The sequence below is a fragment of the Paenibacillus sp. FSL H8-0317 genome, assembly GCF_045040685.1.
In the GTDB taxonomy this organism is placed as follows: domain Bacteria; phylum Bacillota; class Bacilli; order Paenibacillales; family Paenibacillaceae; genus Paenibacillus.
Genome location: NZ_CP150294.1, coordinates 6284972 through 6342642, shown reverse-complemented (window position 1 = coordinate 6342642; position 57671 = coordinate 6284972). Strand labels below are relative to the sequence as shown.

The window sequence follows — 57671 nt, the reverse complement described above, 5'->3', positions numbered from 1 at the left end:
CTAGACCCGTTTTACGGCGGGCGGCTTCCTGCTGATATCTAAATACAAAGCCTATCTACAAACAATCTCTAATACGGGAGTGTGTCGATGTGAGAGAGAATACGAACAAGCAATATGGATTAACGCAAGCCCAGCGCCGGATATGGTTCATGGAAATTATGAATCCGGGCACATCCATCACGATGCTTTCCGCGACCTACCAAATTACGGGCGAGATCGACACCAAGCTGCTGGAGCAAGCGGCCGCAGAGATTGTCAAAACCTATGACGCTTTCCGAATCCGTATTAACGGGGATTTGCAAAATCCAACGCAGTGGTTCGAAGAGCCGGAGAATGTCCAAGCCCAGATAAGCCACCTTGAAATAGGTACAACCGAACAATTCTATGCCTGGGTGAAAGAAGTAACCGAAAAACCGGCCAGTGTGTTCGACGAACACCTCTATCAATTTACGATGATCCATTTTGCGAACGGCCAAGTATGGCTTAATTTGACTGTAAATCATATCATTGCCGATGGCTTGTCCGTCACTGCTTTGCTGCATGCGGTGATGGAAAAATACCTGGAACTGCGCAAAGGCATCCTCAGCAGTTACCAAGCTCCTTCCTATCTGGATTATATTTCAACTGAGCACGAATATGAGCAATCGCAGCGTTATCAAAAAGGCAAGGAATATTGGCTGACCAAGTACAATACTTTGCCTGAAACGAGCGGCATTAAATCGGCTCCGCCATTCTCGATTGGCAGCGAATCGAATAAACGTTCCATCACGTTGGATGGTTCCCGGTATGACCGCATTTTGGCTTTTAGCGAACAATATCAGGTCAGTTTATATACGTTATTTTTGTCCGCCATGTACGCCTTATTGTATAAGCTGACCGACAGCACCGATGTGCCGGTCGGCACGGTATTTGCCAATCGCACCAGCAAGAAGGAAAAAGAAACGATCGGTATGTTCGTCAGCACCGTGGCTACGCGGATTAGTCTGAATCCAGATGGGTCCGTGCTCTCCTTGATCCAAACGGTTTCCAAGGAAAATACGGCGGATCTGCGGCATCAGAAATATCCTTATAACCAATTGATCCAGGATTTACGTGAACAACACGGTCGCAACGATCTTTCGGAGTTGTTCCGCACGTCTCTGGAATATCTGCCTTTGAAAATCGTGGAGTACGAAGAAATCAAGGTACGTCTGGAGGCTCACTTTGCCAGGCACGAGATGGACGATCTACTGCTTCGCTTTGACCATATGCTGAATGAAGGCCATGTCATTCTCCATGCTTCCTATCGTACGGGCCTGTTCGAGACGGCCGAAATTGATCGCATTATGGAACAGTATGTAACTGTTTTGGACCAGTTTCTTGAGACTCCCGAACTGCGGGTACGCGAGATTTCTCTACTGAGCGATGAGGAGAGACACCGTATTCTGGACGTGTTTAACCCGCCGGTGGCAGCACTGAGCGAGGGAATAGCGTTTCATCGGTATGTTGAAAAGTTTGCCCGAGACATTCCGGATCACCCGGCAGTTGTTTACATGGACAAAAAGTTGACCTACGGCGAATTGAACGAACGCGCCGAGCGGCTAGCTTCGCTCCTTCGTGAACAGGGCGTGGGAAGGGAGACAATTACGGGGATCTGGGCGGAGCGCTCGGTGGAACTGCTGGTCGGTGTGCTCGCCGTATGGAAAGCCGGCGGAGCTTATGTACCGCTGGACCCCGATTATCCGGCGGAGCGGATTGAGTTCATGCTCAGCGATAGCGAAGCATCGGTGCTGCTTACGCAGCGTCATCTGTTGGAGGGGGCCGGAGGTTGGTTGGACGATGACCGGCTGAAGCTTCAAGCTGTCTATGCCATGGATGATGAACAGATGTATAACGGGGATACCTCAGCAGTGGAATATGAATCTGCTGACATTGCCCCGCAAGACTTGGCTTATGTGATTTACACCTCGGGTACGACGGGACGCCCAAAAGGCGTCATGATCGAGCATGGTAGTCTCATGAATACGGCAGATGCGTACCGCCGCGAGTACCGGTTGGATCAGTTCCCGGTGCGGTTGCTGCAACTGGCAAGCTTTTCGTTTGACGTGTTCGTTGGAGACATCGCGCGGACGCTGTATAACGGAGGAACAATGGTAATTGTGCCAAAGGATGACCGGATTGATCCGAACCGTTTATACGGCTGGATTCGGGAGCAAAACATTACGGTATTTGAATCGACACCTGCGCTCATCCTGCCGTTCATGCAGCATATTTATGAAGAAGGGCTGGACGTCAGCTCCATGCAGTTGCTGATTACCAGCTCGGATGCTTGCAGTGTCACCGATTATCGATTGCTGCAGGAAAGATTCGGCGGACAATTCCGCATCATCAACAGCTACGGCGTTACCGAAGCGGCCATTGACAGCAGCTTTTACGATGAGCCGCTGGACAAGCTGCCATCGTTGGGTCATGTGCCGATTGGCAAAGCCTGGTTGAACGCCCGGTTTTACATTGTCGATGCCGGGTTAAAGCCGGTTCCTGTAGGGATTCCGGGTGAACTTGTCATCGGCGGCGCCGGGGTGGCGCGCGGGTATTGGAACCGTCCGGACCTAACCACCGAGAAGTTTGCAGACAGCCCGTTTGTGCCTGGCGAACGTCTGTATCGGACAGGAGATTTGGCCCGCTGGCTGGAAGACGGTAACGTTGACTTCATCGGCCGAATCGACTATCAAGTGAAAATTCGCGGGTTCCGGATCGAACTCGGCGAAATTGAATCGGCCCTGCTCAGTTTCCCGGGTGTCAAGCAGGCTGTGGTGACTGACCGTACGGATGAGCAGGGGCAAAAGTATTTGTGCGGTTACGTGGCGGGGGATGCTTCCGTGCAGCTGAGCGATCTGTTGTCCCAATTGAAACAAGAGCTACCTGCGCATATGGTTCCGGCACGGCTGGTGTCTCTTGATCAGCTTCCGCTCACACCGAATGGAAAAGTTGACCGTAAAGCGTTGCCTGAACCGACCGAAGAGGTAGAAGTGGGCCGTGAGTATGTGGCTCCTCGTACAACGCTGGAAACAAGACTTGCACTTATTTGGCAGCAGGTGCTGGGTATTGCGCGAGTTGGAGTCCATGACGATTTCTTTGACCTTGGTGGTCATTCCTTGCGAGCCTCCGCGCTTGTTTCCAAGATTCGAAAAGAGCTGCAAGTCGAGGTTCCGCTGCGGGACGTTTTCCGCTACACCACGATCGAACAACTTGCTCAAAGAATTAGCGGTTTAAAGCAGCAGGAGACGTATGAGATTACAAAGGCGGCAGAGGCCGAGTACTATCCGGTTTCATCCGAGCAAAAGCGTCTGTACGTCCTGCGCCAGCTTGACGCGGCCGAGCGTAGCTACAATATGTCGGCGGCGCTTCTTCTCGAAGGCAAGCTGGACCGCACGCGCGTAGAGTACGCGTTCCGGGCGCTGATTCAGCGCCATGAGACGCTGCGTACCGGGATCGAGCAGGTTCAAGGCGAGCTTGTGCAGCGCATCTATGACGAGGTGGAGTTTGCTGTAGATTATTTCCAGGTGAGCGAGCAAGAAGTGGACCAATTGGTGGAAGCATACTATCACCCGTTTGATCTGACCAAGCCGCCACTTCTGCGCATCGGCCTGATCGAAGTCGGCGAGGATCGCCACATTCTGCTGTTCGATATGCACCATATCGTCTCGGATGGCATCTCGACAGCGCTGCTTTTCGACGAGTTCAGCCGCCTGTATCGGGGTGAGGAGCTGGCTCCGTTGCGTATTCAATACAAAGATTATGCCGTTTGGCAGCATTCCGAAGCCTACGGGCAGTTGATCCAGCCACAGAAGGAGTACTGGCTGGAACAGCTGTCGGGCGAGCTGCCTGTATTGGAACTGCCGACGGACTTTCCGCGGCCTGCGGTGCAAAGTTTTGACGGCCGGACCGTGAAGTTTGATATTGGGAAAGAACGGACGGAGAAGCTGAAAGAACTGGCCGCACGGACGGGCACAACCCTGTACATGGTGCTGTTGTCTGCTTACTCGATCCTTATGCATAAATATTCGGGTCAGGAAGATCTGATCGTGGGAACGCCGATTGCCGGAAGAACGCAGGAAGAAGTACAGCCAATCGTAGGTATGTTTATCAACACGCTTGCCATTCGCAGCCATCCGGAGCGTTCCAAGCCGTACCTTAAGTATCTGGAAGAAATGAAGGAAATCACACTCGGGGCTTTTGAACACCAAAACTATTTGTTCGAAGATTTGGTGGAAAGTCTTCACATTCCACGCGCGACCGGCCGGAATCCGCTCTTTGATACGTTCTTTTCCCTGCAAAATACGGAGAATGAGCAAATTGTCATCGAGGGGCTGGAGCAATCGTTTTATCCGTTGGAAAACCGAACGTCCAAGTTCGAGTTGCTTCTGGACATTTCGGAGCTGGATGGTCAGCTCGAATGCCGGTTGGAGTACGCTACGGCTTTGTATAAACAGGAGACCGCAGAGCGGTTTGCCAGACATTACGACAAGCTACTCGAAACTATCGCAACAGCGCCGGAAGGGGATATCGCTTCGCTGGAAATGCTAACGGAGCAGGAAATCCGTGAACTGGTGCGCGGTTTTAATGATTCGGAGGCAGACTACCCGCGTCAGCAGACGATTTATGGCTTGTTCGAAGAGCAGGCGAAGCTTTATCCGGATAACGTGGCCGCCGTCATGAATGAGCGGCAGTTGACCTACCACGAATTGAATGAGCGGTCCAACCGGCTTGCGCGCAAGCTGCGGGAGACGGGAGTCGAAGCGGACCAGCTGGTAGCGATTCTGGCCGAACGTTCGCTTGATATGGTCGTCGGCATTCTGGCGATTCTCAAAGCGGGCGGAGCCTACGTACCTGTTGATCCCGACTACCCGGAGGAACGCATCCGCTTCATGATTGAGGACTCGGGCGCACCGTTATTGCTGATTCAAAAGCATTTGCATGAGAAGACCGACTTCGCAGGAACGCGCCTTGAATTGGACGATTTCGTTTGGGGCGACAAAGGGGCGGACTCCGCTGGTGCGCTGGACGCTTCGAATCTGGAGCCAATTTCTGGCCCGGGTAACTTGGCTTATGTCATCTACACATCGGGAACGACCGGCAAACCCAAAGGCACGTTGATTGAGCATAAAAACGTCGTGCGCCTTTTGTTCAACGACAAGAACCTGTTCGACTTTGGGCCGTCCGACACGTGGACGTTGTTCCACTCGTTCTGCTTCGATTTCTCCGTCTGGGAAATGTACGGAGCGTTGCTGTACGGAGGCAAGCTGGTTATCGTACCGCCGCTTACGGCGAAAAATCCGGCTGAGTTCCTGGCACTGTTGAGCCGCGAACAGGTCACGATTTTGAACCAGACGCCAACATATTTCTACCAACTGCTGCGTGAGGTTTTAGCGGACCATCCGTACGATCTGCAGATTCGTAACGTCATCTTCGGCGGCGAAGCGCTCAGCCCGCTGTTGCTCAAGGGTTTTAAGACGAAGTACCCGGAGACAAAGCTGATCAATATGTACGGTATTACCGAAACGACGGTTCACGTGACGTATAAGGAAATCACATGGATGGAGATGGAGGCGGCGAAAAGTAATATCGGCAAGCCGATCCCAACGCTGAGCGTGTACGTTCTGGATGAAAATCGTCGTCCTGTTCCGATTGGCGTAGCAGGCGAAATGTACGTAGCCGGGGAAGGATTGGCAAGAGGATACCTGAATCGCCCGGATTTGACGGCGGAAAAGTTCATTGATTCTCCGTTTGCAGATGGGGAGAAACTGTACCGTTCGGGAGACTTGGCAGCTTGGCTGCCGGACGGCAACATTGAATATCTGGGTCGGATCGACCATCAGGTCAAAATCCGCGGGTACCGGATCGAGCTGGACGAAATTGAGACGCAGCTTCTGAACGTGGAGGGCGTGGAAGAAGCGGTGGTGCTCGCCCGTCAGGACAGCGGGGGCGAGAAGGCGCTTGTTGCCTACTTTGTGGCGGACCGGACGCTGACGGTTAGCGAAATGAGAACCTCGCTGGCCCAGGGAATGCCGGGATACATGATCCCGTCGTACTTCGTGCAGCTGGAACGCATGCCGCTGACGTCCAACGGCAAAGTGGACCGCAAAGCACTGCCGGAGCCGCAAGGCGGCTTGCAAACGGGCGTTGAATACGTAGCGCCGCGTAACCTTACGGAGTCCCAGCTTGTGAAGATCTGGGAGGAAGTGCTGGGTTACTCCGGAATTGGGGTCCTGGACAATTTCTTCGAGCTCGGAGGGCATTCCTTGCGGGCGACAAACCTTGTCAGCAAGATTCGGAAGGAAATGAACGTTGAACTTCCGCTGCGCGATGTGTTCCGCTATATGACGATAGAATCGATGGCTGGGGCTATTGCCAGCTTGGATGAATCAGAGCATAGCTTGATTCCAAAAGCGGAAGAGAGAGCGTACTATCCGGTTTCCTCTGCACAAAAAAGGCTGTATGTCCTGCACCAGCTGGATAGCTTGGAGCTGAATTATAACCTCCCAAGTGCCTTGCAATTGGAAGGGGATTTGAACGAGGCCAAAGTAGAAGATGTGCTGGCTACTTTGATGGCCCGGCACGATATGTTGCGCACCGGTTTTGAAATCATGAATGGGGAGCCGGTTCAGCGTATTCACCCGCTCGTCGCTTTCAAGGTCGAGAAGATTCAAGCAAGCGAAGATCAGGTTGCAGGCATTCTTGAAGGCTTCATCCAGCCTTTTGACTTGACCCAGCCGCCTTTACTGCGCGCCCTGCTGATCGAATTGGAGAAAGAAAAATTCCTGCTCGCGCTGGATATGCATCACATTGCTTCCGACGGCCTTTCCATGGATGTGCTGCTGCGCGAATTCGTGCGCCTGTACAATGGTGAAGAATTGCCGGAGCTGCGGATTCAATACAAGGATTACGCCGTTTGGCAGCAATCCGAGGAACAGCGTCAACGCATCAAACGACAGGAGGAATACTGGCACGGGGTGTTCAGCTCCGAGCTTCCGGTTCTTGAGCTGCCTCTTGACTACTCCCGTCCAGCCGTTCAGCAGTTTGACGGTCAAACGCTCACGTTTACGCTTGATGCGGAGAAAGGCGAAGCTCTCAAACAGCTTGCCAGCGATTCGGGGGCAACGTTGTACATGCTTCTGCTGGCTGCGTACTCCGTATTGCTTCATAAATACGCGGGACAGGAAGATATAGTAGTTGGTACTCCGATTGCCGCTCGTTCTCACGCCGACGTGCAGCCGATTATCGGTATGTTTGTCAATACGCTGGCCCTTCGCTTGGGTCCGACGGCAGAGCGGACGTTCATGGATTACTTGCAGGAAGTGAAGGAAAGGACGCTTGGAGCCTACGAGCACCAGGACTATCCGTTTGAGGAGCTGGTAGAAGCTCTTCAGGTGAGCCGGGATTTAAGCCGAAATCCGCTGTTTGACACCATGTTTTCATTGCAAAAGCACGAAAGCCTGGATTTAACTCTTGATGGCTTGCAATGGTCACTGTTTGACATCGAGGAAAAGACGGCAAAGTTTGATCTTAGCTTGGATATCGTGGAAGAGGGTAACGAGTTGGTTTGCAAGATCGAGTACGCTACCTCGTTGTTTAGACAGGAAACAATGGTACGGCTGGCGGGTCATTACGAGCAGCTTTTGGCGTCGATCCTGGCTCAACCGGGTGCGCGGATTTCGGATTTGGATATATTGACGGACAGCGAAAAGGATAATTTAATGGTCGGGTTTGACGTGTCTTCTTCGGCTCTTGCAAAGCAATCCGTTACAGAGGGTACAGGTTTGGAAGCGGATGAGTCGTGGAGAGAGAGAACGTTCCACGAGCTGTTCGAGGAGCAGGCGGAACGCACTCCGGGAGCGCTGGCGGTTGTATATGAAGACAGCAAGCTGACATATGCGGAGCTGAACGCCAAAGCGAATCGTCTGGCGTATGTACTGCGGGCACGCGGGGTGAAGCCGGAACAGGTGGTCGGCATTCTGGCCGGCCGTTCGGCCGAGCTGTTGATCGGGGTACTCGCCGTATGGAAAGCTGGCGGCGCTTATGTACCGCTTGACCCCGATTATCCAGCGGAGCGGATCGAATATATGCTCGCGGACAGCGGGGCATCGGTGTTGCTTACGCAGGCCTGCCTGTTGGAGCAGGCGGAAGCTTGGCGCAGCGACGGAGCTTTAACGCTGCAAACGGTGCTTGCACTTGATGACGCCTCGGCGTACATCCTCGGAGCGGCGGAAACGGCTGTAGGCGTACAAGCTTTGGGAGAAGCGGACGCAGCGACGGAGGCTTTGGCGCAAGTAGCAAAGGCTGCTGCCGAAACATCTGCCACGGCAGAAGCTGAGCAGAGCACACAAGCGGCGGATCTCGCATCCAATCCGGCCAATGTGAACAAGTCGGGCGATCTGGCTTACGTCATCTACACCTCCGGTACAACGGGCCGTCCGAAGGGCGTGGCAGTGGAACACCGCAGCTTGGTGAACACGGCTGCGGGCTACCGGCGGGACTACCGTCTGGATCAGTTCCCGATCCGGCTGCTGCAACTGGCCAGTTTCTCGTTTGATGTGTTCGTCGGTGACATTGCACGGACGCTGTACAACGGTGGAACTATGGTCATCGTGCCGAAGGAAGACCGGATTGATCCAACCCGCCTCTATGGCTGGATTCGCGACTACGCCGTGACGGTGTTCGAATCAACTCCTGCGCTGGTCGTGCCGTTCATGGAGCATGTGTATGCCGAGGGTCTGGACCTCAGCTCGATGCAGCTGCTGATCACAAGCTCGGACGCTTGCAGCGTAGCGGATTACCGCACCTTGCAGGAGCGCTTTGGTTCGCAGTTCCGTATTATTAACAGCTACGGCGTAACAGAAGCGGCGATTGACTCCAGCTTCTATGATGAGCCGCTGGAGAAGCTGCCGAAGACTGGCAGCGTGCCAATCGGCAAAGCGTGGCTTAACGCCAGATTCTACATCGTGGATGCAAATCTGAAGCCGGTGCCGATCGGAGTGCAAGGCGAGCTGGTTATCGGCGGAGCAGGTGTGGCTCGCGGTTACTTGAACCGCCCGGATTTAACGGCGGAGAAATTCGTAGATAGCCCGTTCATCGCTGGGGAGCGGTTGTACCGGACGGGTGATCTGGCACGCTGGATGCCTGATGGCAACGTAGATTTCATCGGCCGAATCGACAATCAGGTGAAAATTCGCGGTTATCGGATCGAGCTTGGTGAGATTGAAGCGGCCATGAAAAATGTTGCCGAGGTACGTCAAGCGCTTGTCATCGACCGGACGGACGAGCGGGGGCAGAAATATTTGTGCGGGTATGTCGTAGTGGATTCCAGCTTCGATCTGGAAGGGCTTGTGGCCCATCTGGACGCCGTACTGCCTTCTCATATGGTGCCTTCACGAATCATGCGTCTGGATCAACTACCGCTTACACCGAACGGCAAGATCGATCGTAAAGCGTTGCCTGTGCCGGAAGGAAGCATTCGTGCCGAGGCTGCATACACGGCGCCGCGTACTCCTGCCGAGAAAGCACTCGCGTTGGTCTGGCAGTCAGTGTTAGGCGTGGATCAGGTTGGCACCATGGATAATTTCTTTGCGCTTGGTGGAGATTCAATTAAAGCTTTACAGGTATCTTCTCGTCTTTTGCAAACGGGGTACAAGCTGGTCATGAAAGATTTGTTCCATTACCCGACGATCTCCGCCCTTAGTTTGCGGTTGCAAACAGCGGAGAGAACGGCAAGTCAGGCCGAAGTGACGGGAGAGGTTATCCTGACCCCGATTCAGCGCTGGTTCTTTGAACAAAATCCGGCCGATGTGCATCACAGTAATCAGGCGTTCATGCAGTTCTCCAAGCAAGGCTTTGATGAAAAAGCTTTACGTCAAGCAGTGCGTCAGCTTATCGTGCATCACGATGCTCTTCGTACGGTTTATCGTCAAACCGAGAATGGTTATAACGCTTGGAATCGTGGCGCTGGGGAGAATGAAGTGCTGTTCGATCTGGAAGTTGTCGATTTCAAGGCAGTCCGTGACGTGAAAGAAGCGGTAGAGGTTAAGGCAAATGACATTCAAGCAAGCATCGATCTGGAAAACGGTCCGCTGGTGAAGCTTGGTTTGTTCCGCTGTGATGATGGCGACCATCTGCTCATCGCGATCCATCACTTGGTTGTAGACGGCGTATCCTGGCGGATTCTGCTTGAGGATTTTGCTGCCGCCTATGAGCAGGCGCTGCAAGGGCAGCTGATCCGTCTGCCGCTCAAAACGGATTCATTCCAAACGTGGGCGAAACAGCTCGCTGATTATGCGAACGGGTCCGCGATGGAAAGCGAGAGAGCGTATTGGCAGTGTATCGAGCAATTGGCCTATGAGCCGCTTCCAAAAGATTATGAACAAGGCAGATCCAAGCTGAAGGACAGCGGGCTCGTAACCGTTCGATGGACAGTGGACGAAACCGAACAATTACTTAAGCAGGCTCACCGTGCTTACCATACGGAAATGAACGATTTGCTGCTTGCCGCGCTGGGCCTCTCAGTACAAGCTTGGAGCGGTCAGGAACGCGTGCTGGTGAATCTCGAAGGCCACGGCCGGGAAGAACTTTTGCCAGATGTGGACATTACGCGCACGGTAGGCTGGTTTACAAGCCAATTCCCTGTTGTTCTGGAGCCAGGTAACGTTCAGGCACTCGGTCATCAGGTGAAACAGGTGAAAGAAAACTTGCGTTGCATTCCGAACAAAGGGATCGGCTATGGCATCCTGCGTTATTTGTCGGCGCCGCGTGCCGGAGAGAGCTTCGTTTTGGAGCCGGAGATCAGTTTTAACTATCTGGGCCAGTTCGACCAGGATTACGAAAGCAGTGGCTCGCAGCCGTCTCGGTTCAGTCCGGGCTCCGATTCAAGCCAAAATGCTGTGATGGATTATGTCCTCGATATCAACGGTATGGTGTCGGAAGGCGTGTTGGAACTCACGATCCGTTATGGGGAAACCCAGTATCAACGGGAGACGGTTGAGCGCTTGGGCTCCCTGCTTCAATCGAGTTTGCGTGAGGTCATCAGCCATTGCGTATCGAAAGAGCGGCCGGAGCTTACGCCTAGTGATGTACTGCTTCAAGATGTGACGGTGGAGGAACTGGAGCAGCTGTCCGAACATACGGCGGCACTCGGCGAACTGGAGAATGTATACACCCTGACTCCACTGCAAAAAGGGATGTTGTTCCACAGCCTGCTGGATGCCGATTCGGAAGCTTACTTTGAACAGGTGACCTTCGATCTGTATGGAAGCCTGAATGTGGAAGCCTTCACCCGGGGATTGGATACGCTGGTACAGCGAAATGAGGCGCTGCGGACCAACTTTATTACCGGCTGGAGAGACGAGCCGATTCAAGTGGTATTCCGCGAGCGGAAATGTGAAGTGTACTTTGATGATCTTCGCTCGGCAAGAGATGAACACCTGGAGAAAACGATAGCCGATTTTGTCAGCACGGATAAAGCGAACAAGTTTGATTTGGCTCAAGACTCTCTTATGCGTGTGACCGTTTTGCGCACAGGCGACGAGGCCTACCATGTGATCTGGAGTCATCATCACATTTTGATGGATGGCTGGTGTATGTCCTTCATGATCAAGGAAGTGTTCGACACTTACTTTGCCTTTCAGGAGAAGCGAGCGCTAGAGCTTCCTCCGGTTACCTCATACTCCCGGTATATCGAATGGCTGGAAGCTCAAGATGTAGCAAAAGCTTCGGGTTACTGGTCGGAGTATTTGGCGGGTTACGATCAGCAGACCAGGCTGCCGCAGGAGAGAACGCAGCTGAAACAGCATGCTTTTGAAATGGCTGAAATCGATGTGGAACTCAGCAAGGGACTGACTGAGCAAATTGAGCGTGTGGCGCGCCAGCAACAGGTGACACTCAACACGATTATGCAGACTGTATGGGGACTGGTCTTACAGATATACAACAACAGCGAGGATGTTGTGTTCGGCTCCGTTGTATCCGGGCGTCCGGCGGAGATTCCGGGCATCGAAAGCATGATTGGCCTGTTTATTAATACGATTCCGGTCCGTATTCAAGGTAAAGCCGAGGAGACGGTAGCCGATATTTTGAGAAAAACCCAGGATCAAGCGCTGGCATCGGGAGCTTACGAAACGTTCCCGCTGTTCGAAATTCAGTCGCTGAGCGAGCAAAAGCGTGACTTGATCAACCATATTATGGTCTTTGAAAATTATCCGATGGAAGAACAGATTGAGCAAGTTGTCGGCGGAGGCCAAGATGCGCTGAAAATCGCTAATATCCAATCGCCGGAACAAACGAACTATGATCTGGACATTACCGTCATTCCGGAAGAACATATTTTGCTGCGGTTTACGTACAATGCACTGACGTTCAGAGAGCAAGACATCAGGCAGATCCACGGTCATTTTGCCCGTGCATTGGAGCAGGTTACGGCTAACCCGAATGTTCGTGTAAATGAGTTAGAGCTTCTGACGGCGGCGGAAAAAGAAGAAATTGTCGGCGTGTTTAATCCGGTGCAGCAGGAAGTGGCTCCTGTAGCCGCCTTCCATCGCCTGTTCGAGCAACAGGCGGAACGCACACCGGAAGAGGAAGCCGTTGTCTACGAGAACGATCGGCTGACGTATGCGGAGTTGAATGAGCGGGCGAACCGCCTGTCAGCAACGCTGCGTGCAAGCGGCATCGGTCGGGAGACAATCGTTGGCATTCTCGCCGAGCGTTCGGTGGACCTGCTGGTGGCTGTGCTGGCCATCTGGAAAGCGGGAGGGGCTTATGTACCGCTTGACCCGGATTATCCGGCGGACCGTGTGCGGTTCATGCTGGAAGACAGCGGAGCGAAGGTGCTGCTGACGCAAACGCCGCTGCGAGAGCGTGCCGAAGCCTGGCTTGGCGAAGAGGAGCTGGTACTGGCGAAGGTGCTGTACCTCGACGACGAAACGTCATACAGCGAAGTTCGGGCAAATGCCCCGATGGGCACTGGTACGGTTTCCGGTATAGACCCCGGCAAGCTAACGGGGGCTGTGAACGGTGGTGACGAGAGTCATCCAAATGTTGTGGGCATGGACAGCTTCCATGAAGCTCGTCCGGAGGATTTAGCGTATGTCATCTACACGTCCGGAACGACGGGCAAGCCCAAGGGTGTGATGATCGAGCACCGCAGCCTGGTGAACACGGCAGCAGGCTACCGACGGGAATACCGGTTGGATCAGTTCCCGGTGCGACTGCTGCAACTCGCAAGCTTCTCGTTTGACGTGTTCGTGGGCGACATTGCGCGAACGCTGTACAACGGAGGGACCATGGTCATTGTACCGAAGGACGATCGGATTGATCCGTCTCGTCTGCACTACTGGATAGAGCGGGAGCAAGTGACGACTTTTGAATCGACGCCCGCGCTGATCGTGCCGTTTATGGAGTACGTGCATGAGCAGGGGTTGGAGTTAAGTGGTATGGAGCTGTTGATCACTAGCTCGGACAGCTGCAGTGTGGCAGATTACCGGACCTTACAGGAACGGTTTGGCTCGTCGTTCCGCATTATTAACGCCTACGGTGTGACGGAAGCGGCAATTGACTCCAGTTTCTATGACGAGGAGTTGTCGAGACTTCCTCAGACAGGGCATGTGCCGATTGGCAAAGCGTGGTTGAATGCGAAGTTCTACATCGTGGATGCACATCTGAATCCTGTTCCAGTCGGGGTGCTGGGCGAATTGGTTATCGGCGGAGTCGGTGTGGCGCGCGGTTACTTGAACCGTCCAGAGCTGACGGAAGAGAAGTTCGTAGACAGTCCTTTCACCGCTGGTGAGCGGTTGTATCGCACGGGAGATTTGGCGCGGTGGATGGAGGATGGCAACGTGGACTTCATCGGCCGGATCGACAATCAGGCTAAAATCCGGGGGTACCGGATCGAGACGGGCGAAGTCGAAGCAGAGCTGCTGAGTGTAGGTGGCGTGAAGGAAGCGGTCGTTGTTGTCAGGGAAGATCAAGAGGGGCAGAAAGCGTTGTGCGCTTATTATACAGTGGAAGAAGGCTTGACGGCGGCAGATTTGAAACGGGCGATCTCCAGTGAGCTACCGGGATACATGATTCCGTCGTATTTCGTCGAATTGAAGCAATTGCCTCTAACGCCGAATGGGAAAATTGACCGGAAGGCGCTGCCAGCGCCGGAAGGGGGAGGCCGCGAATACGTGGCGCCGCGCACCGAAATGGAGGCGAAGCTGGCCGCCATTTGGCAGGAGGTACTTGTTCGGGATAAGGCGGTAGGCGTAATGGACAACTTCTTCGACCTCGGAGGACACTCCCTGCGGGCGACAACACTTGTCAGCAAAATGCATAAGGAGCTGGGCGCCCAATTCCCGCTTCGCGACGTATTCCGCTACTCGACAGTTGAGGAAATGGCTGTGGCTATGGAGCGTTTGGAGATCGGCTCGTTTATGGCTATTCCGGCTGCGGAACCTAGCGAGTACTATCCACTCTCTTCTGCTCAGAAACGTCTCTATATCTTGAACCAGCTGGAAGGAGGCGAGCTGAGCTACAACATACCGGGAGCTATGCTGCTCGAAGGGCAGCTCGACCGGCACCGGTTTGAAGAAGCGTTCCGCGGGCTCGTAGCTCGTCATGAAACGCTGCGTACCGGCTTTGAGATGGTTGAAGGCGAAGCGGTTCAGCGGATTTACGAAGAAGTCGCCTTCCAGGTGGAATATGTGCAGATCAGCGGGGAGCAGGCGGAAGAAACGGTGCGCCAATTCGTTCGTGCGTTTGATCTGGCGAAGCCGCCAATTCTGCGGGTGGGCATTGCCGAGCTGGCGCCAGACCGGCATATACTGATGTTCGATACACATCATATCGTATCGGACGGCGTTTCAATGGACGTACTGATCGAAGAGTTCGTGCACTTGTACAGCGGGGAGCCGCTCAAGCCACTCCGCATTCAGTACAAAGATTATGCAGTATGGCAGCAATCGGACGAGCAGAAAACGCAACTTGCCAAGCAGGAAGCCTACTGGATTGACATGTTCAGCGGAGAACTGCCAGTTCTGGAAATGCCAACGGACTATCCGCGCCCGGCTATGCAGAGCTACGAGGGCCGTACGCTGCAATTGTTTATGAATATTGAGAAAAGCGAAGGTCTGAAACGGCTTGCAGCTGAAAACGGCGCAACGCTTTACATGGTTCTGCTTGCGGCGTATAACGTGCTTCTGCATAAATATTCAGGTCAGGAAGACGTGGTGGTTGGTACGCCGATTGCGGGCAGAAATCACAGCGACGTTCAACCGCTGATCGGGATGTTCGTTAATACATTGGCCATCCGCAGTTACCCGGCTGCTGGTAAGACGTTCCTTGACTACTTGAAGGAAATCAAGGAGACAACGCTGGGGGCTTTTGAACATCAGAATTATCCGTTTGAGGAACTGGTGGATAAGGTAAACGTGACTCGTGATTTAAGCCGTAATCCGCTGTTTGATACGATGTTTGCTTTGCAGAATACAGAAAATGTGGAAATCCAGCTTCCGGGACTGCATTTGTCGACGTATGCCAGCGAAGAAATTGTGTCCAAATTCGATCTCAGCTTGGACGTTACGGAGATTGAGGACGGCTTGGAATATCTGTTTGAATACGCCACGGCTCTATATAAAACCGAAACGGTGGAGAAGTTGGCTGCCCACTACTTGCAGTTGCTTGAATCCATTCTCTGCAACCCGTCAGCGACGATTTCCGAGTTGGATATTTTGACGGCGGCGGAAAAAGAAGAACTTGTACGCGCGTTTAACCCGGCGCAGCCGGAAGTGGCTCCTGTGGCAGCGTTCCATCGACTGTTCGAGGAACAGGCGGAACACACGCCGGAAGCGGTAGCCGTCGTCTACGAGAACGATCGGCTTACATATGCGGAGCTGAACGAGCGGGCGAATCGCTTGGCGACTACGCTGCGTGGAAGCGGCATTGGTCGGGAGACCATCGTTGGCATTCTCGCCGAGCGTTCGGTGGACCTGCTGGTGGCTGTGATGGCCGTCTGGAAAGCGGGAGGGGCGTATATACCGCTTGACCCGGATTATCCGGCGGACCGTGTGCGGTTCATGCTGGAAGACAGCGGAGCGAAGGTGCTGCTGGCGCAAACGCCGCTGCGAGAGCGTGCCGAATCCTGGCTCAGCGAAGAGGAACTGGCACTGGCGACGGTGCTGTATCTCGACGATGAAGCGTCGTACAGCGAAGACCGAGCGAATGTACCAATGGACTTCGGCCAAGGCTCCAGGAATGCTCCGAATCCTGTCTCCAGCAAGCTGACGGGTGCTGTGAACGGTGGTGGCGAGAGTCATCCAAATGATGTTGATATTGTCGGTATAGACAGCTTCCATGAAGCTTGCCCGGAGGATTTGGCGTATGTGATCTACACGTCGGGAACGACGGGTAAGCCAAAGGGTGTAATGATCGAGCACCGCAGCCTGGTGAACACGGCAGCAGGCTACCGACGGGAATACCGGTTGGATCAGTTCCCGGTGCGTCTGTTGCAGCTCGCAAGCTTCTCGTTTGACGTGTTCGTGGGTGACATTGCGCGGACACTGTACAACGGCGGTACCATGGTCATTGTACCGAAGGACGACCGGATCGATCCGTCTCGTCTGCATTACTGGATAGAGCGGGAGCAAGTGTCAATCTTTGAATCAACACCAGCACTGATCGTGCCGTTTATGGAGTACGTGCATGAGCAGGGGTTGGAGTTGAGCGGTATGGAGCTGTTGATCACTAGCTCGGACAGCTGCAGTGTGGCAGATTACCGTACCTTGCAGGAACGGTTCGGCCCGTCATTCCGCATTATTAACGCCTACGGTGTGACGGAAGCGGCAATTGACTCCAGTTTCTATGACGAGCAGTTGGAGAAACTGCCGCAGACAGGCCATGTGCCGATTGGCAAAGCGTGGTTGAATGCGAAATTTTACATCGTGGATGCACATCTGAATCCTGTTCCAGTCGGGGTGCTGGGCGAATTGGTTATCGGCGGCGTTGGGGTAGCACGTGGGTACTTGAACCGTCCAGAGCTGACGAAGGAGAAGTTTGTAGACAGTCCTTTCACTGCGGGTGAGCGGTTGTATCGCACGGGAGATTTGGCGCGATGGATGGAGGACGGCAACGTGGACTTCATCGGCCGGATCGACAATCAGGCGAAAATCCGGGGGTACCGGATCGAGACGGGTGAGATCGAGTCACAGCTGTTGCGGGTGGTAGGTATACGCGAAGCGGTGGTGCTGGTTCGAAGTGATGAGAATGGGCAAAAGGCGCTGTGCGCCTACTACACAATGGATATCGAACTGACGGCGGCCGACCTGAAACGAGCAATCTCCAGCGAGCTGCCGGGTTACATGATCCCGTCGTACTTCGTGGAGCTGGAGCATTTACCTCTGACACCAAACGGGAAAATCGACCGGAAAGCTCTGCCAGCACCGGAAGAGGGAGTAAGTGCAGGGCGCGAATACGTGGCGCCGCGCACCGATCTGGAGGCGAAACTGGTCTCCATCTGGCAGGACGTGCTCGGGTCAGTTACGATTGGTGTGACGGACAACTTCTTCGACCTCGGTGGTCACTCGCTGCGGGCGACAACGCTGGTCAGCAAGGTGCACAAAGAGCTGCACGTGGACCTGCCGCTGCGCGATGTATTCCGGTACTCGACTATTGAAGCGATGGCTGAAGTGATTAGCCGATTGGAGCAGCAGGAATTCCTCTCCATTCCGGTTCTGGATAAAAGGGAGTATTATCCTCTTTCCTCCGTGCAAAAACGGCTGTACATCCAGCAGCAGATGGAAGGCGCCGAGCTTAGCTACAATATGTCCGGCATGACGGTTCTTGTCGGGCGCTTGGAGCGGAATCAATTCGAGGCGGCGCTCCAAGGATTAATCGCTCGTCATGAAGTTTTGCGAACTGGCTTCGAAATGGTTGACGGCGAACCGGTACAACGGGTTTATTCGGACTTGGAGTTTGCCATCGAGTATACAAAAGCGACGGAAAGTGAAACGAAAAGCATTGCGGATGCCTTTGTACGTGTCTTTGATTTGGAGCGGCCGCCGCTGCTGCGTGTGGGCTTAGTTGAATGGGAAGCGGAGCGTCATCTGCTTATGCTGGACATCCATCATATCGTCACGGATGGCATGTCGATGGGTATCTTCATCGAAGAACTGCTGCGCCTGTATAACGGTGAAACGCTGAAACCGCTTCGGATTCAATACAAGGAATTCGCCGCTTGGCAGCAGTCCGAACCTGTAAAAGAACGGCTGAAACACCAGGAAGCCTACTGGCTGGACATGCTGGAAGGTGAACTGCCAACGCTTGAGTTGCCTACGGACTTTGTCAGACCTGCCGCTCGCAGCTTTGAGGGAGATGTGCTGCCTTTCAGTATCGACAAGCAGATGACCGACAGCTTGCAGCGCATTGCCGATGAGAATGGTGCTACCCTATATATGCTGTTATCGGCGGCCTATTCCATCCTGCTCAGCAAGTACTCGGGACAAGAAGATTTCATTGTAGGCACACCGGTTTCGGGCCGCACACATGCCGACCTGGAGCCGCTCATCGGAATGTTTGTCAACACGTTGGCGATTCGCCATTATCCATCCGGGGAGAAGACGTTCCTCGCTTACTTGAACGAAGTCAAAGAAACGATGCTGGGGGCCTACGACCACCAGGATTATCCGTTTGAAAAACTTGTGAAAAAGCTGCAGGTACCGCGCGATCAAAGTCGCAATCCTGTATTTGATGTCATGTTTACACTGGAAACGAAGGAAGATAACGTTCAAAGCTTCGGGGATATCCAGATCGAATCTTATCCGGAAACGCATGCGGTTTCCCAATTTGACCTTACCTTGGTCATTTCGCTCTTGGATGAGGGAATGAACGGGCAGTTTGAATATGCGACCAAGTTGTTTACGCGCAATCTGATCGACAATTTCGCTCAGGACCTGCTCGTGATCATCAACCAAATTGCCGAACAGCCTTCGGTAATGTTAAAGGATATTTCCCTGAATGGCCAAACTGAACAGGAGCAAGATGAGCTAGAGGTTATTGATATTATTTTCTAATCCCTTACCCGGCTTGGGTGAAAATGGATCATTTAAGCACGTTATATGCGACATTCGGTATATTGAGGAAGTGGTAGTTTTCTTTTTGTGGTAATCTGTGGTGGTTTCACGACTTTTTTATCACCTGACAAAAGTATTTAAGTTATGTAACAAAGGGTCCTGATGACAGTTGTCATCAGGATCCTTTGTTTATGAACGTATAATTAATGTTCCTATGTCCAAATCAGTATGAGGCTATTATAATGAAAGCCTTTAACTGATATAGGATGAGTACTCTGGTATTATGGAATGCACAGTAATTTTTATCTATTTTTCAGACTTAGTATTTACTTATAGTTGTTATATTCACTTAACTATTTAATACAAGAGATATTACTTCATTGAGAGTACCTGTTGATTATGCCCAAGTTGTAATCGTTTCAACCGGGAGACGATAGGAAGGATAGCCTTCTTTGGCTGCTTTCCCTATGGAGATCAACATGACGGGCTGGAACCGTTCTTTATCCAGGCCGAACGCTTCAGCAATCTGACCTTTGTCATAACCGGCCATAGGGTTGGTATCATAACCATGAGCACGGGCAACGAGCATGAGTTGCATGGATATGAGGCCTGAGTCAATGAGGTTCATATCACGCAATTCGGATGCGTTTATGTTCGCATAATAAGGTTTCACCTGCTGCATCTGCATATCCATGATGTCTTGGGACATGTACCCAAGTTCCACTGATTTGCTGAAAATCTCTTCCATGTATTCAACGTTGTTGGCATCGTAAAACACGGCAATGACGGCGGAAGACGTTAGTGCCTGTGTCTGGTTAAAAGAGGCCAGTGGTGCAAGCTTCTCTTTGCCTTCAGCACTGTCGATAACAAGAAAACGCCAAGGTTGCATGTTAATGGCCGAAGGGGCACGTGAAGCTTTCGCCAGTATTTCGGTCATCTCCTCGCGGCTGATCTTCACTTCAGGGTCGTAGGCTTTAACGGAATGGCGCTCCAAGACGATGGTATCAAAATCATTTGTTTTGTTGAATTGACCGGTAATTGTGTTCATATTGAAATCTCTCCTCATATCTATATTGGTGAGAGTAGGGTATAAATTATATCTCCATCTGTCTCACTATGAGGATTGTAAACTATGAAGTATACTTTATAGCAAGAAGAAGAAACGGGGGAAATCCATATGAAGATTAGTGAAGTAGCGAACCATGTAAACCTTCCGATATCCACGATTCGTTACTACGAGAAAATAGGTATTATCCCGGATGAACATATGCTGAGAGATCATAATAACTATCGAATATATGCGCAGAGCATTATTCAGCATCTGGAAGTGGTCAAACAATGTTTAGCTGTTGGTTTTACGATCCATGAGATCCAATCTATGATCTCTAAACATGGGTTTTCAAGTAATGATCAAGCAAGCATTATCCAAGCGAAAATATCAGAAATTGAAGAAACACAAAATAAATTAGAGAATTCCAAACAAAATCTGTACGAAATTCTTAAATCGGATATCACGTGTGAGGATGGTTTTGGTAAGTATTAAGCCGGAAGTCCCTCTATAGGTTTTCATTCAGTACGTTCTTACATCATATCGATTCAATCGAGTACATATCGTCCTGCATACGTAGACTACCTGGCTGTCCAGTTTCCACCTTCACCTCCGTGGCAAATACACCAGGCATACGCCCGTCTGGGAACCAGGGCATTTGTTTATCAAAGACAATAAACAAGCCTTCTGCATCACCCGTGGGGGAGAATTGTTTTCCGTCTCCGGCAAATGGTTCAAGTTGATAATGCCTATTCAATGTGCTCATCGTCTCAGGAACGTCATCGACAGGCAGACCGATTTCACTAATACATAACAGATGCTTCGCTTCGAAAGCTTCATCAACTGCGTTATCGAGTGAATGGTGAGCGATAAATTCCATCAAGTTGCCGCTTGGATCATAGAAATAGAAGGCTGTTGCATCCCAGTAAGGGAAATAAAATTCATCCTGTCCATCTTTCGAAAGCAATGGAATGTTACGGTCTTGAGCCCACCTTTTTGCATCAGCAAGTTTATTTGTTGGAATCGTAAATGCTACATGATAGTAGGGCTTCTCTTGTTCCGGCGCCTTCTTGAAAGATAGGACCGAGTTCCCCGCACGGAATGAAACGCGTGTTGCATTATCCTCCACAAGATCCAGTTCCAGTAGTGTGCCGTAAAACTCTTTTATGGCCTCGACCTGATGTGTCAACAAACCAACTTCTCTTATTATCATTTCATTATCCTCCTTTTAATCTCACCTTTGATTGAAATACTCGATTGTTTTCTCAATAAATGCCTTGGCCGATTGCGTCAGGTAACGGTCGGACCGATGGATGATCTCAAAGTGCCGGTAGGGCGGATCGTCTGTAATTCGGATGCAACGTAGCGTGGGCTCATTCATGGCTTTGATCAGAGGATAAGGCAGCAGTGTTCCTCCGACGTTGGCTTTGACCAAGCTAATGATGGAGGTTGCAGAACTGGTCTCCATGATGGTATTTAGGGTGAATCCATATTTACGGCAATAGCCATCGACCAATTCTCTGCCCGTAAATCCTTCGGGAAACATCACCGTTTGGATATCACGCAGCTCCTGAATTTCAATTGTGCTTCGTTCAGCCCAATCATGATTCTCGGAAACGACGAGTACATATTCTTCACTGCACAAAGGAATGCGTACAAGCCGTCTATCAGGGGCAGACGTGATCTCGATGCCGATGTCGACTTCATTTTCCAACACTTGATTTACGACATAGATCGAAGAGATAACTTTCAATTGCACTTTGGGGAATCGGGCATGAAAATCTACGAGCAGCGGAGTGATGCGGTAATCCAAATCGGATGGAAGAACACCAATCACCAATCGTCCCCGCTGATCATTCCGAAATTCAGCCAACGCATCTTGGGTATTCTGTAAATGCCGGATCATCTGTACACAGTGCTCCAGAAACAGAGTGCCTGCCTGGGTCATCACAATCTTTTTGCCGACACGGTCAAACAAAGGAACACCAAGTTCATCCTCCAATCCACGTATCTGTTGACTCAACGTAGGTTGAGATATGCCAAGTTTCTCCGCTGCCCGTGTAAAATGAAGCTCCTCACACACTGTAATAAAGTTTTCCATCTGACGAATCTCCATGAATTCTCCTCTAATCATTGGTTTTAGTAATCATTTTAATAGAAACAATAGTATTGTTCAATCATTATAATGATCCTATACTTAATTCGTGCACCACCCGAAGATCTTGTCATTAACAAATGGGATCTTTGGTGAAGGCAACGATACTACTACCATGAGGTGATCCATAATGAAACTTTTTTATATTGTATTGGCGCTTATTCTGGCTTCACTGAACTTAAGACCACCGATTACTTCCATTTCTCCTCTGATGAGTACCATACAGAATGATCTGGGTTTGAGCGGCATGACCGCCAGTCTGTTAACTACACTACCGGTATTATGTATGGGCATATTCGCTCCATTCTCTGTAAGACTAAGTAGAAGGTGGGGGAACGAAGGTGCCATTGTGCTGGCTTTAATCCTTATTGGGATAGGTACGGGATTACGATTGTTCGTAGGCGCAACTCCGTTGATGATGTTCACTTCTTTTCTGTCAGGCGTAGGGATTGCATTGGCAGGGCCACTGTTGTCAAGCTTCATAAAGCAGTATTTCCCTAACCGAGTGGCAGCCATGGTCGGCATCTACTCTACAGCAATGGTGATGGGGGCCAGCATTAGTGTGGGATTATCGGTTCCGCTTCAGCAGACGTTGGGTGGATCTTGGAGAGGTTCTTTGGCTACATGGGCATTACTCGCAGCCATTGCATTGCCGATCTGGTTAAAATTAGCTTGGTCTGCGCGTACAGAGAGACAATCCGGACAAACTTCGGCTGTCATTCATGCCCCACTTCCGGTGAAGAACAGGCGTGCATGGGTGCTGACACTGTTCTTCGGACTGATGGCCGCGATCTTCTATTCATTAACCGCGTGGCTTGCGCCAGCCATTCAAAGCCATGGATATAGCCAAGAGACTGCTGGCAACATCCAAACGTTATTTACATTGATATCACTGCCCTCAACGTTATTCATTCCCATGCTTGTACACCGATACCAAAGGCGTGTCTTCTGGCTTGTTGGATGTGCGATGTTGGAGTTAATAGGTGTCCTGATGCTGAATCTCTCTGTCAGTCCGTGGCTCGCGGCGATCCCGCTCGGTATTGGTGCAGGTGGACTGTTCCCGATTGCACTCATGTTGCCGATTGATGAGACAAACAATGCTCAGGAAGCTAGTAGCTGGTCCGCTATGACTCAATCTGGTGGTTACATTCTTGGAGCACTTGGGCCGCTGGCGATTGGTTGGCTCCGTGATCTAACAGGCAGCTTTGTGCAAGCATTTTATGGCTTGGCTATCATCATTGTGTTGCAGATTATCGTTCAATTGGCTATTGGCAATAAAAAAAGTTTAAAAGTTATCCAGGAGCAGAGCTAAAGGCACGTGAAGTAAACTGGAAATAGAAATATGATCTTTATACATGATCCAACAAGTCCAGGTAGTACTGCCTTAATGCTTTCTGTAAGGTGATGGGCTCCATAATCTTAATCGATTTACCATAGCCTGCAAGATATCTCACTATGAAATCAAGCTCGTGAGGTTCATACGAACCGACAAGATACATGTGTCCCCTCTTCTCGATGATCTGCATAGATGGGAAATGTTCTTGCTGGAATAGCTCAACCCCGGCTTCGTCAATCAGGCACTTGAACGGAGTTGCTTGTTCCGATGGTTTCCATAGAGACTGGGCATCCTGTGAATAGCGTTCATTTACATGAGTTAGAGGTTCAATCTCCGTTGTTTCGGTTGAAGTGATGCGGTCGCAGCGGAATACACGGTAGGCCTGTTTATGCAGATCATACGCCTGGCAATACCAATAGCCTTTCTTGGCATAAAGCGCGATGGGTTGAATGGTGCGGATATTGGTGTTTGCAGAAGATAACCTTTGATCAGAGGATCTACGCTGACTAACGTACGTAATCTGAATCACTATATTCTGCACAGCAGCCATCAACAGAAACTCCAAATGTGCACTATCGCGGATCTGCTCGGTATGTTGGAAGTAAACCCGGTGTTGGATATTCTCAATATCCTGTCGTTGCTTGTCGGATAACGCGCTCATAAATTTCTCATGAATGGTCCGGAAAGAGACTTGAAAGGGTAAGCTGGAGAAGCTGCGGAGAGCCTGCATTGCAAAATAAAGGGCATGAAGCTCACCCGTATTAAACGAAATGGGAGGCAGCTGCATCTGTTGCAGCAGTCGATATCCGCCGTAGCGTCCATATTCGACATAGATGGGCGCACCTAACTCTTCCAATGAAGTGATATCTCTTAACACGGTTCGTTTGGAGATCTGGAACTCCTGCATGAGATCTTGCAGGGTGAACTGTTGTTTTTGATTAATGAAGCGCAGCATCTGGTTCATACGTTCTGATTTTTTCATATCAAACCTCTTAATGGTGCCATGGATTGGCACCTTTCGTTGTTATAGTGATAAGTGTAATCCAATAGGAACAAGGAGGCAATATAATGAATTTTGAAGTGATACCATTTTTGTCGATGAACGGGGATGCGGCGGCAGCCATTGCCTTTTATGAGGAGTTTCTGGGCGCCAAGGTGATATTCAAGAAAAGTTATAAAGAGATGAAGGAGATGAACCCGGGCTTCGAGTACCCTGCCGGTCAGGATGAGTATATTACACATTCGGTGCTGGAGATTGGGGTTAACAAAGTCATGATTGCAGAAGAAGCAATGGACACGGAGAGAGCTTGGCAGCTGGGGAACAGCACGTCACTATGTATTCAATCCAAGGACAAAGATACAATCGATCAACTGTATCATTCTCTGATGCAACATGAGGGTGTGAAGGAACTGGTGCCGTACGAACAAAATGAATTCAGCCCAGGTTATGGCATTGTACGGGACCCATTTGGCATTGCGATTCAGCTGTGTGTCACTGTGCACAATTTTTAAAATGAGTTCATGCCCCCGGTTAAGCACTCGGTATGTAAAACCTGTAACTAACTTAAAAACATCAAAAAAAGAAGAGCCATGGATATCATGCGCTCTTCTTTTTTCGGTTTCTATGCAAGGTCGTTCAGTTTGTGCAGTGAAACGAAGCGCTGGACACCACGAAAAAATAAAGATGAGACTGGATAAGAAACAGAATGATGTACGACAAATCGTCCTGTTTTTCTTGTATAAAGGCGCTAAACAGTTACTACAAAACAGAAATTATGTTACAAATACGTTACAAGTGCAGAAGTGTATCCTTTTTTGCCTTATGTTACGATACGTACAAGTAGATACCGAGATATTTTACGGATAATATAAGTTATAACATCTCTTTTCTGGACGATGAATATGCTCCAAAAATATGATGATGGAAGCCTTTTATCCAGGATATTGCAGAAGCATTGAAACGCAGAAACAACTATATATTTTGACTGAACAAGGTTGCAATAAAGTGCAGGGATACTACTACAGCAAGCCATTGCCAGCGGATGAGGTGGAGCAGATTTTCTTTAGAAAAAATAAACGACAACAGGTGATCCAAAATGCTGCAAATCGGGTATCAATAGTAGAGTCATCTAGAACCTGATGGATACATATGTTGTTATGATCGTTTTTTGCTAGTTAAAGGCTGTCTATTATGGAATGAACTGTGGGGGTTATCAAGTGTCTGTATTAGATATGGAAAAGAAAGATGTTGTCACCGATGCAATGGTCATCAAGGCGATGGAGAAAAGTCTTGCTATCATTCGATTCGATCTGGATCGCCGGGTAACCTACGTGAATGAAGTCTTTGCCCAGACGATGGGATATACGGTAGATGAGATGTACGGCATGAAGCATCAGCAACTATGCTTCGGTCAATTTGCAAATACCCCGGACTATGATGCTTTTTGGAATAGCATATTTAATGGTGTCAGCTTCCAGGACAAGGTTGAACGCAAGGATGCAGAGGGAAATTCCGTATGGCTTGAGGCGACATATATGCCGGTGTACGATGAGACAAATCAGAAGATATTGGGTGTCTCCAAAATCGCCACCAACATTACCAACCGTCAGAACAACATTTCGGTCGTAGTGAATGAGCTAAAAGCGATGTCTCATGAACTAAATGGGCAGGCAGATGTAGGCATTGAACGGAGCCAGGAATTAATGTCCAGTATCTCCTATATCTCAGAGGTGTCCGCTACTAACCGTGCAACGCTGACTCATTTGCAGGAACAGGCCGGATCGATTCAGGGCGTGGTACGAACGATACGCGAGATTTCGTCTCAGACGCAATTGCTCGCGTTGAATGCTGCCATTGAGGCTGCACATGCAGGAGAATTTGGACGAGGATTCGATATCGTGGCTAAAGAAGTTAAGAAACTATCCGCAATGGTGGAGAGTTCGATTAACGAGATTCGTGATAGCGTTACCGGAATAACAAAGGAGATAGGTAATATCACAGGCGGTACCAAAAAAGTAGAAGAATATGTCGAGCAGAGCCAGAAGCAGATTGAGATCGCTCTGAATGATTTTACAGCAATTGCTGCATCGGCTCACTTGTTGGATGCCAAAGCGGAGCATGTGACCAGAATCGTATAAGAATATATAGTAATAGCGGTTCCTTACACAGGAACCGTTTTTTTTGTCGTTCAGTACACAAAAAAACGGGAATTATTGTGATCAAACGGGGACACAATACTTGGGAATACCTGCAGCTTCATCATGCAGAGAAATGTTGGGGTGGGAACATGTGGTCAACAATTGTATCCTACGTGCCGGATTGGACCATATGGATTCAGGCATTCTTGGTCCTTATCATACCGATCGGCATTACAGTAACCATGCGGTGGATCAATGCCGCCATTAAGCGTGGAACCTTCTCTCGTTCCGAGAAACCCTCCATATCCTCGAAAGATATTTCTCCTGCTACCGCGGGTCAGGGTCAGGGAACCGAAACAGGCCAATATGCCAATATTAAATTAACCGGCAAGTACAATACGGATCTGACCAGTGTAAGAGAAAGCTTTGGTCAAAATGCTGATGTTCACATTCGGGAATTTACCATTAGAGGTACCAATACAAGGGCAGCTGTCATATATACCGAAGGCCTGGTAGATCAAGACTTAATCGATGATCACCTGATTACACCGTTAATGTTGGAAGGCGTTCCAGAGCTTAAGCGGGAGGGGTTCCTGCATCCGGATAATGCGCATTTACTGTCGGCCTACCTGCAAGAGCAATTACTACCTGTCAGTCTGGTTGAGGAGACCAAGTCCCTCCAAGAGGTCGCAGTTGGCGTGCTTTTTGGCAAAAATGCACTGTTGGTCGATGGATTGCCGGGGGCTCTGTTAATTGGAGCTCATAAGATCAAAACACGTGGTGTGAATGAACCGGTGTCAGAGGGGTTGCTCCGTGGCCCCCGAATTGGTTTTACTGAACAATTAAGTGATAACACAGGTATTTTACGTCGGTATGGTAGTGATCAGAGCCTCTTTATTCAGAAGTATGAAGTAGGTTCACGGATCAAGAAAGATTTGGCTGTTGCCTATATTCAGGATATTGCTGATCCTAATCTCGTGGCGGAAGTCCAAAAGCGAATTGAAGAGATGGATATGGATTCCATGTTGGAATCTGGGTATGTTGAACAGCTCATCGAAGACAATACGCTCAGTCCGTTTCAACAAGTGTTGAATACAGAAAGACCAGACCGGGTGATGGGTGCTTTACTGGAAGGGCGAGTGGCTATTTTATTGGATGGGACGCCATTTGTCTTAATTGTGCCAGTGTCGTTTAGCATGTTGCTCCAATCTCCCGAGGATTATTATGAACGATGGATTCCTGGAACATTCCTGCGAATGCTGCGCTTTATGTCCGCCATGCTGGCCTTGCTCGCTCCTGCGCTCTATATCTCTTTTATCTCGTTCCATCCGGGACTTATCCCAACCAAGCTGGTATTGACGATCATTGAAACGCGGACGGGAGTGCCGTTTCCTTCAATCATCGAAGTACTGATCATGGAACTTTCGATCGAGATATTGAGGGAGGCTGGCATTCGTTTACCTAAGCCGATTGCACCCTCGCTAGGTATCGTTGGAGGTCTGATTATCGGCCAGGCAGCCGTACAGGCAGGAATTATAAGCCAATTCCTGGTCATCGTTGTTGCGGTTACCGCCATATCCTCCTTTACGATCCCTGTCTATAGTGCCGGCATCACACTGCGAATTCTGCGATTTGCTGCCATGTTTAGCGCAGCTGTACTCGGATTGTTTGGCGTGGTTATGTTCTTTCTCCTTATATGTACCCATCTTGCGAGACTCTCGAGCTTTGGCCTACCTTATGTTGCACCGGCCGTTCCTTATCACTTTGGGGAATGGAAGGATTTCTTTATCCGTGCTCCGCTAAATATGATGAGGAAGCGTCCCGAGATGTCTAATCCAATAGATAAAGACCGCAAAAAATAAATCAAGCAAATCACGAGGTATGAGGTGGGATGAAGTGAACGGTTCTGAAGGAAATATTAGCACAAGGCAGGCCGTCGTAGTTATTGTTAATTACATGCTTGGCGCTGGGATCCTGACCCTCCCCCGAACGACGAGTAAAGCTGTCGGAACACCGGATGTCTGGATCTCCATCATTCTGTCGGGACTGATTATCACGGGTGTCGGAATTATTCTGGTTACCCTGTGTCGCAGATTTCCGGAGAAAACAGTGTTCCAGTTCACCCGTGAGATTACGGGGAGCTGGATTGCTTACATATTGGGATTCGCCATGATTATGTACTTTATGGTGATTGCCGCATTCGAAATCAGGGTCATGGCTGAAGTGACAGGCATGTATTTGCTAGAGCGTACTCCGACATGGGCCATTGTGATGGTGTTTATGTGGATTGGCATATATTTGATCTCCGGCGGACTTGCTGTTATTGTGCGTGTATTTGAGATTATTTTGCCGATTACACTGATTATATTTGTGATTGAAATTTTGCTTAGTAATCAGTTATTTGAGATCGGCAATCTGAGACCCGTACTCGGAGAGGGTATCATGCCAGTCCTCAAAGGTTTGAAACCTTCGTTGCTGGCTTACACGGGGTACGAAGTCATGTTTGTCATGACTGCTTATATGAAAAATCCCAAAAAGAGCAATGTAGCCATGAGCTGGGGCATCATCATATCGACTATGATTTATCTGATTACTGTTGTGATGGTTGTAGGCAGTCTGTCACTCGACGGCATCAAAACACGTACTTGGCCCACGCTCGATCTGGTTAGAAGCTTCGAGATTCAAGGTTTGATCTTTGAACGGTTCGAATCCCTGCTACTGGTCATCTGGATTATGCAGATCTTCTCGAGTTTCACGATCACACACTATTGCGCTTCGGTGGGCATTCGGGATTTATTTCGTACGAAGAAGATCAAGGTCATTATGTACGCCTTTCTGCCAGTAATATATCTAACAGCATTAATGCCGAAAACCGTGGATGAAACTTTTGCACTGGGTGATATGTTGGGCAATCTATCCGTGCTTCTTTTTGCCATTTTACCTCTGTTGCTGCTGTTAATAAGTCTGATTCGCAAAAAGGGAGGCAAGCAAGCATGATTCGTATTTTTATGCTTTTACGTGTAGCCTTTGCTTTGTCCGTTCTTCTGGTAATATCCGGATGCTGGAGCAGTAGGGAGATCGAGGAACTAAGTGTCTATGTTGGTCTCGGGATCGATATCGCGAAAGAAACAGAATTTGAGAAGGACATCGCTGCCCAGGGAGGAAAGTATCCAAAGAATAATTATATAACGGCTACCGTGCAGATTGCTCCCGGGACGGGCGGTTCGAACAGTAAACAGGGCGGACAATCCGGTTCACCTGCTTCGGGAAAGACTTCCTATTCCAATGAACAGCTTACTGGAGATTCGTTGCTGCAAATCTTTCGTCAGTTTGCACTAAGGCGAGACCGTCCACTTATCGGACATCATCTAAAGGTCATCGTTGTCTCCAAGGATATTGCCAAAAAGTATGGTCTGGACCAGCTGCTGGATTTTGTACTTCGGGATAACGATATTCGTCCAAATTGTCTGGTGCTGATAAGTCATCATCGCGCCGTGGATGTCCTGACTTCGGATGATCCCTCTCGGATTCCAGCATTTTATCTAACAGGAATTACCGGTAATTCATACTTGTCCAACAAAATCCTTGACCCTGTTTTGCTCTCCAAATTAGATGCCCAAATGCAATCTGGTTCCAGTTTCTTGCTCCAGAATGTACTGTACTCCAATGGAGAGGGCAAGTTCTCAGGTGGCAGCATATTCGATGGGAAAACAACCAAGTTTATTGGAGAACTAAGTCAAACGGATCTGGAAGGTTTATCGTGGCTCAGGCCTAAGGAAAGAGGAGGCGTCTTGAAGACTTACAACAAAGAGGGATTCACTGTTGTATATGAAATGAAAAAGAAGAAAACAAAAGTAATTCCCAAGGTTGTTGGCAATGATATTTCATTCCATGTAAAGACCGAATCCGAAGGCTGGTTAATGGAGGATTGGCGTGCTCCCGAAAGAGAGGAAAAAGGGGCTTATCGCGGGGAACTGGAAAAAGAATTTGCTGAACTGGCGGAACAACAGATTCGTCAGGTGTTATACAAGCTGCAGCATACCTACAAAGTGGATGTTGCGGATTTTCGGGATAGCTTACGTATTAAAGAGCCCAAAACATGGAAGAAAGTCAAAGATGATTGGGATAACATTTTTAGTACCGTGCCAATTACGTACGATGTGAAGATTAGCATTACCAATCCGGGATCATCCACCGAATAGCGATGTGTTTCATTTATGATTTAAATGTTGACACATTCATGATAGATCGCTATATTTATAAAAAATCATTTTCTTATCCAGAGAGGTGGAGGGACTGGCCCTTAGAAACCTCAGCAACAGATCTGAAGGATACTGTGCTAATTCCAGCGGGTGAAAGCCTGATAGATAGGAGCGTTTGTTTTTATTTGTCAGTAACGGCGCACTCTTTAGGCAGAGTGGGTCTTTTTTGTTTTTTCTGGATGAAGAAGTAGGGGAGCAGCAGGTATGGAGAACAACAACGACAAAGGGCATTTTCAGCGGAAAATGCAGGCACGGCATGTGGTCATGCTCTCTCTCGGAGGAGTTATTGGAACGGGATTATTCCTCAGCTCAGGTTACACCATTCAGCAAGCGGGACCACTGGGTACCATTCTGTCCTATCTGATCGGAGCCATCGTTGTATATCTGGTGATGCTCTGTCTTGGTGAACTGTCTGTTCATATGCCAGAGACGGGAGCATTTCATAGTTATGCAGCCAAATATATCGGACCAGCAACAGGCTACACGGTGGCTTGGTTATACTGGTTAACCTGGACTGTTGCGCTTGGCTCCGAATTCACAGCCGCCGGATTGCTGATGCAGCGCTGGTTCCCATCGGTGAACGTATGGATATGGAGCGCGCTCTTTGCCCTGATGATCTTTCTGTTTAACGCTTTAACGGTGAAATTATTTGCGGAATCCGAGTTCTGGTTCTCATCTGTAAAAGTAGTGACTATCGTAATCTTCATTATTATCGGTGGCGCAGCCATGTTTGGGTTCATTCCGATGGCGGATGCTGAACCAGCGCCGTTTCTATCGAACATTACCGCATCCGGGTGGTTCCCTCATGGGGCTACAGCGATATTGATGACCATGCTTGCTGTAAACTTTGCCTTCTCAGGCACCGAATTAATCGGCATTGCTGCCGGTGAGACGGAGAACCCGGAAAAGACGATACCGAAGGCTATTCATACAACGCTGTGGCGTTTAGTTATTTTCTTCATCGGAACGATCATTATCTTGTCGGCCTTACTGCCCATGTCGGATGCCAGTGTACTGGAAAGTCCGTTTGTAGCGGTAATGGAACGGGTGGGTGTACCCTATGCAGCAGACATTATGAACTTTGTTATTCTGACGGCGATTCTCTCTGCTGCCAATTCGGGCTTGTATGCATCTTCACGGATGCTCTGGTCTTTGGCTGACAAAAGAACGATCTCTCCGTGGTTTGCCAAATTGACCAAAAGTGGGGTACCACTGAATGCACTTCTGATCAGCATGGTAGGTGGTGCGCTGGCCTTGCTGTCCAGCATCATTGCGCCAGGTACCGTATATATAACACTGGTTTCCATTTCAGGTCTGGCTGTTGTTGCAGTATGGATGAGCATCAGTGCCTCCCAATACATGTTCCGCAGACAATATATCCGTGAAGGCCATGCGGTCAAAGATCTGGTGTACCGCACACCACTCTATCCGGTGGTACCGATTGTTTCATTTATATTATGCCTGGCTTCATGCATAGGTATTGCCTTTGACCCGACACAGCGAATTGCGCTGTATTGTGGGGTTCCGTTTATCGCATTATGTTACGCTGCTTATTATCTGACAGAACGTGTGAATAAGAAAAGAGGACAAGTACATGACGCAAGCACAACAGACTAACCCGATAGAACAGATCCTGCGTGAACATCCAGTCATGATTCTGGATGGAGCGTTGGCAACGGAACTTGAACAGCATGGATGTAATCTGGATGATCCGCTCTGGTCGGCTCGTGTGTTGCTTGAGAATCCGGATGTTATCGTTCAGGTCCATGCGGATTATTTCCGCGCAGGAGCCGACTGTGCAATTACATCCAGTTATCAGGCGACGGTGGATGGCTTCAGCAAGAGAGGAATCGATGAACAGGCAGCACTGGAGCTGATCCGCAAGACGGTGGAGTTGGCTGCAAAAGCGAGAGATGCCGTATGGGTGGAAGTGCAGAGTGATTTAGTAGGGAGAGAAAGCTCAACAGGTCAGCTTGTAGAAGCTCCTCCGGTACGTGCCGAGACGGTGGAGAATGAGGAGCAAATAACAGATCGTACAGTAGATCATGAAGGAGATTGTGCTCGTCCACGTCCAATTATTGCCGGGTCCGTTGGGCCGTACGGCGCCTATCTGGCGGATGGTTCAGAGTATGTGGGACATTACGGCGTGTCGGATGTGACGTTGGCTGCTTTCCATCGACCACGTATGGCAGCGTTGCTTGAAGCAGGTGCAGATATTCTGGCTTTTGAGACGATTCCTTCCTTGCAGGAAGCACAGGTGCTGGTTGATGTACTGAAGGAGTTTCCTCATGCGTATGCCTGGTTATCTTTTTCTTTAAAAGACGGGACAAGCATCAGCGAGGGCACACCGCTTGAGGTATGTGCACAGAAGTTTGGCTCTGAGCCGCAGATTGCGGCGATTGGCCTGAACTGTGCTCCGATGGAAGTGGTGAGGGAAGCAGTGGGTATTTTGAGCCGTACCAGCGATAAACCTGTTATTGTGTATCCGAACTCAGGAGAAGTATACGATGCGGCAACGAAGACGTGGAGCGGACAGGGTACATGTGGCAGTATGAGTGATGCTTCTGAGCAGTGGGTTGCGGCGGGCGCGCAAATTATTGGTGGTTGTTGCCGCACTACCCCACATCAGATTGGTGAACTTGCGAAGAAGTGGCGGAAATAGTTCTTATCATAATAACAAGCCCTTCCACATCCTATAGAGGTATGGAAGGGCTTGTTTTATTGTGTTAAGGCATCCTTATTACATTATTCGATAACCAGCATACGTGGCGATGCTTCCCGAATGATTCTTGAAGAGAACCATGAGCCAAGACTGGCTGCAATGATGGTTAGACAGGTGAACAGTACCATGCCACCCCAATGCAGGATCAGTGGAAGTTGTACGATACCATAACCGGAAAGGACCATTTCGAGTAGAAGAGGTAGCAGATATACGCCGACGAAAATACCCAGTATGGCTCCCACGGAGGACAGTATGAACATTCCCATGGTGAGCGATAACCTGATTTGGCGGGATGTCATTCCCAGCGATTTGTATATCCCGTACGTTCTGCTTTCTTTACGAATATTGATTCTACAGGTACTGAAAATAATGATGAACGTCACAGTAATAAACAACAATCCAATGAGGCTCATCGGATAGATCAGGATGTTAGCAGCTTCCACGTAAACGGAATCAAGCAATGTCTTCTGAGTAACTACCGAAGCGAAATCTTTAAATTGCTCATTTAATTCCGAGGCAACCTTATCCGCTTGTGCCATATCGTTCACATTGATGAAGATAACATCAAATTCACTATAACTGGGGTTCACACTTCTCATAGCATCAATGGTGATTCTGCCTGAAACAGACATGTTGGCGATTGCCTGATAGATTCCTGTAATGAGGAATGTACGCTTTTCTCCTTCAATATAGATATCGATAAGATCACCGAGATCTTTATTTGATGTGTTGGCTACACTTACACCAAGGGCAATTTCATTCGCATGTTGTGGGTTAACCCCTTTTAACGTTTCGAATCCAAGTTCTTGATAACTCCCGTCCAGTACATTCAAGTTGATGCTGATGGATTGGCCCTTGACTGTTGCCGAAGACTCCGGGCTAATTACACCCGTTGTGTTCCCTTGCCAGCCTGCATTGCTAATCCTTGAATCCTCTTCTAACGTTTGTTTTAATTCAGTCTTTGGAACGTTACTTTTGTTCACGACCACTGCTGCGATATTGGCATTGTCATACCCCCATTTAGCTGCGGTCTGTTCAATTCCGGTTATACTGGTCAGCAGAACATAACCCAGAACAAGTACGGAAGAAGCCATGGTGGTTAGCAGGAGTGTTAGAACAGAGCTTTTGGTGTTTTTGAACACATGTCGGAATCCAAGCACGGCGGTCACAGGCAGTCGTGTGAAGCCGATCCAGTGGGCCAATGGCGAATTCATTTTGCCAGCCATCCGGCCGTGATCTATCTCCGACATACCATAACGAATAGCTTGCACGGGCTGTATGCTGCGTGCCTTTTTGGCATATAACACAGTGAACAGAATCACTAGAGCAAATAGTAGTGCGCCGGACAGTATGGCCGCATCCAATCCATGGACTGGAATGTTCTGATTCCCCACTCGAAGAGAGGATACAGAAATATTAATGATCCATTTGGATATCCATATACTGAGTGCAAGTCCTGGGATAATGGCTACGATGGATAACATTGCATATTGAATAACATAGGTGCCTATCGTTTTTCGGGAAGTCAGACCTAGTGATTTGAGGATTCCTATCGTTCTGTAATTGGCCAGGATGGCATCTGCAATCGTAAACCCGATGGTCATCAAAGCGATGGAGAGCATGACAACACCCATGAATATCATGATGAATCCAATAACCTGATTGATGATCAGATAGAAAGAGGCAATCGCCTCGAACTCCATTTTGGATTCCAGAAACGGAATACCTGTCTCACGATTGTATCGTTCCCAATACACCGAATTCATGCTGTAATCGTTAAAATGGATGCCCATCATACGATTCTCGTTGCCAGTAAGTGTAGCGAGATCATGTTGATAATCGGTAGGATTCATCCAGACCCGTGCTGTATTGGAGAAGGGTGCCCCGTATGGTACATCGATCACAATACCCGATACATTCAATTCGAGTGTGCTTGAGCCGGTTTTGAAGCCAATGGTATCACCTACCGAAATATGATAGGTATTTGCCATGGACGTTGGAATCCAGACGGAGCCTTGTTCGGGCACTGTGTCGGGCGTTCCACTTGAGAAAATTAGTTCATCCACACCCCAGGGCGGTGGAGGCGTATTAAACATGTACAGGTAGATGTTAGGGATGTGAGTTTCATTCAAAATGATGCCTGACAATGTACGATACGTTAGCAAAGGGGACACCTGAGCTCCATCCTGAGAAGCCCACCAGTTGTGCACAGCGTCAGGGTCATTGAGCCCTTTTTCAAACGTCAGGATCTGATGAGATCCATGGGTTCGGGTATGCATTTCATAAAACTGATTGCCTGTGTTCGCCAGAATGACAATAGCTGTAGATACAAGAAGTGTCGAGAGTAGCAGGAGCAGCGCAATCAGCGCATTTTGTATTTTGTTCCTGTTCAGATACGACAAGCTAAGTTTAAACATGACAGCCATCGTTATTCCTTCCCCGTAACCAAAGCGAAGATAATCGCTTCACGATCCTGAATTTGATGTTCGTCATAGGTGTCAAACTCAAGGATTCCGCCAATCTTGCCGTCCAAAATGTAGATCAGGCGATCTGCCCGACAGGCGGCCTTGATATCATGCGTCACCATAACAACAGACTGTCCTTTTCGGTTGAGGTCTGTAAGGATATTGAGAACAGCTGTGCCGTGTTCCATATTCAGGCTTCCGGTCGGTTCATCCGCAAAAATGATATCCGGTGAATTGATCAAAGCCCGTGCAATGGCAGCTCGCTGCTGTTGTCCTCCAGATGTCTGGGAGGGGAGGCGGTCACGCTGTCCATCAATATCCATGGCATTCATCAGCTCAGCAGCGCGGGATTGGATGTCCTTCGTTTTGTTTCCAGCGATATATCCCGGTAAAGCAATGTTCTCTTTGATGGAAAGGTCTGGGACCAGATTGATGCTCTGATAGATATAACCAATCCGGCGGGTGCGGAAGTCGGACATTTCCCGTTCACTATAAACGTCAATCCGTTGGTTGCGAAAATAGACCTCACCTGCTGTGATCTGATCTAGTCCGCTTAGCAGATATAGGAGAGTTGATTTGCCAGAGCCAGAGTTACCCATGATGACCGTGAATTCTCCTTCATAGATGTCGAGATCAACATTACGGATGGCATGATATTGTTCACTTCCGCTGTTGTACGTTTTGCACAGATTCTGTGCACGGATAATCACTTTTTTGGACAAGTCGAATCACTCCCGAGTGCAGTATAGGATTCATTCTAGAGGAGGGATGTTGAGGAAGCCTTATCAAATTATGAATAAAGTATTACAGCTGTTGAGTGTAGGCTCAGCAGATCGGCAGATAGAACCGGAAAGTTGTGCCTTGTCCTTCTTTACTAGTAAAGGAAATATGGCCTCCATGTGCTTCAATAATGCTTTGGCAGATGGAAAGGCCCAGCCCTGTACCTTCCTGAACACGTTGTTCTGCATGACTCGCCTGGCCTCTGAAGTAACGCTGAAAAACAAACGGCATGTCCTGTACACGTATTCCCTGACCCGAATCGGCAATCGTCACTTTCAAGTGCCCGGATTCCAGTTCCATATCAATACGGATCGTGTCTCCTGGAGCTGTATGCTTGAGGGCATTGGCGGCAAGATTGGAGATCACCTGTTCAATTCGAGTGGGATCGATAGCGATTAACACATTGGGGATGTAGTTGGGCCCTTTATAGATAAGCCCCTTTGTTAGGACAACATGTTCAATAGGTTTCAACATCGTCTCCAGTATAGGCCCACTGTACATTTCACGGGTTTCCACCGAAATTTGCCCCAATTCCTGAAGTGCATGAACCAGCAGATCCTCCACAAGGCGGGCTGTCTTATCCGTATGGGTCCGCATGACTCCCATATATTCCATCAGCGTCTCCTGATCGTTGCATAGTCCTTCCTCAATAGCTTCTATGTATGCTTTTATCGTGGTAATTGGTGTTTTAATGTCATGAGATATATTGGTGATGAGTTCTTTTTGTGCTTGTTCCTGCTGAATACGCTGCTCGCTCATATGTTTAATCTCCGTGCGCATTAGATCAAACATGGCATATACTTCGAGCAATTCATCGTTCCGGTTGTACTGGATTTTTTCTTCATAATTGCCTTTAAGCATGGATTCCGCATGTTGCTTCAATTGATGGATGGGAGAGAGCAGATGTTTGTCCAGTTTTCGTTTCATCCAAAATAGAAATAAGCTCAGAATCAGGGACAGGAGCATGAGTGCGCTAATCAATATAACCGGAAAAGTCATCGGTTGCTGAACCGTAACCATAGCTTGGGGGATGGAAAAGATGGCATTGCCGATCTGACTTCCCATCGGTCCATCCATCACGGGAAAAGCAATATCAAGCAAATCGTTACCGCCCGCCGCCTGCGTGGCATGATGCAGATCATAATGAAGAGTTGTACGCAGATTAACTTGCGTTCCTTCAGAGGTGGGGTCGGAGGACAGAATGACTTTTCCATCCAAGTTTAGATAGGTAAGCAGAACTCTGGTCTCTCTGGCGGTGGAACGTATGTCTTTACGAATATTTTGTTCATTAAGATACTGATGATTTTGCTCCAAAGCGAGTAAGATCGGATTGACCTTGAGTCGAACCTGATTCAGGGACAGATTGGATTCGCCTGAATTTTGATCTTGTAACAGCATCATCGACAGTGCAAGAATACTTAAAACGATAATCATGAGAAGCCCAAGTGTTGTTAACAACCAGCGTTTGGACCAGCTGTTCAATGACATGTGGGAGCCTCCAATCTCACTTATTCGTAATTGAATTTGTAACCGACACCCCATACAGTCTTCAGAACGGTCGGATGCGAGGCATCTGCCTCAATTTTTTCACGCAGTCTGCGAATGTATACGGTTACGGTATTTTCATCGCCGTAGGTTGCATATCCCCAGATGGCATCGAGCAACTGGGCTTTGGAGAATACCTGATTCTTATGGCTTGCCAGATAATGAAGTAATTCGAATTCCTTGGCAGACAGAGAAACTTCCGATCCGTTTAATGTAACTTTATAGGCTTTTTTATCAATCACCAGGTTTCCAAGATGCAGCAGATCTGTTCTGTCTCCAACGGATGTCATGCTGTCATAACGCCTGAAGTGGGCATTAATCCGTGCTAACAGTTCGCTCAGCGAGAAGGGCTTGGTCATATAGTCGTCTGCTCCAAAGCCAAGACCAAGTACCTTATCGGTATCACTGCCTCTGGCACTTAGAATGAGGATGGGGATATTGTTGCGCCTTCTGATCTCTCGACAGACCTCGATCCCGTCCATGTCCGGAAGCATAATATCCAGAATGATGTAGTCTGGTTGAATAAGATCCATGATCTGAAGCCCGTCTTGTCCAGTGGCTGCCACGGCGGCTTCATATTGATTTTTGGTTAAATAATCTCGCAGAATGCGCGAAATATCTGATTCATCCTCGATGATGAGGACTTTGCGCTGGTGGGTTAGCATATGTATCGCTCCAGTATGATAGATGGGAATTCAATGAGATATATGAATTAGGTAAGGTGACAGTCTTTATAATTGTACAGTCTTGTTCTCTTGGAGTCACATGAAAAAATATTGAAGTGTACTTCATTCTTATATAAAACGTTCTGACTTCCAGTCGTACTGAGAGTTGATCATAGTTCAATGTATTAAAATAACCCATGAACCTCTTTAAGGTCATGGGTTTCTGATACTTAACATCATACATGCTCCAGATCATCGATAGGCTCATGCTGCTTGGATTTGAGATACTCCGCCGGAGACACACCGAAGTGCGCCCGGAATACCCGGTGGAAATAGGAGTAGCTTGCAAAACCGCAGGATTCCGCAATATGCTCCAGTGTCATTTCACTGTATTTCATTCGTTCCAGCGCTGCATTCAGACGGATCTCAATCGCATATTGAATCATGGTCTGATTGTAGTGCTCCTTGAATAAACGGACTGCACGTGACAGACTGAGCCCCGCATAACGAGCCGCTTCCTCAAGCTTGAACGTAACCGTGGCATGCTCCTCAATAAAACGTTTTAACTTCAGCGCAGAGGACACTGCCCGATCAGTCTGAATATTCTCTTTAATTGCCCGGTCAATATACAGACATAATCCGCGCAGTAACGCATCCTTTAGCTCCGCATTCTCCTCAAGAGGTCCGCGACGTTTCTCAAGTAACATATTTCTCCAAAGGCTGATGAGCTTGTCATCAAGTCCAATTCGGCTCACGGTAGATCGATGCTGCCGTTTCCACCAGTTCTCGATCCAGCTGCCCTCGCAGAACAGATAATAATCTCCGCTGGACAAACGTCCTTCCTTATGCGGTTCATCTACAACGAGATGATAGTCGTCACCAGGCTTTAAGAGCAGCAAGTCCCCGCTCGTCATCCTGAATTCCTCATCCTGTACATATACTTTGCATGAGCCTTCGGTCTGCAGACGGAACAGGTAGGTTTGCAGCTCGCCCTTCATATTATGAGTGAACGCCTTATAGTGGTATGAGTAGTCACAGATCAGTACAGATGTCTCTAACGTATCCAAAGATAAAATCCCCCAATATGTACATCCTTTTACATCATAAGTTTAACTTAACATTTACACGAAAACGGAGAGGACAGAAAGAACCTGAAGAAACGAAGTGTTCGCCTTTATCTCCGGATTTTATCCTTTTGAAAAGGAAATCAAAAAAATCTGGGGGTAACAGCGATCGGAAGGTTGTTCTGTCATCGGAGTGCCAGTGTAAATATCTTCAGTTGAAATTAGCTACATTCAATAGATGCAAAATGATGGAAATAAAATTTGATCAGATAGTTCATGTTCTGACTATATTGTATATGTTCATTCTAGCCTGTTTTGCGGTAGGATGATACCAGATAGAGCAATGAAAGCAAATTTGAGAACAGAGGTGTATCCTACATGAAAAAACTTAATATTGGTTTGCAATTGTTTACACTCCGTGATGAAACTGCAGCAGATTTTCGTGGTACGTTGCGTAAGGTAGCGGCCCTTGGATATGAAGGTGTGGAGTTTGCCGGATATGGCGATATTCCAGCTGAGGAAATGAAAGCGCTACTAGATGAACTTGGACTGAAAGGATTCAGCAGCCACGTTTCATTACATGCGATGCGCGAAGACTTGCAGAAACAAATCGATTACTTGAAAACAATTGGTGCACAATATATCATTTGCCCTTACCTGATGCCAGAAGATCGTCCTGAGAATGCAGAAGGTTGGACCAAGCTATTCGCTGAGTTACAACAATATGGAGCTGAAGCAGCGAAACAAGGATTGATCTTCGGATACCATAATCATGACTTTGAATTCCACGGTCAGGTTGGCGATGCCAATGCCTTTGATGCCATGTTTGCTCAAACATCACCGGAAGCGGTAAAAGTGGAAATGGATGTATGTTGGGTACAATTTGCGGGACAAAATCCGATCGAGTATATTAATAAATATGCGGGTCGCTTGCCGCTGCTTCATCTGAAGGACTTCAGCAAAGACGAACAGGGCCAGATGAAAACACTGGAATTGGGACAAGGTTCAGTTGACCTGCCGGCTGTTATTGAAGGCGCTACGAATGCAGGTGTGGAATGGCTGATCGTGGAACAAGACGTATGTCAGAACCCTCCGCTTGAGAGCGTATCCAACAGCTACAACTGGTTGAAAGAAAACTACCTGAATCAATTCTAATGGACCATCGAACCATGAAAAATGTGAATCTATTTGTCAAAGGAGACTTATGTACATGAGTAAAATTAAAGTTGCTGTATTCGGCTGTGGAGCCATTGCCGAGCGCAGACATATTCCAGAGTACGCTGCCAATGAGAACGTAGAACTTGTCGCTTTTGCCGATCCGATTGTGGAGCGTGCGGAGAAGATGGCCGAGACTTACGGCGGTAAAGCGTATTCCAGTTACGAAGAATTGCTTGCAAACGAAACGGTGGATGCCGTTAGTGTGTGTACACCAAACTATCTGCATGCGCCAATGGCGATTGCTGCTGCAAATGCGGGCAAGCATGTATTGGTTGAGAAACCAATGGCAGTATCCACTGAGGAAGGCGAGCAAATGATCGAAGCTGCCAAGAAAAATGGCGTGTACTTGATGGTTGGACACAACCAGCGTTTGATGCCTCCTCACGTAAAAGCAAAAGAAATTCTCGACTCCGGCAAACTCGGTAAAGTCCTGAATTTCCGTACATCCTTCGGTCACCCGGGTCCGGAAGCATGGAGTGTGGACGGAGCGGAAAGCTGGTTCTTCCGTAAAGAAGAAGCGATTATGGGCGCGATGGGCGACCTGGGCGTACACAAATCAGACTTCATCCGTTATTTGCTAAATGATGAAGTATCTGAAGTGGCTGGTTTCATCAGCACACTGCACAAGGAAGGCACTAAAGTTGACGATAACGCAACTTGTTTGCTGCGTATGAAGAGCGGAGCGATCGGAACGCTCGTAGCAAGCTGGACACAATACAGAGCTGGAGACAACAGTACAGTGCTGTGGTGCGAGAATGGCGTTATGAAGATCGGAACAGTGGAAGGCGATGAAGTTATCGTTGAACTGACCAATGGTACAGTTGAGACGTACAAAGTTGGTGCCATGGCTACCAATGAGAAACAAGTGCCGAGTGGTGTAATTGACGCATTTGTAGAGTCGATTGTAACCCAAACACCTCCAGCGATTTCCGGAGAAGAGGGATTACGTTCCCTGCAAGTGATCCTGGCAGCATTCGAATCCGAGAAAACAGGTCAGATCATTAAGCTGTAATTCAACTGAATAACAGTGCAATTTCTAACATTCTATATGGCTTAATCTATGACATAAAGGACTTACCTTCAGAGATGTGCTCTGGGGTAAGTCCTTCTGTATTTGTTGATGAATAATTAACTTTCTTTAGATGCCGGCCGGCACTTCACTGCCTAGGTCCAGCCATGTTATTTCAGCAGGAGTCAGCGTGATGCGGGAACCTTCGTCACAGGACAGCAGCTCCGCCTGATTCTGGGCTCCGATCAGGGCACAAGTTGGGAACGTCTGATTCAATACATAAGCGAGTGCAATCTGGATCGGTGTTGTTTTCTTCGAATTCGCCAATTGTTCAGCCCGGCGCAACCGTTCCCAGTTGCCATCACTGTAAAATACACGCACCAGATCTTCGTTATCCCGAACTTCAGGTGTGAATCTTCCAGTGAAGAAACCACGTGCTTGGGAGGACCAGGATAGCAAGGGCAACTTGGATTGCTCATGCCATGCCAGTGTCTCTGCATCTGCTGACACACAGCCTTCCCAGAAAGGTTCGTTTGCTTTGGCGAGACTGAGATTTGGGCTGCTGAATGTGAAGCCCTTCAGGCCATTTGCCGCAGCGTATGCATTGGCTTCCTCGAGCCGCTGCCAGGTCCAGTTGGAGGCGCCAATTGCGCCGACTTTACCGGATTCAATATGTTCGTTCAGTGCTTCAAGAATAACACTGACAGGGGTATTGGGATCATCCCGGTGCAAGGCATACATCTCTACGTGATCTGTCTGCAGACGCTCCAGACTTTCCATCAAGTCACTGCGGATGGCATCAGCGTTCACACGTGGTCCATTCTGGTCATGATGCGCGCCTTTGGTGAGAATGACGATCTGGTCGCGGTTACCACGTTCCTTCATGTAACGACCAAGGACTTCTTCACTCTGTCCACCACAATAGATATGTGCTGTATCTACAGTGTTACCACCAATCGACAGAAAAGCATCCATGTTCGTAGCTGCTTTATCGTAGGCATCATGCACGAAATAATCGGTTCCTTTAATCAATCTGGAGACACGTTTACCTGCACCAGCAATTTCGATATATTCCATAAGTCAGTTCATCCTCTCAATTATAGTGTAATTCGTGTACGTTCTTCCGCTGAACGAAGGCAAGCTTCCAGTACTTTCATATTAGCTACTGCATCGGAAGGGGCGAAGCGCAGATCCTTGCTCTGAAGTACAGCACGTGCCATATCATCTCCCTGCAGAGAGTAGTGGTTCACTTGCGGAACTTCAATCTCTCTGCGTTCACCACCAGTCGTTACATAGAAGTTGGAACTGCGGTCCTGTCCGCTGATAAATGCGGAAGGTACTTCAATAATCCCGTCGGATCCCAATACCTCCAGCGTGTTGCGGAAGGCTGCCCACATGCTGCTGTCAAACGTCACGCCAACGTGATTATCGAATTCCAGCAGTCCGGAAGCCATCATATCGACTTGATCATGCTGTGGAGAGAACATGCCAATAACGGTAACTGCGCTTGGTTCTTGACCAAGCAACAGACGTGCTACGCTGATGGAATAACATCCGATATCATACAGTGCACCTCCGCCCCAATCCCGCCGAAAGCGGACATTGCCGGATGCATTGGAGTTATTAAATGAAAATGTGCTGTGCATACCACGAATCTCACCAATCTCACCGCTGGCAATGATATCCCGGATCTGCTCATATCTTGGATGATGGCGGTACATGAATGCTTCAGCCAGCTGCACACCTGCATCTGCACAAGCTTGAACCATCTCCTGAGCTTCCTGTTCTGTCAGAGCCAGTGGTTTTTCGCACAAAATATGTTTGCCTGCTTCAGCAGCACGGATCGTCCAATCGCGATGCAGATGATTCGGCAATGGGATATATACGGCATCAATGGAATCATCCGCGAGCAAAGCTTCATAACTGCCATAAGCCTTGTCGATCCCAAGTTGTTCGGCAGTCTGTTTGGCTTTATCTTCGTCCCGACTGGCAATCGCGGTTACTTCATTCAACTCGGATTGCTGCAGGCCTGGAATGACGGATTCCACAGCAATGCTAGCGCTACCAAGAATGCCCCAACGCAATTTTTGAACTGAATTCATTTGTTGTATCCTCCTGTGTATGAATGTATATTGTGATTATAAAGAATAGACCAATGAATTAAAATGATAATATATTGAAGTTAGTTAACACAATATTGTTGATTAAGGAGAACCGGCTATGATGAGACAATCCGTATTGCTTACCCTACAGGATATTCCATATTTTTGTTATCCCGAGTCCGTTGGACATTATATGGACCACGTCCAGCATTCCGTGTTGCGTGAGGCTGGCGCACTGAACAACTTTAATATTCACTACGTTGCTTCGGGCAAGGGATATGTTGAAGTGGACGGGGTGGTGCATGAGCTTCGTGCAGGTCAGGCGGTTCTCTATTTCCCGCAGCAGCGGCAGCATTATTATAGTAGTGAAGATGATCCATGGGATGTACGATGGCTTCATTTTTACGGTGAACGTCTGCATGATTATATGATCGAGCGGGGGTTACATCGCAATCTATTGTGGACACTGCGGCAACGCAGCTCTTGGGAAGAGGCTCATCTGGCCTTGCTCACTGAGGCGGAACAGAACACGATGCTGCGTCCGGCTCAGCTATCCACACTGACTTATGCCGTACTCGCCGAGTTCGTGCAGCATGCGGTACCTTTAAAGAGCACACGCACTACCAGCAAGACGGAGAGTCGGGTTCTTGCGCTGCTTCCACAGATGCAGCAGGAGGCCTGCCAACCTTTCCTGTTACAGGACTGGGCGGATCTCGCAGGTGTGAGTTCGTATTACTTTTGCAAAATATTCAAGAGTGCTGTGGAGATGACGCCCATGGAGTTTATCACTCGTTCACGACTACAGATGGCGAAGCAATGGTTACTCGAACGGCCTACGGCCAACATTGGACAAATCGCGGAGGAAGCGGGGTATCCTAATGCCAGTTATTTTAACCGCCAGTTCATGGCCCATGAGGGGATGACACCTACGGATTACCGCGGATTGTATCACAATTAACCCGTATCCTTTCGTTGTTGCCAGTGCTTGAGGCATAGTGGTTTGACAGAGAGCTCAATCAAGTCTATTATGGATAAATTAAATCCGTATATAATGAGGTGCCCTCATGAAATATTCAAAAGCGACAAATTATGCTTTGCATACGATGCTTCATCTTGTAAGTACTGCTCCTGAGCAGCTGGTTAGTGTACACCAACTTGCAGAATTGCAGAAGGTATCACCAACGTATCTGTCCAAAATTTTGACCAAATTGGTTAAGGCGGGCATGATCGAATCGACTTCTGGCGCCAATGGTGGCTACCGGCTTAGTCGTAAAAATCCTGATCCTTCTTTCCTGGAGATCATTCATGCGATTGAAGGTCAGGCGTCCCTGTTCGAATGTTCCCAGAATCATAACGCAGGCTGTTTGATCCAGCAGGTGATGGTGCAGGCGGAAGAAGAGATGGAAAGTTTTTTGAACAATAAAAAAATGTCAGAACTGGCTTCCCAGATGAAGGGTGCACATTTCCTGTAACTTGCACTAGAAGTGAAGTTTCGATGGACGCGGTTAACTCGTCTGGCACATAGGTATATCCAGGTCTTTCCCAACCTCGCGAGAGGTAAGGAAAGATTTTTTTGTATCGTTGTACCTATTAGAAGCCGAATGGTACAATAAGGAAGGTATAGTATGCATACATACATGATCCAAATCTTACATCACATTTTACATCTCTGGAGGGACAACACATGAGCCAATCAACGATCACAGGACTGGAACAATTGCTCGCGCTTGAAAACATTCGGAATACCAAGGCGCGTTATTGCCGCTATATTGATACGAAGCAGTGGGATACCTTGGGTGACGTATTCGCTCCGGATGCTGTGGCCGATTTCAGCACAGAAGGCAATCCAATTCCGGTATTAACAGGCCGAGATACGATCGTACAAGTCTTCCGTGATCTGGTGGATGTTGCCGTAACCGTGCATCATGTTCATAGCGCCGAAGTTGAATTTGTATCCGAGAACGAAGCAAAGGTCATCTCCCCAATGGAAGATTGGGTCACTTTCCCGGAGGGCAATGAGAACAAATCCTTCCACGGATTTGGGCATTACCACGAAACTTTTGTCAAAATCGACGGCCAGTGGTACATCAAACATACAAGTCTGAAACGTCTTCGTTTGGACCTGTTTGAATAGGATAAGGATGGATAAAGATCACTTACAGAGGTTCGGTGCTGTAAGTGATTTTTTGGTTACCATGGAAACGAGTATTGTTCCGAAATTCGATATCAGACAAAATGTGAGTGCTTTATGTGAATTGTAAGATTATTTTACATAAAATTGAATTAATAGCATTGACGTTCCAAAAGTCATGGGTTAAGATATTCACAATAAAACAATTACATTTTATTACACAAATTGAAACTTAGGGATTTAATTCTCTCTTATTTTATGTATATTTCCGCTTGGCTAATTTGTTAATCAGAGGATGATGCCATGAACTGGTACGCATTGTTTGTACATACAGGAAGCGAAGAAGTCATTAGGAAATACCTACATATGTATCTAGGAACCTCCATCCGAGTTTTAATCCCCAAGAGAAAAGTTCCGGAGAAGAAATCAGGTATTTTTGAAGCCTGTACCAAAAAACTCTTTCCTGGTTATGTATTAATTCAAGTCAACATGTCCGCCGAAACATACCACTTAATCTGTTCTATTCCTCATATCATTAAAATGCTGGGAACTAATGCAAGCTGCACGCCAATCCCGGATCATGAAATGACCACATTGCTTAACCTCATCAATCCGGAAGATATTATCGATTATTCAACCGTATATATGGAAAATACCAAAGTTGTGGTGCTGGATGGCCCATTGATGGGAAACGAAGGCATCATTAAGAAGATTGACAAGCATACACGCAGAGCAAAGGTGTGGCTTCATCTAACAGGCTACGATGAACCCAAATTAGTTGATTTGGGTGTTGAAATTTTATATGCAACACAAGAAAAATGAGTACTCAGACATGTTATGGTCACATACGACAACCAAAACCGGAGGAGCAGAATGAAGCTTAGGCACATTTTGCAACCAAAGGAGTCATATGCATAAACACTGAAATACACATTGTGTATCAACAGGGCGAAGCCATGTACGTTGAGCAGTCATCACTACATGTTGTTGAATAAGGTATTTCTGTGACAGTAAAGCGCAAACAAGCGGCTGAACTGTTCTTTTTTTTGTCTTCAGGAAATTTATTGTTTTCAGAGAGGGCTGCTCACCTTGGATTCAGGAAAGGAAGACGTGATGCATGAGACAAATGACCATTCGCGGTATCGGCATGTATGTGCCGGAATCCGTGTTGACGAATCAGGGGCTGGAGGCCATGGACATTAACGCCAATGCGGACTGGATCTACCATAACCTTGGAATCCGCGAACGAAGAATCTCCCATAAGCATGAGTATACCAGTGATTTGGCATTGGAAGCTGCGAGACAAGCTATAGAGCAGGCTGCGATGGATGCCGAGGATATTGATATGATCATTATGGCGACCTTCACACCGGATCGTTTAATACCACATCCGTCCGCTCTTGTGAAGGAAAAGCTTGGAGCAGACCAAGCCATTTGTCTGGATCTTCGCGCGGGCTGTGCCGGGTTCAGCTATGGATTATTGAATGCGTATTATACGTTCCAGGCTGAAGAAGATATAAGCAATATTCTAGTCATCGGCGCGGATACCTATTCGAAAGTAACGGATTGGCAGGATCGGGCAGCATGTTCCAGTGTGGGAGACGGCGCAGGGGCATTTGTCTTACAGGAATTAGATGAAAATGACTCTTATCACAGCGTTTTTTTGAACGGAATCATGCATCACGAGAATATGGAAGATATTAGTTATGGAACATTGCCTGTTCATTATGGACAAATTCCTGACGGATCTGTTTCCGTCTATACGTCCAATGGCCGATATTTATATGAACAATTGGTCCGAGGTATTCCACGGCTCGTGAACCGTCTTTTACGCAAAGTAAAATGGAATATGGGGGAAGTAGATCTGTTTATTTTCCCGCAAACGAACAGTAATCTGATTCGAGAACTCGCCGTTGCCTTGGGCATCCCACAAGAAAAAGCCTATATGACGATGGAAAAATACGGGTATACCTCTAACGCCTGTTTGCCAATTGCGGTGACCGAGGCTGTGAAGCAAGGGGCACTGAAAGCAGGTAATCGTGTTGTGTTGGTTGGGGCCGGGGCTGGAACGTATTATTGCGCTACAGCGATTAGATGGGGAGAAGTCGTGTAAGTGGAGAGGAGATTATGACCAAGATGCGATTATATTGTGTCCCTTATGCAGGTGGTTCAGCATCAATATATAACAAATGGAAAAAGGGGTTATCCGAATCCATTGTGCTGAACCCGGTTGAACTTGCAGGACGTGGATTGAAATTCTCCAAGCCGCTCTATGAGAGTATTCAGCAAAGTGTAGATGATGTATTTGATTATATATCTAGCGATTTACCAGATGAGGAGCCATATGCCCTATTTGGACATAGCCTCGGAAGTCTGATTATCTATGAACTGTATAACAAAATGCATGAAGAGCAGTTCAGGAAACCCATACACATGTTTTTCTCGGGGCGAGAGACGCCGGATTATAAAAAAGAACAGGTCTATTACCATTTGCCCGAAGGACAGTTCATCGACCGCATTAAGGAAATGGGCGGTACCCCGGATGAGTTCTTTGAAAACCAGCAACTGATGGATATGTTTATCCCCATATTACGTAAGGATCTGGAGATGAATGAGACGTATACCTACGAAGAGAAGCCTTATAAGCTGCAATGTGATATCACGATACTGAACGGAGCAGAGGATGAAGGTTACATTCTGGATTGTGCAGAACGTTGGAGAGGTTATACGGAACAAGGAAGTGCCGCCCGGATATACAAAGGGGGGCATTTTTATTTATTTGAAGGCAGTATGCATCGGGTGACTAGCATGATCAATCAGACATTAACAAGTTATATGGAGTAGATCCTATACGGAGGTGAGGTGTCCAATGAATCAACGGCAGATTACTTCAATTGAACAGCTAGAGACAACTATTCTGGACGTATTTCATGTGGTGCTGGGAGCTGATGCGGGAGTCACAACCACGATTAATTTTTTTGACTTAGGGAGTGATTCTCTGCTTCTTGCCCAGGTCTATAATCAACTTGAAAAATTATATCCAGCCCAAATTACGTTAACCAATATGTTTGCCTATCCTACGATCTCCAGACTTGCCAAATTCATCGCAGACCAGGAAGGCATGGAACTGGAAGCATACCCTGTTCCATTGGATTACATGCAGAATGGTGGACAGGCCCTTCAAGACCATCGGTATGAATTCCGGATCGAGAAGGATCGCTTTAATGAAATCAGGAACTTGTCCAAAACGGCAGGCTGCACGCCTGTAGAATGGTTATGGTCTTTGTTTGCATATCTGTTGACGGAGATTGGCAATCAGCCGCAACTCACGGTCTATACACTGATTTATCGGATGAATCATATCAGTTCCATTCCGCTGGATGTGCAAGAGGTGCAGGATTTCAATGAGTTGTTTGCCCTAGCTAAACAAGCTTTACATACAGCAGACGAACAGCCTGGTCATCATATCCAGGATCTGGTTAGAGCAGGGATGAGATCACAGCATGACGCCATCCGTCCGCTATTTTACGAGGCAGATTATGTCAGTGGAGGCAGGGGGGCGCTGGAGGAACTGTTTGATGTCATCTGTGAAATTCAGAATGAAAAACGAAATATGGTGGTAACGCTGTATTGTAAACCCGGAATGAATACGGTTCAATGGAACCTTTTTTTCAGAACCTATGATCAAATGCTTGCCAAAGTGATTGAAAGTCTCCGCTCAGCGGCTGAAAGGGGATAAAACAATGAAAAACAAACTGATGGATTTCAGTGAACTGGGTATTCGTGACACAGCTCAGACGGAGTCGTCTAGTCAGCTACCTCCAGTGGCAACTCCAGCTACTATCCGTCCGGGTGATATCGCGATCGTTGGGCTCAGTGTTCGTATGCCCTTGGCAGATGATGCGGAGCAATTCTGGAATAACTTGTTGCATGGTCTGGATTGTACGAGGGATCTGCCGGAGCAGCGACGCCAGGATGCCGATAATTACATCTCTCGTAAAATGAACCCTGGTGAAGACACCAAATATTTGGATGGCTCTTATCTGGAACATATCGATACCTTTGATTATCCCTTTTTTCGATTTACCCCAAAGGAAGCCAGTTTAATGAATCCGGCTCAACGTATCTTTATGGAGACAGCTTGGGCCGCTTTTGAAGATGGAGGATATACCAGTGAGAAGCTGGCGGGAAGCAATACAGGAGTATACGTTGGACTGGTATCCGATCTGGAAGGTTATCGGTATAAAGAGATGATTCATGATGTGGAGCCACAGTCTCTGCCGATCTCGGTCACAGGCAATCTATCCTGCATTTTACCCAGCCGTTTATCATACCTTCTTGATCTGAGAGGGCCGAGTATGGTGGTGGACACTGCCTGTTCTTCATCTCTGGTTGCAGTGCATCATGCTTGTAATGCCATTCGTTTGGGTGAGTGTGACATGGCGCTGGCAGGAGGCGTAAAACTCAACGTTCTTCCTCTGGACAAGGATTACTACCGAATGGGCATTGAATCATCGAATGGCATGACACGCCCCTTTGATGATAGCTCAGATGGTTCCGGAATAGGTGAAGGTGCGGCAGTCATTATGCTGAAACCACTTCAGGATGCTATCAGGGACAAGGACCAGGTGTATGCAGTCATTAAGGGCAGTGCCATTAACCAGGACGGGAACTCCATGGGGATTACGGCGCCGAATGCCAGAGCCCAGAGTGAGGTCATTGTGAAGGCGTGGAAAGCTGCGGGGGTCGATCCGGAAAGTATCGCTTATATTGAAACCCATGGAACCGGGACTGTCTTGGGAGATCCGATTGAAATCGATGGCATTAAGGGAGCATTTGAGCAATACACCGATAAGAGGCAATTTTGTGCGATCGGTTCGGTGAAGTCCAATATCGGACATTTGTATGAAAGTGCTGGGATTACAGGACTTGTTAAATCCGTATTGTCCTTAAAAAAAGGAATTTTACCTGCGGTGCAGCATTTCGATCGCCCGAATCGCAATATTGATTTTAGTGGAACGCCTGTGTATGTAAATACACGTAACCGAATCTGGCCTGCTGAGGGTGAACCTGTACGAATGGGTGTCAGTGCATTTGGATTCAGCGGAACCAATTGCCATCTCATTCTGGAGCAGGCGGGTGCAATGGAAACCAACAGCGAGACTGAGACGCGGGAGTACCTCTTCCCTCTTTCAGCCAAGACGCTTCAAGCCCTGCAACAATATATATCCAAATATACGAAATATCTGAAAACAACCGATCACACGTTAGCTGATATATGTTACACGGCAGGCACCTCCCGAACCCATTATGAACACCGTCTGGTACGGATTGCTTCCAGCAAAGAGGATTTGCTCGCCCAACTGACCGAACTTGAAGAAGGCGGATTGGAATCCATTCGACAGCAGTCAATCCCGGAGTCCAGTCAGCTGCATTTAACCGCTCATTGTGAAACCTATCTTGGGGGTGGGGAGGTAAGCTGGCCAAGCCTGTATTCAGGTGAGGATGTTCGCCGAATCAGCATCCCGACGTATCCATTTGAAGCTCATCGCTGCTGGATTGAGCTATCTGCTCCTCCGTCCCAAACCAAGACGGATGCCAGCGCTATGGAGAACATTCACCATTATGAGTTGGGTTGGGTTCCTGAACCGGAACGTAATTTCGATCGGAAGTTATCGGAAGGTCATATCGTTATTTTTATGGACGAAAAAAGAGAGGAAAAAAGAGAAGATCTATCTCTTCGTAAGACACTACAGCAGCAGGGGCATCAGGTTATTGAAGTGTTTGATGGACCTTCGTTCCTTCAAGTATCTTCCGAGAAGTATGTCATTTCAGACCATCGTGAGAGCATGGAACAATTGTGGGCTCATTTGGAAAAATTGACGATCACCCGGATTATCTATATTCAACAGGATCAGTCCTTTCATCCATTCTTCTATCTCCTTCAGGAGATGATAGGTGCCCAATCACTGGAGCCTGTTGACCTGGTGTTGTTGACGAATCCAATCCATTCCATCACCGGAAGAGAAGAAAATGTATTTCCTCAGGCTGCCCTGATGTTTGGTCTGGGTTTGGCTGGACGAAAAGAAGATGCACGCCTGCAATGCCGATCCATCCAAGTGGACGCGGAGACTTCGCTCCAGGATATTGTGGCTGAACTGGATCATGAAAGTGATGATTATGGTGTAGCTTATCGTGCAGGTACGCGTTACATTCAGCAGTTTGGAGCGCTGGACCCGAGTGCGTATCCTAAATGGAACTACAACATTCGCAATGACGGATTGTATCTCATTACTGGCGGACTGGGCGGCATTGGGCTGGAGCTTGGATTACAACTCGCGGAGCGATACCCGGGAATTACACTCGCACTGGTGAACAGAACTTCGCTTCCCGCACGAGAAGAGTGGGATAGCATTCTTGCTACACATTCCAACGAAGTGTTAGCTCAGAAAATCCGATCTGTGCAACAAATGGAAGCTGCTGGTGCGACAGTTCTTCCTTACCAAGCAGACATTTCAGATGAAGCTTCCATGCGAATGATTTTGAGTGAATTACGTCAGAAATACGTTCGCATTGCAGGTGTCATTCATGGAGCAGGGGTCGCTGTAGGTGGAGATCATCCACTTAAGGATAGAACGATAGAAGAAGCTGAACGTGTATTATGCCCTAAAGTGCAAGGAACCCAGGTCGTGGATCAACTCACCAGAGAGGACAATCCAGACTTTTTTGTGATGTTTTCATCCATTGCAACGTTATTTAGCGGACCGGGACAGGCCGATTACGTTGCTGCCAATGCGTATCAGGATGCTTACGCAGCCTATCGCAACCAAGAGATGGACGGAACGATGACGGTCAACTGGTCAACCTGGAAAGAAACAGGCGCAGCTGCCGCAACGGGCTACGGAGTAGACACCCTTTTCAAAGCAATGACCAATAAAGAGGCTCTGACTTGGCTGGATCAGGTGGAAGGACGTCAGATTGAACGTGTATTGATAGGACAGATGTCGACAGACCGTGGCATGTTGAAGATGATTCGCAACTATCCGTTTAGACTTTCTCCTCAAGTGGAGAGCTGGATTGATTCACGTCTACAGAGAACTTCATCACCGAAGGCGCCAGCGCCAGTGACCCCGCAAAGTGTAGCCCGGCAGGATACCGTGCTGAATGGTGCGGATGACGGAGAATACACACCATGGGAGAGAAAGGTTGCCGAAGTGTGCCAAGCTATTCTGGGCTTTAATGAAATTGATATCCATGACAGTTTCTTCGAACTTGGAGCTGACTCGATTCTGGTGAAACAAATGTATGCACAACTTGACCGTCAGTACCCGGGGGTACTCGTTGTTGCAGATCTGTTCGAACATCCGTCTGTGCACCGATTGGGTGGATATCTCGCTGATAAAACAGGCCACAAACGGGAGAAGAAACAGGTAGAGGAGCCTGTAGGTGGTGCAATTGCGCTGGACGAGGAAGTCCATTCTCTTTTTGATCAGTTGGAAGATGGCAAGATCAGCATGGAGGATATGCTCAAAGGATTAAAACATATCTGATATGTAAGGGGACGATACATTGGAACAGTTGCTTAAATACATTATTGAGAATACATCTGGTGGCAAAATCGACAAAAAAACGGCGATTGATATGATTACGCTGTTGAAACAGCAGAAAAAGAACACTCGTGCAGATATTGCCATTATCGGCATATCTGCGCATATGCCCATGGCTGATCATGTGGAGGAGTTCTGGAACAATATCGAGAACAAAGTGAATTCCATTGTGGAGTTCCCTGAAGCGAGACAAGAGGATGTGCTGAAATATGTACGTTTCAAACAGCAGGATGAAGATGGGCTGAGCTTTATTAAAGGTTCCTACCTGGATGAAGTGGACAAATTTGATTATCGCTACTTTAAGCTGACACCCAAAGAAGCAGCCCTGATGAGTCCTGACCAGAGAATTTTTCTCCAGACGGCATGGGAAGCGGTGGAAGATGCAGGTTATGGAGGCGCAAAGTTATCCGGTAGCAATACGGGATTGTATGTAGGGTATTACAGCAGCACCCGAGACAATTATGCCAATATTATCGCCGATGTAGAACCGGAATCCATCTCCATCTCGGTAACGGGCAATGTGACTGCGGTACTGGCGGGGAGAATATCCTATTTGCTGAATTTGAAAGGCCCCAGCATGGTGGTGGATACTGCATGTTCATCATCTCTTGTTGCTGTTCATATGGCCTGTCAGTCGATCCGAAGTGGTGAGTGTGATGCAGCCATAGCGGGTGGGGTGAAGGTGAATACGCTCCCTGTTTTTAATAAATATGAGCAATTTGGCATTGAGTCCTCCGACGGGGAGACGCGGACATTTGATGATGCCTCAGATGGGGCAGGTGTGGGTGAAGGTGTGGCCGCCATTCTTCTAAAACCGTTAAGTCGGGCCATTGAGGATGGGGATCATATCTACGCCGTCATTAAGGGAACTGCTGCCAATCAGGATGGAACCTCTATTGGGTTGACTGCACCGAATCCGCGTGCCCAATCCGAAGCGATCGTGAAGGCATGGGAAGAAGCGGGGATTGACCCTGAGACCATCCGTTATATTGAAGCCCATGGTACAGCGACGGAGCTAGGAGACCCGATTGAGATTAAAGGGATTACCAATGCTTTTGAACAGTTTACCACCAAAAAACAATTTTGCGCGATTGGCTCTGTGAAATCCAATATCGGTCATTTATATGAATGTGCAGGCGTAACAGGGCTGCTCAAAGCAGTGATGGCCTTGAAACATCAGAAGCTGCCGCCGTCTCTTCATTTTGCCAAACCCAACCGCAACATCCGGTTTGAGCAAACGCCAGTGTATGTGAATACACAACTCCGACCCTGGGAAGCGGAAGAGGGAGTCCCGCGCAGATGTGGTGTCAGTGCTTTTGGATTCAGCGGAACCAACTGTCATGTCGTGCTTGAGGAAGCTCCAGCCGTTACTGCTCAAGACCCAGGAGAGGATCAGGATTTAGGCAAGCAGCTGTTTGTATGTTCGGCTCAGACGGAAGAAGCGCTTATTCGATTGCTCCAGCGGTATGAGCGTTTCCTGAAGGAGAATCGTGAAGTTCCTGTTGCGAATGTCTGTTATACGGCAGCTACAGGTCGTGGGCATTATGAACATCGTCTGTCCCTGCTTGTGGAAGACACGGCTCAACTGATTCACCTGTTGGAACAACCGTGGACCCAATTGAAGACACAAGAGGGAGTCTATACCGGTGCTCCCGCTCCTAAGCCTACAGGAGCCGAGCGTATGGGATCGGAAGAACGTGAGCGCACCAGACGTCAATCGTCTCAGGCACAGGAACGGATCAAAGAACTTGCTTCCAGTCCTCTTGTATGGGATGAATCAGCACTTCGGGAGCTGGCTTTACTCTATGCGGAGGGTGCAACGATGGATTGGGGGCAGCTATATCAAAGAAGACAGGTACGGAAGTTGAGTTTACCTACGTATCCGTTTGAGCCCAGCAGATGCTGGATTGATATTCAAGACCCGACTGCTGTGTCGTTAAAGGACTATTTTCATACGGTGCGCTGGATAGAGGACGATGGGGATACGACTTTGCATACCTCGGTGCCTTCCTCTTCAGGCACAGTCATGATGATCGGTAATGGTACCGAATTGGAACAGGAACTGTCGGCAGAACTGGAGGGCGAATGCAAGCGGGTAGTCCATGTGAGACCGGGTAACCAGTTCCGGCAAATATCGGAGAATCAATACGAAGTCGGCGGAGCTGCTCCGGCGGCCTATACTGAGCTGTTAAACATGTTCACAGACGGTGAAATTACTGAAATCATCTATTTATCCATGATGGGCAATTCATTATATCCTGAAGATTTGGCAGCTATTGAAGCCAGACAACAGGAAGCTTTCTACTCACCGGTCTATCTGATTCAGGCGCTTATGAGCAAAGGCTTTGCTGAAGAAATTCATCTGAACCTGATTGCTGAGTACGCTGGACAAGTCACAGGAAGAGAAGAGAGGATTACCCCTCATAATGCACTCTTAATGGGACTTGGTAAAGTGATTCAGCAGGAATATGGACATATTCGGAGCAAGTTTATAGATGTGGATCAGTCCATATCTGCGAAGGATATCCTCAAGGAAAGACATATCAACGGTGAAGCTTATGCTGTTTCGTATCGTGAAGGCCAGCGTTATACGGAGACCTTTACAGAGATGGATCTTAATGAACATGAGAGCGTACCTTTCAAGGTGCGTCCAGGCGGTTTATATCTCGTGACAGGCGGTACAAGTGGTATTGGTCTGGAAGCAGCACGGTTTCTGGCTTCTTCGGAGCAAGTGAAGCTGGCGATTGTTGGTCGGACACTTCTTCCGGCAAAGGAGGAATGGGAAGACATATTGGAAGCAGGCCAAGATTCCCGCGGTCCCAAGATGCAAGGCATCCTTGAACTGGAAGCATTGGGCGCAACCGTTCATTATTATAATGCGGATCTTGCCGATGTTGCGGGCATGACGGAAGTGATTCAGGATATCACCCACCGCTACGGGGACATACATGGTGTTATTCATGGAGCAGGTATTCCCGGAGACGGATTTATATATCGCAAAAGCGATGAGGAATTCCAGACCATTCTTGGACCCAAGGTGAAGGGAACCTGGATTCTGGAGAAACTGACGCGAGATCAAGACATGGACTTTATGGTATTGTTCTCTTCCGGTATATCTGTGATCGGTGAAATTGGACAAGGGGATTATACGGCAGCCAATTGTTACTTGGATTCCTTCGCGGCATGGAGGACAGGGCAGGGTCGAAGAACACTCTCCATTGATTGGGTATCGTGGAAAGAGACCGGGATGTCCGTAGAATTTGGTATCAATGTGGATGGCATGTTTAAAACCATTCCTACAACGGATGGTATCGCAGCGATGGAAGCAGCCATGAGCAGACAACTCTCGCGAGT

At 48.4% G+C, this 57671-nt stretch carries 33 protein-coding genes and 1 riboswitch (2 of these 34 running past the window's edge); of the genes, 22 read left to right on the top strand and 11 right to left on the bottom strand.

The annotated features are described in order from the left end of the window. Nucleotides 1-4: the 3' end of an ABC transporter ATP-binding protein gene (locus MHB43_RS28345; RefSeq protein ID WP_339179661.1), read on the top strand. 1730 nt of this gene lie to the left of the window's left edge; only the last 4 of its 1734 coding nucleotides appear in the window; the start codon falls outside the window, past its left edge; the stop codon is at nucleotides 2-4. An 85-nt stretch (nucleotides 5-89) separates the two neighbouring features. Next, nucleotides 90-19070, top strand: coding sequence for a non-ribosomal peptide synthase/polyketide synthase (locus tag MHB43_RS28340; protein ID WP_339179658.1), 18981 nt, complete (start codon nucleotides 90-92; stop codon nucleotides 19068-19070). A 397-nt stretch (nucleotides 19071-19467) separates the two neighbouring features. On the opposite strand, the gene MHB43_RS28335 is transcribed toward MHB43_RS28340, so the two are convergent. Further along, nucleotides 19468-20118 carry a nitroreductase family protein gene (locus MHB43_RS28335; protein WP_405130864.1) on the bottom strand — a complete coding sequence of 217 codons (651 nt, stop codon included), beginning with the start codon at nucleotides 20116-20118 and terminating at the stop codon, nucleotides 19468-19470. 129 nt (nucleotides 20119-20247) lie between these two features. Here MHB43_RS28335 and MHB43_RS28330 point away from each other — a divergent pair, with 129 nt between their 5' ends. Beyond that, complete coding sequence (locus MHB43_RS28330) at nucleotides 20248-20613, top strand: MerR family transcriptional regulator (RefSeq protein ID WP_167483811.1); 366 nt, start codon at nucleotides 20248-20250, stop codon at nucleotides 20611-20613. Nucleotides 20614-20656: 43 nt separating this feature from the next. Here the strand turns inward: MHB43_RS28330 and MHB43_RS28325 are convergent, their stop codons facing one another. Next, on the bottom strand, nucleotides 20657-21331 hold the full coding sequence (locus MHB43_RS28325; RefSeq protein ID WP_405130863.1) for a VOC family protein: 675 nt from the start codon (nucleotides 21329-21331) through the stop codon (nucleotides 20657-20659). A 21-nt stretch (nucleotides 21332-21352) separates the two neighbouring features. Further along, nucleotides 21353-22234 carry a LysR family transcriptional regulator gene (locus tag MHB43_RS28320; protein ID WP_083684888.1) on the bottom strand — a complete coding sequence of 294 codons (882 nt, stop codon included), beginning with the start codon at nucleotides 22232-22234 and terminating at the stop codon, nucleotides 21353-21355. Nucleotides 22235-22403: 169 nt separating this feature from the next. Here MHB43_RS28320 and MHB43_RS28315 point away from each other — a divergent pair, with 169 nt between their 5' ends. Then, nucleotides 22404-23585: an MFS transporter gene (locus MHB43_RS28315; RefSeq protein WP_339179644.1), complete on the top strand. Its 1182-nt coding sequence runs from the start codon at nucleotides 22404-22406 to the stop codon at nucleotides 23583-23585. Between the two features lie 37 nt (nucleotides 23586-23622). Here the strand turns inward: MHB43_RS28315 and MHB43_RS28310 are convergent, their stop codons facing one another. Further along, nucleotides 23623-24591: a YafY family protein gene (locus tag MHB43_RS28310; protein ID WP_339179642.1), complete on the bottom strand. Its 969-nt coding sequence runs from the start codon at nucleotides 24589-24591 to the stop codon at nucleotides 23623-23625. 86 nt (nucleotides 24592-24677) lie between these two features. Between MHB43_RS28310 and MHB43_RS28305 the strand changes: the two genes are divergently transcribed. The 7 genes from MHB43_RS28305 to mmuM all read left to right on the top strand — a co-directional run bounded on the left by MHB43_RS28305 (nucleotide 24678) and on the right by mmuM (nucleotide 33671). Beyond that, nucleotides 24678-25121 (top strand): VOC family protein, encoded by a 444-nt coding sequence (locus MHB43_RS28305; protein WP_339179641.1) that lies wholly within the window; start codon nucleotides 24678-24680, stop codon nucleotides 25119-25121. 705 nt (nucleotides 25122-25826) lie between these two features. Next, a complete protein-coding gene (locus MHB43_RS28300) occupies nucleotides 25827-26747 on the top strand; it encodes a PAS domain-containing methyl-accepting chemotaxis protein (protein ID WP_339305744.1) in 921 nt (306 codons plus the stop codon). Nucleotides 26748-26896: 149 nt separating this feature from the next. After that, nucleotides 26897-28609 carry a spore germination protein gene (locus tag MHB43_RS28295; RefSeq protein WP_221820608.1) on the top strand — a complete coding sequence of 571 codons (1713 nt, stop codon included), beginning with the start codon at nucleotides 26897-26899 and terminating at the stop codon, nucleotides 28607-28609. Between the two features lie 34 nt (nucleotides 28610-28643). Continuing rightward, complete coding sequence (locus tag MHB43_RS28290) at nucleotides 28644-29744, top strand: GerAB/ArcD/ProY family transporter (protein ID WP_339179636.1); 1101 nt, start codon at nucleotides 28644-28646, stop codon at nucleotides 29742-29744. Further along, complete coding sequence (locus MHB43_RS28285) at nucleotides 29741-30949, top strand: Ger(x)C family spore germination protein (protein WP_221820611.1); 1209 nt, start codon at nucleotides 29741-29743, stop codon at nucleotides 30947-30949. The genes MHB43_RS28290 and MHB43_RS28285 overlap by 4 nt, the downstream gene beginning before the upstream one ends. 70 nt (nucleotides 30950-31019) lie before the next feature. Continuing rightward, nucleotides 31020-31121: riboswitch (SAM riboswitch) on the top strand. Between the two features lie 92 nt (nucleotides 31122-31213). Beyond that, nucleotides 31214-32626 (top strand): S-methylmethionine permease, encoded by a 1413-nt coding sequence (gene mmuP, locus MHB43_RS28280; RefSeq protein WP_339179634.1) that lies wholly within the window; start codon nucleotides 31214-31216, stop codon nucleotides 32624-32626. Beyond that, complete coding sequence (mmuM, locus tag MHB43_RS28275) at nucleotides 32604-33671, top strand: homocysteine S-methyltransferase (protein WP_221820616.1); 1068 nt, start codon at nucleotides 32604-32606, stop codon at nucleotides 33669-33671. The genes mmuP and mmuM overlap by 23 nt, the downstream gene beginning before the upstream one ends. 83 nt (nucleotides 33672-33754) lie before the next feature. Here mmuM and MHB43_RS28270 read toward each other — a convergent pair whose 3' ends face one another. The 5 genes from MHB43_RS28270 to MHB43_RS28250 all read right to left on the bottom strand — a co-directional run bounded on the left by MHB43_RS28270 (nucleotide 33755) and on the right by MHB43_RS28250 (nucleotide 40253). Next, on the bottom strand, nucleotides 33755-36157 hold the full coding sequence (locus MHB43_RS28270; RefSeq protein ID WP_339179630.1) for an FtsX-like permease family protein: 2403 nt from the start codon (nucleotides 36155-36157) through the stop codon (nucleotides 33755-33757). A gap of 2 nt (nucleotides 36158-36159) precedes the next feature. Further along, on the bottom strand, nucleotides 36160-36918 hold the full coding sequence (locus MHB43_RS28265; protein ID WP_221820619.1) for an ABC transporter ATP-binding protein: 759 nt from the start codon (nucleotides 36916-36918) through the stop codon (nucleotides 36160-36162). Nucleotides 36919-37021: 103 nt separating this feature from the next. After that, nucleotides 37022-38464 carry an ATP-binding protein gene (locus tag MHB43_RS28260; protein ID WP_339179625.1) on the bottom strand — a complete coding sequence of 481 codons (1443 nt, stop codon included), beginning with the start codon at nucleotides 38462-38464 and terminating at the stop codon, nucleotides 37022-37024. 20 nt (nucleotides 38465-38484) lie between these two features. Next, nucleotides 38485-39186 (bottom strand): response regulator transcription factor, encoded by a 702-nt coding sequence (locus MHB43_RS28255; RefSeq protein ID WP_339179622.1) that lies wholly within the window; start codon nucleotides 39184-39186, stop codon nucleotides 38485-38487. A 236-nt stretch (nucleotides 39187-39422) separates the two neighbouring features. Next, the gene (locus MHB43_RS28250; protein ID WP_221820625.1) at nucleotides 39423-40253 is read right to left on the bottom strand and encodes an AraC family transcriptional regulator; all 831 of its coding nucleotides are present in this window, start codon (nucleotides 40251-40253) and stop codon (nucleotides 39423-39425) included. 375 nt (nucleotides 40254-40628) lie between these two features. On the opposite strand from MHB43_RS28250, the gene MHB43_RS28245 reads away from it, so the two are divergent. Both MHB43_RS28245 and MHB43_RS28240 read left to right on the top strand, forming a co-directional pair. Next, on the top strand, nucleotides 40629-41405 hold the full coding sequence (locus MHB43_RS28245) for a sugar phosphate isomerase/epimerase (RefSeq protein WP_036606781.1): 777 nt from the start codon (nucleotides 40629-40631) through the stop codon (nucleotides 41403-41405). A 55-nt stretch (nucleotides 41406-41460) separates the two neighbouring features. After that, entirely contained in the window at nucleotides 41461-42480 is a 1020-nt protein-coding gene (locus tag MHB43_RS28240) for a Gfo/Idh/MocA family protein (protein ID WP_062836369.1), read from the top strand. A 126-nt stretch (nucleotides 42481-42606) separates the two neighbouring features. Here MHB43_RS28240 and MHB43_RS28235 read toward each other — a convergent pair whose 3' ends face one another. Together MHB43_RS28235 and MHB43_RS28230 are read right to left on the bottom strand one after the other, a co-directional pair. Next, the gene (locus MHB43_RS28235; RefSeq protein WP_339179618.1) at nucleotides 42607-43554 is read right to left on the bottom strand and encodes an aldo/keto reductase; all 948 of its coding nucleotides are present in this window, start codon (nucleotides 43552-43554) and stop codon (nucleotides 42607-42609) included. A gap of 20 nt (nucleotides 43555-43574) precedes the next feature. After that, nucleotides 43575-44579, bottom strand: a complete 1005-nt coding sequence (locus MHB43_RS28230) for a Gfo/Idh/MocA family oxidoreductase (RefSeq protein ID WP_339179616.1) — start codon at nucleotides 44577-44579, stop codon at nucleotides 43575-43577. A 118-nt stretch (nucleotides 44580-44697) separates the two neighbouring features. On the opposite strand from MHB43_RS28230, the gene MHB43_RS28225 reads away from it, so the two are divergent. The 9 genes from MHB43_RS28225 to MHB43_RS28185 form a co-directional block, all read left to right on the top strand. Further along, on the top strand, nucleotides 44698-45537 hold the full coding sequence (locus tag MHB43_RS28225) for a helix-turn-helix transcriptional regulator (protein WP_221820633.1): 840 nt from the start codon (nucleotides 44698-44700) through the stop codon (nucleotides 45535-45537). 106 nt (nucleotides 45538-45643) lie between these two features. Further along, nucleotides 45644-46051: an RrF2 family transcriptional regulator gene (locus tag MHB43_RS28220; RefSeq protein WP_405130862.1), complete on the top strand. Its 408-nt coding sequence runs from the start codon at nucleotides 45644-45646 to the stop codon at nucleotides 46049-46051. Between the two features lie 212 nt (nucleotides 46052-46263). Next, the gene (locus MHB43_RS28215; protein WP_074096526.1) at nucleotides 46264-46713 is read left to right on the top strand and encodes a nuclear transport factor 2 family protein; all 450 of its coding nucleotides are present in this window, start codon (nucleotides 46264-46266) and stop codon (nucleotides 46711-46713) included. A 300-nt stretch (nucleotides 46714-47013) separates the two neighbouring features. Continuing rightward, nucleotides 47014-47532, top strand: a complete 519-nt coding sequence (gene loaP / locus MHB43_RS28210) for an antiterminator LoaP (RefSeq protein WP_221820635.1) — start codon at nucleotides 47014-47016, stop codon at nucleotides 47530-47532. Between the two features lie 295 nt (nucleotides 47533-47827). Continuing rightward, a complete protein-coding gene (locus tag MHB43_RS28205; RefSeq protein ID WP_221820636.1) occupies nucleotides 47828-48823 on the top strand; it encodes a 3-oxoacyl-ACP synthase III family protein in 996 nt (331 codons plus the stop codon). A gap of 14 nt (nucleotides 48824-48837) precedes the next feature. After that, nucleotides 48838-49554, top strand: coding sequence for a thioesterase II family protein (locus tag MHB43_RS28200; protein WP_179088547.1), 717 nt, complete (start codon nucleotides 48838-48840; stop codon nucleotides 49552-49554). 25 nt (nucleotides 49555-49579) lie between these two features. After that, nucleotides 49580-50449: a phosphopantetheine-binding protein gene (locus MHB43_RS28195; protein WP_339179603.1), complete on the top strand. Its 870-nt coding sequence runs from the start codon at nucleotides 49580-49582 to the stop codon at nucleotides 50447-50449. A 4-nt stretch (nucleotides 50450-50453) separates the two neighbouring features. Next, a complete protein-coding gene (locus MHB43_RS28190; RefSeq protein WP_405130861.1) occupies nucleotides 50454-54260 on the top strand; it encodes an SDR family NAD(P)-dependent oxidoreductase in 3807 nt (1268 codons plus the stop codon). Between the two features lie 19 nt (nucleotides 54261-54279). Then, nucleotides 54280-57671, top strand: the 5' portion of a protein-coding gene (locus tag MHB43_RS28185; RefSeq protein WP_405130860.1) for an SDR family NAD(P)-dependent oxidoreductase. It continues 4315 nt past the right edge of the window; 3392 of the gene's 7707 nt are visible here — the first part of the coding sequence; the start codon lies at nucleotides 54280-54282; its stop codon lies beyond the right edge, outside the window.

Coding starts and splice junctions, on each gene's coding strand:
- MHB43_RS28315 (WP_339179644.1), top strand. CDS start 22,404: ATGAAACTTTTTTATATTGTATTGGCGCTTATTCTGGCTTCACTGAAC.
- MHB43_RS28235 (WP_339179618.1), bottom strand. CDS start 43,554: ATGGAATATATCGAAATTGCTGGTGCAGGTAAACGTGTCTCCAGATTG.
- MHB43_RS28325 (WP_405130863.1), bottom strand. CDS start 21,331: ATGATAATAAGAGAAGTTGGTTTGTTGACACATCAGGTCGAGGCCATA.
- MHB43_RS28205 (WP_221820636.1), top strand. CDS start 47,828: ATGAGACAAATGACCATTCGCGGTATCGGCATGTATGTGCCGGAATCC.
- mmuM (WP_221820616.1), top strand. CDS start 32,604: ATGACGCAAGCACAACAGACTAACCCGATAGAACAGATCCTGCGTGAA.
- MHB43_RS28270 (WP_339179630.1), bottom strand. CDS start 36,157: ATGGCTGTCATGTTTAAACTTAGCTTGTCGTATCTGAACAGGAACAAA.
- MHB43_RS28255 (WP_339179622.1), bottom strand. CDS start 39,186: ATGCTAACCCACCAGCGCAAAGTCCTCATCATCGAGGATGAATCAGAT.
- loaP (WP_221820635.1), top strand. CDS start 47,014: ATGAACTGGTACGCATTGTTTGTACATACAGGAAGCGAAGAAGTCATT.
- MHB43_RS28330 (WP_167483811.1), top strand. CDS start 20,248: ATGAAGATTAGTGAAGTAGCGAACCATGTAAACCTTCCGATATCCACG.
- MHB43_RS28240 (WP_062836369.1), top strand. CDS start 41,461: ATGAGTAAAATTAAAGTTGCTGTATTCGGCTGTGGAGCCATTGCCGAG.
- MHB43_RS28230 (WP_339179616.1), bottom strand. CDS start 44,579: ATGAATTCAGTTCAAAAATTGCGTTGGGGCATTCTTGGTAGCGCTAGC.
- MHB43_RS28335 (WP_405130864.1), bottom strand. CDS start 20,118: ATGAACACAATTACCGGTCAATTCAACAAAACAAATGATTTTGATACC.
- MHB43_RS28310 (WP_339179642.1), bottom strand. CDS start 24,591: ATGAAAAAATCAGAACGTATGAACCAGATGCTGCGCTTCATTAATCAA.
- MHB43_RS28260 (WP_339179625.1), bottom strand. CDS start 38,464: ATGTCATTGAACAGCTGGTCCAAACGCTGGTTGTTAACAACACTTGGG.
- MHB43_RS28305 (WP_339179641.1), top strand. CDS start 24,678: ATGAATTTTGAAGTGATACCATTTTTGTCGATGAACGGGGATGCGGCG.
- MHB43_RS28200 (WP_179088547.1), top strand. CDS start 48,838: ATGACCAAGATGCGATTATATTGTGTCCCTTATGCAGGTGGTTCAGCA.
- mmuP (WP_339179634.1), top strand. CDS start 31,214: ATGGAGAACAACAACGACAAAGGGCATTTTCAGCGGAAAATGCAGGCA.
- MHB43_RS28225 (WP_221820633.1), top strand. CDS start 44,698: ATGATGAGACAATCCGTATTGCTTACCCTACAGGATATTCCATATTTT.
- MHB43_RS28220 (WP_405130862.1), top strand. CDS start 45,644: ATGAAATATTCAAAAGCGACAAATTATGCTTTGCATACGATGCTTCAT.
- MHB43_RS28320 (WP_083684888.1), bottom strand. CDS start 22,234: ATGGAGATTCGTCAGATGGAAAACTTTATTACAGTGTGTGAGGAGCTT.
- MHB43_RS28215 (WP_074096526.1), top strand. CDS start 46,264: ATGAGCCAATCAACGATCACAGGACTGGAACAATTGCTCGCGCTTGAA.
- MHB43_RS28285 (WP_221820611.1), top strand. CDS start 29,741: ATGATTCGTATTTTTATGCTTTTACGTGTAGCCTTTGCTTTGTCCGTT.
- MHB43_RS28295 (WP_221820608.1), top strand. CDS start 26,897: ATGTGGTCAACAATTGTATCCTACGTGCCGGATTGGACCATATGGATT.
- MHB43_RS28245 (WP_036606781.1), top strand. CDS start 40,629: ATGAAAAAACTTAATATTGGTTTGCAATTGTTTACACTCCGTGATGAA.
- MHB43_RS28190 (WP_405130861.1), top strand. CDS start 50,454: ATGAAAAACAAACTGATGGATTTCAGTGAACTGGGTATTCGTGACACA.
- MHB43_RS28195 (WP_339179603.1), top strand. CDS start 49,580: ATGAATCAACGGCAGATTACTTCAATTGAACAGCTAGAGACAACTATT.